Raw genomic sequence first — 56,004 nt, 5'->3', positions numbered from 1 at the left:
CGAGGCCTCCGGGCGAACCGCCGTGCGGCTGCAGCCCAAGCAGTACGTCGAGTTCACGCTGACACAGCCCGCGAACGCCTTCACGCTGCGGTACAGCATCCCGGACGCACCGGCCGGCGGCGGGATCACGGCACCGCTGGACGTGACCGTCAACGGGAAGCGCAAGCAGACCATGACGCTGACCTCGCAGTACGCCTGGCTGTACGGGATGTATCCGTTCTCGAACGACCCGAACGTCGACCCGATCCCCGGCTGGTGGAAGCCCGAACCGGACCCGGTCGCGAAGCCGTTCCGCCCGAACCACTTCTACGACGAGCAGCGCGTGCTGCTGGACCGGACGTACCGGGCCGGTGACCGCGTCCGCTTCGCCGTACCGCGGACCACGCCCGCCGCCTGGACCGTCCTCGACGTCGCGGACTTCGAGCTGGTCGACGCGCCGTTGAAGCAGCCCGGGAAGTCCCTCGACGTCCGGCTGTTCGGTGCCGACCCGACCGGCCGCCGGGACGCCGCGCCCGCGATCGAACGCACCATCGCGGCCGCCCAGCGCATCGGCTGGTCGGTGTTCATCCCCGCCGGCACGTTCCAGGTGAACCGGCATATCGTCGTCGACCGGGTGACGATCCGCGGCGCCGGGAACTGGTGGACGATCATCAAGGGCCGCGTCCTGCCGCTCGCGGAGCCCGCCCCGGACAAGTCCGTGCACAGCGCGCCCGGCTTCTACGGCAAGTACGCCGCGGACGGCGGGAGCACCGCCGTACACCTGTCGGACTTCGCGATCGAGAGCGACGTCCGAGAGCGCATCGACACCGACCAGGTGAACGGGATCGGCGGCGCGATCGGCGGCGGCTCCACGATCGAGAACCTGTACCTGCACCACACCAAGGTCGGCATCTGGCTCGACGGGCCGCTGGACGGCCTGCTGATCCGCAACAACGTCGTCACCGACGCGATCGCCGACGGCATGAACCTGCACCTCGGGGTGTCGAACGTCCGCGCCACCGACAACTTCGTCCGCAACAGCGGCGACGACGGGCTCGCGATGTGGTCGGAGGCCAACCCCGCCGGGCTGGCGAACCACAACAACGTCTACGACCACAACACCGTGCAGACGCCGGTGCTGGCGAACAACATCGCGATCTACGGCGGCCGCGACAACGCCGTCACCGACAACCTGGTCGCCGATCCGATCCGCGAGGGCAGCACGTTGCACGCCGGCTCGCGGTTCGGCGCGACGCCGTTCGAGGGCACGCTGACCTTCGCCCGCAACACCACCGTCCGCGGCGGCCCGCGCGATCTCAACTGGGACATCGGCCTCGGCGCGATCTGGTTGTACGCGTTGCAGTCCACGATGTCCGCGTCGATCGAGATCACCGACAGCTCGTTCCTGGACTCGACGTACAACGCGATGATGTTCGTCGTCGACTGGCCGGTGAAGGACGACTACGCGATCACCGGGGTGACCGTGCGCGACATCAAGGTCGACGGCACCGGGACCAACGTGGTGAACGCCCGGGTCGGCGGCTGGGCGACGTTCGAGAACGTCGACGCCCGCAACGTCGGGGCGCCGTTCGTGAACAACTGCGGCACGTTCCACTTCGACGGCCCGCCGGAGTTCGACGTCCGGCTGCTCGGCGGCAACGACGGCGGCTGGACCGGCGCGACCTGGTGCGAGGACCGGCCTGCCGTCGTACCCCCGCCTCCGCCGTCCCCCTGGAACTGAATGCGTAGCGGAGGCGTGCGCTAACCCGCCGTACATGAGACGATCGCGCCCGGGGAGCGGGGGTGGGGATGAGTCATGCGGCGAGTCGTCAGGTGGTGCTGGACGCATCACTGCGGTTGCAGGTCGTACGAGCCCGGAGCTGCGACGAGTGGTTCGCGGGTCACGGCACGGCGGAGGTCGAGGTCTTCGGGGACGACTCCGACGCGTTGCGGGACTGGTTGCAGGACCAGTGCCGGCGGTCCGAGGAGCTGGTCGCGGTCACGTCGACGCGGTGCCAGACGCTGCAGGGGTTCCGGCAGAGCCACGCGTTCAACCAGAAGCTGATCGACGGCGGCCAGCGGATGACCAGCTACTTCGACATCAGCGGCGGCGCGGATCAGGTCACCGACTTCATCATCGGAGCCGAGGACATGCCGTACCACCTCGCCGACGGTGCGCTGCAGGTGAAGCTGCTGGACCGCGAGCGGGTCGTCGTCGAAGGGCCGGTGGTGGACAGCCGGAGGAGCCTGATGGTGCTGCGCTGTCTGGAGGCGGTGAACGCGACCGGCCAGTACCTGCGCGCCGTCCGCGAGACCGCCGTGCGCGCGTCCGAGTTCCGTGAGCGGATCGGCGAGCTGACCGCGCGCCAGCGGGTGATCGCCAAGGAACTCGAGTGCGGCCGCACCGACGAGGAGATCGCCGAGCAACTCGGGGTGAGCGTCCGGACCGTGCGCTACGAGGTGGCCCGGCTGCTGGAGGTCCTGGACGTCACCACCCGGTTCGCGGCCGGGGTCCGGTACGCCCGGATGCAGGCCGTCGAGGACCGCGCGGTTGCAGGAACCTGCAACCGCTTCGCCGCGCTCGACGCGTCCCGGCGACGCTGAGCCCGCACCGGGCCCCCGCCTGGGTCCGGGCAGTCTCAGCAAAGGGGATGACGAGATGCGAACGATCACACGGGTGGGAGCCGCACTGGCCACGACCGCCGCACTGGTGACGCTGACCGCGACGCAGGCCAGCGCGGCGGTGACGTGGCTGTGGGAGAAGGCCGACGGGAACAACATCGGCACGGCGAGCTACACCGACACCGGCAACGTCATGCACGTCAACGACCAGGAGGCCGACGGCCACTCGCTGCTGCTGTTCGTGCACCGCCCGGGCGTCGCGAGCGGCGTCGCCTGCTGGGACAGCACCGGCGCCGACACGTCCGGCGTGAACTGCACGCTCAACTCGTACGACGAGAACACGCTCCTGGAGGGGTACCTCTGCCGCGGCGAGTGGGCCTCGAACCCCGACGACCGCGTGATCTTCTGGGACCGCTGCAACTACGCGGGCGCCCGCCAGTTCCGGAAGTGAGGCCGGGTACGGCGGCGGCGCCTGACGCTGCCGCCGTACCTCCGGATCCCCAGGCCATCACAATCACCCGATGCCTGCGCGCTCCGGCGTGGCTCCTTCCGGATCCGCGGATTGTGATGGCCTGGGGATCCGGAACGCTGCCGCGAGCACGACCGCGCCGACGAGGACGATGCCTGCCGCGACGAGAGCGGCGACGTGCATCGCGTGCACGAAGGTGTCGTTCGCGGCCTGCACCAGGTCCGGCCGGTGCAGCACGCCGGCCGCGTGCCGGGTCGCCTCGGCCGACGTACCGATGGCTTCCGGGTTCGGCAGACCGGTCAGCTCGGGAGCGATCCGGTGCTGGTACGTCGACGACACGACGGTCCCGAGGACGGCGACGCCGAGCACGCTGCCGACCTGGCGCAGTGCGTTGCTGACCGCGGAGCCGGCGCCGATCCGGTCCATCGGCAGCGTCGCCATCACGGCCGCGGTCGTCGGCGCGACGGTCAGGCCGATCGCGAGACCGGCGATCCCGCCGATGATCCCGATCGCCACGAGCGACGTGCCGACGTCGTACGTGAGGTTGAGCGCGAAGCAGGCCGCGAGCGTGAGGACCGCCGTACCCGAGACCTTGGCGACGCCGAAGCGGGCCGCCAGCCGGGCGCCGAGCGGTGCGCCGACGATCACGCCCATTGCCCCGGGCAACGACATCAGGCCGGCGTCCAACGCGCTCATGCCGCGCGCGCCCTGCAGGTAGAACGCCAGGTAGAAGCTCTGCCCGGTGAGCGTCAGGAAGACCGCGGCGAGCGCGAAGTTGCCGGCCGCGAACCGGCGGTTGCGGAACAGGCGCGGGTCGAAGCTCGGCTCGTGCTCACGTGCCTCGGAGAACAGGAAGCCGGCGAGCAGCAGCAGGCCCGCACCGATACTCGCCCAGACCTGCCAGCGGTCCCAGCCGCCTTGGTGACCGCCTTCGATCAAGCCGTACGACAGGCCGAGCAGCCCGAGCGTGGACAGGCCGAGGCCGAGCGGGTCGAGGCGACGACGCTGCGGGCTGCGCGGGTTCGGCAGGACGACGGCGGCGCCGATCAGGCCGAACACGACGATCGGCAGGTTGATCGTGAAGACCGATCCCCACCAGAAGTGGTCGATCAGCACGCCGCCGAGGACCGGCCCGACGGCGACGCCGACACCGGCCGAGGACGACCAGATCGCGATCGCGCCGGCTCGGCGCTCGGGCGGGAAGGTCCAGCCGATGATCGCCATCGAGGTGGGCATGATCAGCGCGCCACCGAGACCCATCGTCGCGCGGGCGAGGATCAGGCCGACCGGATCGGTGGCCCACGCGGCCCAGGCCGAGGCGATGCCGAAGACCAGCAGGCCGAGCATCAGGATCGTCCGGTGGCCGTAGCGGTCGCCGAGGGCGCCGGCCAGGAACAGGGCGGTGGCGAACAACAGCGAGTAGATGCCGACGGCCCACTGCAGCTGGCCGGGCGTGGCGCCGAGGCCCTGCACGGGGTCGGCGAGGCGTTCGAGAGCGATACCGAGGACGGTCGAGTCGATCCAGATCAGGACGGCCGAGACGACCAGGATCGCGAGGATGCGGCGCTGCCGCGGGGGGTCGATCGCAGACACGAAGTCTCCTATGATTGACAGGACCCTGACGAGGTTTCCCATCGTCATGGATTGACAGGTTCCTGTCAATCTCCTTTTCGGCAGAATGTGGTGCATGGACGTCAATGACGAGACCGGGTGTGTGACTTTCCTGGTGCGGCACGCCTGGCTGAGCATGCGGTCCGCGCTCGCGGTCGCGCTCGACGAGCACGGGCTGTCGGTCCAGCAGTACGGCACGCTGCTCTGCGTCCGGGAGTCGCCGGGACTCACCGTGGCCGAGGTCGGCCGCGTGGTCGGGACGACGCGGCAGTCCGCCAACGAGCTGATCGCCGGGATGGAACGCGCCGGGCTGGTCGAGCGGCGGCCGAACCCGAAGGACCGGCGTACCCAGCAGGTCCACCTCACCCCCGGCGGCGAGCGCCGGCTGGCCGAGGCCGCCCCGGCGATCCGCAAGGTCGAGGAGGATCTCGAAGCCTCCTTCACCGCGACCGACCGCGCCACCGCGCGGACCTGGCTTGCGCACATGGTCACCGCGGTCGAGGGTTAGACGATGCGCGGACATGCTGAGCGGTTGGACGGTCTGGGGACGACGATCTTCGCGGAGATGTCCGCGCTCGCGCTGGCGACCGGGTCGGTCAACCTCGGGCAGGGCTTCCCGGACCGCGACGGTCCGGACTCGCTGCTCGAGGACGCGATCGGCGCGATCCGCGCCGGCGCGAACCAGTACGCACCCGGCCGCGGGGTGCCCGCGCTCCGGCACGCGATCGCCGACCACCAGCAGCGCTTCTACGACCTGACGTACGACCCGGACACGCAGGTCCTGGTCACCACCGGCGCGACGGAAGCGGTCGCCGCCGCACTGCTCGCGTTCGTGGAGCCGGGCGACGAGGTGATCGCCCTGGAGCCGTACTACGACTCGTACGCGGCCGGCATCGCGTTCGCCGGCGGCCGGCGCGTACCGGTGACGCTGCGCGCGCCGTCGTACCGGCTGGACCTCGACGAGCTGCGCGCGGCGGTCACGCCGCGGACGAAGGTGCTGCTGATCAACTCACCGCACAACCCGACCGGCACCGTCCTCACCGACGAGGAGCTGCGCGGCATTCGCGACGTCGCGGTCGAGCACGACCTGGTCGTGATCACCGACGAGGTCTACGAACATCTGGTGTACGACGGGACGCACCGGCCGCTGGCGTCGTACGACGGGATGGCCGACCGGACCGTGTCGATCAGCAGCGCCGGGAAGACGTTCGCGGTCACCGGCTGGAAGATCGGATGGGTGACCGGTTCGCCCTCGGTGGTGACCGCGGTGACCACCGCCAAACAGTTCCTCACCTTCACCTCCGGCTCCCCCTTCCAGCCCGCCGTCGCCAACGCACTTGCCCTGGGCAACGACTACTACGACGCGCTGCGCGCCGACCTGCGCTCCCGCCGCGACCTGCTCGCCGACGGTCTCGCCGACCTCGGCTTCGAGGTCCACCGCCCGGCCGGCACCTACTTCGTCACCACCGACATCCGCCCCCTCGGCCACACCGACGGCATCGAGTTCTGCCGCATGCTCCCCGAACGAGCCGGCGTCGTCGCCATCCCCCACCAGGTCTTCTACGACAACACCGAATTCGGCCGCCCCCTGGTCCGCTGGGCCTTCTGCAAACAACCCGAGGTTCTCGAGGAAGCCCTCGACCGCTTGCAGAAGCTCAGGGAATGAACCTGGCGACGGTTTCGGGGTCGCGGGCGATGGCGGTGGTTCGGTCGTCGGCGGTGATGATCGGGCGCTGGATGAGGATGGGGTCGGCGACCATGGCCTTGATCCAGTCGGGGCGGTGGGCCGGCTCGCGGGGCAGGGTCTTGAGCGGCTTCGCGGCGGGCTCGTTGTGGCGGACGACGTCCCAGGGCTCGAGGTTGAGGCGGGTGAGGACGGCGGTCAGTTCCTCGGCCGTCGGCGGGTCGTCGAGGTAGCGCCGGACGGTGTAGTCGATGCCGGCCTCGTCGAAGGCCTTGGTGGCCGCGCGGCATTTCGAGCAGGCGGGGTTGATCCAGATCTCCACGGGGTCTCCCGGCGTCAGCGGTGGGTGAACCACAGTCTGGTGGGTCGCTGGAGCATCAGGATCAGCAGGGTCGCATGGACGGCAAGACCGAGCAGGCTGGCCGGGAGGGCCATGATCCCGCCCGCGATGCCCATGGCAGCGACGGCGATCAGCACGTACCGAGCCCAGGCGCGGCGCTTGCGGAGGTAGAGCGCGGGGACCAGGTAGACGACCGCGCAGATGAGGGTGGCCGCGACCGCGACCGGTGTGTTGCCCTGGGAGCCGGTGAGTACTTCGGAGATCTGGTCGCCGGCCGACGTGAGCGTGAGAGCCGCCAGCAGCAGGCACAGCGCGCCGAGCCCGATCGCGATGACCGACGCGACGGTGACCTGCTTCGGCGTCGCCGTCTGGTAGCCGTACGTATCCGGAGCGGAACCGAACAACCCGCTGTACGGACCCGGCCCGTCCCGCACCGGCTCGTCACCACGCTGCCCAGTCATCCAACGTCCTTCCACGACCCCTGCTCCGATCCTCCCAGATCGGCCAAACAACGCCGCCGAGCCGGGCCGGTCTGCACGACCGGCCCGGCTCGGGCGGCGAGCCTCAGGAGGTGGTGCGCCGGCGGAGGAGGCTGGTGGCGCCGATGGCGACACCGAACACGGCCAGGCCGGCGAGCAGGCGGATCCAGCTGCGGTCGCCTTCACCGGTGGCCCCGGCCAGCTTGAGCGAGTACGCCGTTGCGCCGGTCGCACCCTCGGGAGCACCGAACGGCATCGACTCGGTCTTGGCGCGGTCTGCGGCAGCGGAGAGCAGGCTGTAGCGGCGGCCGAAGTCGACTGCGGTGTCGGCGCCGTTCTTGGTCAGCACCTTCGCACCTTCCTTCGAGAGCCGGCCGGCGCCGTCGGGGACAGCGGGCGCTTGTTCGGTGGCAGTGTTGAGACCCTCCGACAGCTTGCCCGACCCCTCGGCCGCGGAGCCGATGCCGGTCGCCAGATCCTTGGAACCCTGCGCCAGTTGGTCCGAACCGGTCTTGGCCTGGCCGACGCCGTCGGCCAGCTTGCCGGTACCGCCGGCCAGCAATCCGAGCCCTCTGTCGAGCTGCCCGGTGCCGTTCACCAGCACGCCGACACCCGCCTTGAGCTTGCCGGTCCCGGTGGACAGCGCACCCGCGCCCGTGTCGAGCTGGTCAGCGCCGTCCGACAGCTGGTTGAGGCCGGCCAGCAGCGTCTTGCCACCCGCCTGGATCTGTCCGACACCGGTCTGCAGCCCGTTGACCCCACCGCGCAGGGTCTTGCTGGCCGGCGTGTCCTTCGAGGTGCCGACGCCGCCCTGGACGCTGGCCACCACACCGGACACCAGCTTGGTCACGCCGGCATCCAGCGCCACGAGGCCCTGCATCAGACCGGGCTCCGAGTCCGGACAGCCCGAGACCCGGTTGTCGAGCCCGCACTGCAGCTGCGCGATCCCTGGTACGGCGCGCTGGGTCAGCCGGCCCTTCAGGTACGCGAGCGCAGCCTGCAGCTTGGCGGAATCCGGCAGCGGCTTGTCCAGATCGGGTACCGGGTCACCCATCGAGCCCATCTGGGCGATCACCGAGTCGAGGATCATCTTCTTGACCGGGTTGGTCTCCGGCCCGACGTTCAGCGCCCCGGCCGGCCCGTTCAGCTGCGCGGCAGCGGCGCCGTAGCAGGCCTCGCTGTACGTTCCGGCCGGCTTGCCGTTGCTGACCGCGTCGAGCGCATCCGCCGCGCAGTGCACGCCGCCGCGCATCTTGTCGATCCCCGGACCGGAGGCGGCGAGCTGCTTCTTCAGCGTCTCCAGTCCGCCGAGCAGCGTTCCCTCGCTTCCGACCGAGCCGATCCCCGCGCGGAGCTGGGCCACGCCGTCGTGCAGCGGTTTCGCCTTGGCGGGCAGCTGGCCGATGCCGCCGTACATCTGACCGAGCCCGTCCTCGACGCTCTTCAAGCCGCCGCTGACCTGGTTCAGTCCGTCGATCAATGCAGGAGCCTTGCCGGTGGCCTCGTCCAGGCCGGACGCGAGTTTGCCGGTACCGGTCTTCAGCTTGCCGGCACCTGCGGCGAGGTCCTTCGCGCCTTTCTGCAGTTCGCCGGCGCCCTTGTCCAGCTTGCCCGCCCCCTTGGCGGCCTCGCCGGTCTTCGTGCGCAGCACAGATGCACCTGACTCGAGCTCGGCCATGCCGCCGGCCAGCTGCGACGCACCACTGGAGAGCTTCGTGGCACCAGGCGCGGCCTGGTTGGCGAGGCCGTCGTTCAAGGCCTTCGCACCGGCGTTCAGCTGGAGCAGGCCGGTGAGCAGCTTCTGCGCGCCGTCCCGCAGCCGGATCAGGTTCGAGTCGAGCGTCGTGCCGCCCTCGACCAGGTCGGCGCCCTTCGCCGCGCCGCTCTCGTATCCGGTGACCGCGGTCTTGAACGCCGGGCTCTCCAGCGGGCTGACCGGCAACGCGGTCAGCTCGGCCTCGGGGACGATCGCGTCCTTGACCTCGGCCGACCAGCCGAACTCCGCGGTCGCGGCGCCGACGGGCGGGAACAGCGTCGCGGTGAAGCTCAGCTTCGTACCGCCCTTGCCGTCGCCGGCCTTGTTCGCCTCGGCCGAGGTGACATCGCCGAACTCGGGCGGCAGCACCGTCGTGAGCTGACCGACCATCGGAATGACGACGTCGGCCTGTTCGACGACCTGCTTGCCGTACCCGTCGGTGATCGTCACCGACTCGGTCTTGGCCGAGGTGTTCTCCACGACGTAATGCGCCTCCAGCCGGCCCTTCTTGCCGACGACGTCACTGGGCTTGGACAGCTTCTTGCCGTTGAGGGTGTAGGTGACGGCGACCTTGATCGGCAGCTTCTTCTTGTCGAAGTCGCTGACGGTGCGAATCCGCTGCTCGCCGTCCACCGACAGGTCGACGGCCATCTTGCCGTCCTTGACCGCGAAGCCGCCGAAGCTGTCCAGGTTGCGCAGGCTGTCGGTCGACACCGGGTTGTCGACCTTCACCTTTCCGGTGCCGACGAAGGCGAGCTGCTCGTAGATCCGGGCGCCTTCGACCTTGCCGCTGGGGTCGAGCCTGGCCTGCACCGTCTCGGTGTTGGTGACCGTGACGGGGCCGGCGGACAGGGCGCTCGAGGTAGCCAGCGCCTGGGACGTCGACAGGACGAAAGCGGACGGGACGGCGACGGCGACAGCGAGTCCCCGGGTGATGCGTCGGGCGGTCACGCACGGTCTCCTTCGGTCGAGGCAAGCTCACGGGTGTCGTCGGCGGGAACCCAGACGTCTTCTTCAGTCGGCTCGTCGGGCGGAACCTCGGACCGCTCGGCCGGAGGCTCCGGCTGCGGCCGCCGGAGCGAGGTCGCCAGGAACCCGATCCCGGCCGCCAGCAGTACGCCGGTGGCCGCCGACGGCGACTGGGCCAGGAAAGCCGGACTGTCCGCGGTGTAGGTCTCCTCGTACACGGCGACCATCGCGGCCGCGCCGAGCAGCAGTGTCCACAACGGGATCTTTTCGCCCGAGCCGGCCGTGAACGCCACGCAGACGGCCACCACGGCGACGGCCGCGACGGCCCGCCCGGACGCCGAGTCCGGCAGATAGAGCGCCCGGACGGCGAATCCGAGCCAGGCGATGAACAACCCGATCAAGAAGCCGGTCGCGCGCATCGCCGGAGTGCGATCCTGCACCAGCCCCACCACACCCCCCAGGGCCCCGCCGACCAGCGCCACGTGCTGCGTGTTCAGACCGAGAGCTTCTCCGACCAGACACAACAGACCCGCGACGGCGGCCAGCAGCGCACCGGATAGCAAGGTACTGCGCTGCATTGAGTCCTCCACTCACTGCCGGACTCCGGGGACCCCCCGCCGGAAAATCCAAGTTTCAGGTACCTGAACTACTGTTCAGTACTTAGCTGACGGACGTTCCTACCAAGCAGTAACCCTTGGTTTCAAGAGCGGAGAGATACCGACTCGCTACGACCGGAAGTTCAAGTGTTTGAAGGCATTCCCGGCCAATACAAAAGCCGGGGCCGGATCCCGCAAGGAGTTCTCAGCTGAAGAGTGGTGCCAGGTGTGGCAACGGGAGGAAGTGGACCGTGGTGCCGGTGGTGCCGTCCGTGGGGATCGGCTCGAGGTCGGTCACGGGGACGCCGAGCTCGTAGCGCTGGGTCCACGAACCGTTGGTACGCCGGTTGGTGTGCACCAGCCACTCGCTCGAAGCAGCCACCACGGACATGCCTCGGCGCGGGTGACCGTCCGGAAGCAGCGGCGCCTCCGGATCCTCGAAGAACCGCAGGTCCTTGGTCGCCATGACCGGCTTCTTCACGACAGTGCCGTGCTCGTCGACGCGGGTGTCCGTGCCGCGCCCGTAGTCGGTGACCGCGATCGACCCGTCGGCGTGCAGCTCCACCGAGCACTCCGGGCGGCGCCCCGTCGACTCGGCTTCGTCGCCGGGGTACGCGAGCACCTCCAGCAGCAGGTGGAGCACTCCGCTCGGCGCGTACAGCTCGGGCTTCGCGCGAACCAGCTCCAGGTGCTCGTGATCGACCGAAGCAGCCCAGTCGTGGGTGGTGTTGGTCCAGTCGGCGCGCGAAGTCACCCGGCCATCCTCCCCGAGCCCACGTAAGCCGAAGGGGCCCGGTCAGGAATGACCGGGCCCCACCAACCGCTCAGACAGTGACGTCCAGCGCGTCCTTCGACTCGTTGAGGGTGACCTTGACGGTCTCGCCGTCGCGGATCGAGCCGTTCAGCAGGCCGCGGGCGAGCTCGTCGCCGATCGCGGACTGCACCAGGCGGCGCAGCGGGCGGGCGCCGTACACCGGGTCGTACCCGGTCATCGCCAGCCACTCCATCGCGCCCTCGTCGACCGCGAGCGTGATCCGCCGGTCGGTCAGGCGGCGCTGCAGCGCGTTGATCTGGAGCCCGACGATCTGTGTCAGCTCCTCGCTGCCGAGCGCGTCGAACAGCACGATCTCGTCCAGCCGGTTGATGAACTCCGGCTTGAACGACTGCCGCACGGTGGCCATCACCTGATCGCGCTTGATCTTGTCGTCGAGCGTGACGTCGGCCAGGTATGCCGACCCCAGGTTGCTGGTCAGGATCAGGATCACGTTGCGGAAGTCGACCGTGCGACCCTGGCCGTCGGTCAGGCGACCGTCGTCCAGCACCTGCAGCAGGACGTCGAAGACCTCGGGGTGCGCCTTCTCCACCTCGTCGAGCAGGATCACCGAGTACGGACGGCGGCGGACCGACTCGGTCAGCTGGCCGCCCTCCTCGTACCCGACGTAGCCGGGCGGGGCGCCGACCAGTCGCGCGACGCTGTGCTTCTCGCCGTACTCCGACATGTCGATGCGGACCATCGCCCGCTCGTCGTCGAACAGGAAGTCCGCGAGCGCCTTCGCCAGCTCGGTCTTGCCCACACCGGTCGGGCCGAGGAACAGGAACGAACCCGTCGGCCGGTCCGGGTCGGAGACGCCCGCGCGCGCCCGCCGTACGGCGTCGCTCACGGCCTTGACCGCCTCGCGCTGACCGATCAGCCGGCGGCCGAGCTCGTCCTCCATCCGGAGCAGCTTGCCGGTCTCGCCCTCGAGCAGCCGGCCGGTCGGGATCCCGGTCCACATCGCGATCACCTCGGCGATCTCGGTCGGGCCGACCTCCTCGTTGACCATCGCTTCGGGGCCCTCGGCAACCTCTTCCTCGGCGTCGGCCTCCTCGAGCTCCTTGGCGAGCTGCGGGATCTCGCCGTACAGCAGCCGGGACGCGGTCTCCAGGTCGCCGTCGCGCTGGGCGCGCTCGGCCTGGCCGCGCAGCTCGTCGATGCGCTCCTTGATCTCACCGACCCGGTTCAGGCCGGTCTTCTCCCGCTCCCAGCGGGCCTCCAGCGCGCGCAGCTCCTCCTCGCGGTCGGCGAGGTCGGCGCGCAGCCGCTCCAGCCGCTCCTGCGACGAGGCGTCGTCCTCGCGGGACAGCGCGAGCTCCTCCATCTTCAGCCGGTCCACGGTCCGGCGCAGCGAGTCGATCTCGACCGGGGACGAGTCGATCTCCATCCGCAGCCGGGACGCGGCCTCGTCGACCAGGTCGATCGCCTTGTCGGGCAGCTGGCGACCGGTGATGTACCGGTTGGACAGCGTCGCCGCGGCGACCAGCGCGGAGTCGGAGATCGCGACCTTGTGGTGCGCCTCGTAGCGCTCCTTCAGGCCGCGCAGGATCGCGATCGAGTCCTCGACCGACGGCTCGCCGACGAACACCTGCTGGAAACGGCGCTCCAGCGCCGGGTCCTTCTCGATCCGCGTGCGGTACTCGTCCAGGGTCGTCGCACCGATCATCCGCAGCTCGCCGCGGGCCAGCATCGGCTTCAGCATGTTGCCGGCGTCCATCGCGCCCTCGCCGCTCGCACCGGCGCCGACGACGGTGTGCAGCTCGTCGATGAACGTGATGATCTGACCGTCGGACTCCTTGATCTCGGTCAGCACGGCCTTCAGCCGCTCCTCGAACTCACCGCGGTACTTCGCGCCCGCGACCATCGCTCCGAGGTCCAAGCTGATCAGCCGGCGGCCACGCAGCGATTCGGGCACGTCACCGGCCACGATCCGCTGGGCCAGCCCCTCGACGACGGCGGTCTTGCCGACGCCGGGCTCACCGATCAGGACAGGGTTGTTCTTGGTACGACGCGACAGCACCTGCACGACGCGGCGGATCTCGGTGTCCCGGCCGATCACCGGGTCGAGCTTGCCGTCGCGCGCCCGCTCGGTGAGGTCCACACCGTACTTCTCCAGCGACTTCGTGGTGCCCTCGGCCTCTGGCGAGGTGATCCGCCGGTTGCCGCGCATCTTGTCGAACGCGTCGAGCAGCGCGTCCGGGGTCACCCCGAGTGCGGTCTTCGCGGCGCCCTCCACGGTCGCCAGCGCGATCAGCAGGTGCTCGGTGGAGACATACTCGTCCCCGAGCCCGAGGGCCCGCTGCTCCGCCTGGTTCAGCACGTCACCGGTCTTCCCCGACAGGCTCGGCGCCTGCACACTGCCACCGCTCGCCTTCGGGAGCCGGCTCAGCTGCTCGGCGGTCTTCCGGCGGACGGCGTCCAGGTCGCCGCCGGCCGCCTCGAGCAGACCGATCGTCGTGCCCTCGGGCTGCGCGAGCAACGCGGACAGCAGGTGAATCGGTTCCACGGTCGGGTTGCCCGCCGCGGAGGTCTGACGGATCGCGACCGACAGGGTTTCCCGGGCCAGCGTCGTCAACCGCTGAACATCCATCTGGTTCCAGCCTTTCAAGTTCCAGCAACAACAGTCACTGGATACAACCTATCCAAAGTTGAGTCCATTCCACTCAACTCTGAAGAATCTCCGGGAGAACTCAGGGTTCCGGACAGACGTGAGGGGTGGCGCCGCGTGGGCACCACCCCTCCACCGGATGCTCTTCGTCAGCTGAACTCGGAGGCGCGGATGCGATACACCTGCAGGTTCAGGTCGTAGTACTTGTCGGTCTCGCCGACCCATTCCATCCCGAGGCGGCGCGCGGTGGCGATCGCGCGCTGGTTGGCCGGTCGCGCGACCGCGAACAGCTCGTCGACCTCGCCGCCGCTGAACGCCCAGCGCATCAGCGCGCGGCTGGCCTCGGTCGCGTACCCGTGACCCCAGGCGCTCGGCCGTAGCTGCCAGCCGACCTCGAGATCCACCTCGTACGGCGGCAGCAGGCGGATCAGCAACGCGCCGACGATCTCGTGGTCGGTCCGGCGCTCGACCGCCCAGCGGCCCGCCGGGACGACGAAGTTCGGCTGGGCCTCGATCCAGGACTGCAGGATCATTCGCATGGTCGCGGTGTCCGGCACCTTGTCGATGGCCGGTGACAACCAGGGCGCCACGTCCGCGGATCCGAAGATCTCCAGCGCGGCGTCGGCGTCGTCTTCCTCCCAGTCCCGGATCAGCAGCCGGTCCGACTCCAGCTTCAGGGTCACCCCGCCAGGGTATGCGGTGTCCGACCGGGCGCAAGAGCACGAAGAGAGCCGCAGGGCGGTCCTGGAACGGACCACCCTGCGGGGGCCGAGGGGCGCTGGGGGGATAGCGCACCCTCGACTCGTGGAGGCGTCGTGGGGGAACGTCGACCTCCACCTGGCCGGAGGATCCGAGGAGTGGGTTTCGGAGAACCTCCGGCGGCTTTGGTGGGCGGGGGATCAGCGCGAGCCGAGTTCCAGAGGCTGGGTGCGGATCCACCGGGTCGTGGTCTGCTGTCGGCCCATGGCGATCACGTCGCCGGCGGGACCGGCAGAGAAGACCCGGCTGGCGGCGGGACGCCGGGAGGCGCCGACACCGCGCTGGACCTCTGCCAGTAGCTGGTTGACCCGCTTGCGCAGGTCCTCCACTTCGGACTGTAGCGCGAGAATGTGCCGAATGCCCGCCAGGTTGACACCTTCTTCCTGGCTGAGGTGCTGCACGTAGCGCAGCTTCGCCACGTCGTACGCCGAGTAGCGCCGGCCGCGGCCGGACGCCCGGCTCGGCACCACCAGGCCGAGCCGGTCGTACTGGCGCAACGTCTGCGGGTGCATACCGGCCAGCTGGGCCGCCACCGAGATCACGTAGATCGGGGTGCGGTCGTCCCAGGTCGGTACCTGGCTGAACGGGATGCCCATCACGAACTCCCGAACAACCCGGCCCGCAGATCAGGCTGGTCCGACGCGGAGCTGAACTCCTGCAGCTTCTCCTTCTGCTCGTCGGTCAGCTCGTGCGGCACCTGCACGTCGAGCGTGAGCATCAGGTCGCCCTTGGTCCCGTCCCGCCGGACCGAACCCTTACCGCGGACGCGCAGTTTGCTCCCGTTCGCCGTACCCGCAGGGATCCGGACCGTGACGGGCAGTCCGTCCAGGGTCGGAACCTTGATCTCCGCACCCAGCGCCGCCTCGGTGAAACTCACCGGGACGTTCAGGGTCAGGTGCTCGCCCTGGCGGCCGAAGATCCGGTGCTTGTGCACATGGACGGTGACGTAGAGGTCGCCCGCAGGGCCACCCCGTTCGCCGGCCGCGCCCTTGCCCTTGAGCCGGATCCGCTGGTTGTCCTGGACACCCGCCGGGATGCGGACCTGCATGGTCTTGCTCGACGTGCCGCGGCCGGAGCCGTGGCAGGTCTCGCACGGCTGGTCGACGACCAGGCCGCGACCCTTGCACTCGGTGCACGGCTCGGTCATCGCGAAGACGCCGCCCTGCACCGAGGTCTGCATACCGGTGCCCTCGCACTTGAGGCAGACCTTCGGGACGGTGCCGTACTTCGCGCCGGTCCCCCGACAGGTCGGGCACGGCTCGTCGCTGGTCATCCGGAGCCCGACCGTGACACCGTTCACGGCCTCGGCGAACTCGATCGTCGCCTCGGTCTCGATGTCCTGACCGCGCCGCGGACGGGCGGTCGTACTGGTCGTGGTCCGGCCGCCACCGCCGAACATGCCGCCGAGGATGTCGCCGAGCCCGCCGCCGGCACCCTGGCCGCCGCGGTTGAAGAGGTCGCCGACGTTGAAGTCGAAACCGCCGCCCTGCCCGCTGCCGCTCGGCATCCGGAAGCCGCCGCTGCCGAACAGCCGCCGCGCCTCGTCGTACTCCTTGCGCTTCTTCGGGTCACCGACGACGTCGTACGCCTCGGAGACCTCCTTGAACTTGGCCTCCGCCTTGGTGTCCCCGGCGTTGGAGTCCGGGTGGTACTGCCGGGCCAGCTTGCGGTACGCCTTCTTGATCTCGTCGGCCTCGGCGGTCTTGGAGACGCCGAGAACCTTGTAGAAGTCCTTCTCGATCCAGTCCTTCGTGCTCATCCGACGCCTCCCCTCCCGTCGTGGTCGTTACTCCGCGGACCGTTCCGCGTCTTCATCTGTGGTCTCCACCGGTACGTCGGCCTTCGCGGCGTCGGCCGGCAGTTGTTCGGTCGGCTCCGACACGGCCACCCGGGCCGCCCGGAGGATCCGCTCACCGTGCCGGTAGCCCGGTTGCATGATCATCGTCGCGGTCGGGCCGTCGACCTCGTCGGAGTAGTTGTGCAGCAGGGCCTCGTGGATCCGCGGGTCGAAGGTGTCGCCCACCTCGCCGTACTTCACCAGGCCGAGCTTCTCAGTGACCCGTTCCAGCGATTCGGCGACCGCCTTGAACGCGCCCTCCAGTTCACCCGCCTCGCGGGCCCGGCCGACGTCGTCCAGGATCCCGAGCAGCTCGGTCAGCACGGTGCCGATGACGAGCTCCCGGGACGCTTCCCGCTCCCGGTCGACGCGGCGCTTGTAGTTCACGTACTCGGCCTGCAGTCGCTGCAGGTCCGCCGTACGCTCCGCGAGCGCCTCGGTCAGCAGGGCCTCCTGGGCGGACGGGCCGATCAGGTCCGACGGGTCGCGCGGTGGCTGTCCGGCCGGGCCGGCCGCTGCGGGCGCCGCGGACTGCTCCGCAGGCTCCCGCAGCTTGCCGGTTTCCGGGTCGATCCGGCGCTTGTCGCGGATGACGGGCTCCCCGTCACCGAACTCGCTGCCAGTCGGTCGATCCGTCACTTGTCCTCCGTCTTGTCCTGCGGCCGGTCCTCGTCCACGATCTCGGCGTCGACGACGTCGTCGTCGTTGCTGCTGCTCGAGCTCGCGTCCTCGGAGGTGGCGCCGTCGGTCGAGCCACCGGCGGCCTGGGCGTTCGCGTACATCGCGGCGCCCATCTTCTGGCTGGACTGGGCGAGCTTCTCCGAGGCGGCCTTGATCGCCTCGGCATCGTCACCCTCGAGCGCCTTCTTCAGCTCGGCGACGCCGTCCTTGACCTCGGTCTTGACGTCGTCGGGGACCTTGTCCTCGTTCTCCTGCAGGAACTTCTCGGTCTGGTAGACGAGGCTCTCCGCCTGGTTGCGGCTCTCCACCGCCTCGCGGCGCTTGCGGTCCTCCTCGGCGTACTGCTCGGCGTCGCGGACCATCTGGTCGATGTCGGTCTTCGGCAGCGCGGAGCCGCCGGTCACCGTCATCCGCTGCTCCTTGCCGGTGGCCAGGTCCTTGGCGTTCACGTGCACGATGCCGTTCGCGTCGATGTCGAAGGTGACCTCGATCTGCGGCACGTTCCGCGGCGCCGGCGGCAGGCCGGTCAGCTCGAAGTTGCCGAGCGACTTGTTGTCGCGGGCCATCTCGCGCTCGCCCTGGTAGACCTGGATCATCACCGACGGCTGGTTGTCCTCGGCCGTGGTGAAGATCTCCGAACCCTTGGTCGGGATCGTGGTGTTGCGCTCGATGATCTTGGTGAACACGCCGCCCTTGGTCTCGATACCGAGGCTCAGCGGGGTCACGTCGAGCAGCAGGACGTCCTTGACCTCACCCTTCAGCACACCGGCCTGCAGGGAGGCGCCGACCGCGACGACCTCGTCCGGGTTCACACCCTTGTACGCGTCCTTGCCTGCGGTGAGCTCCTTGACCAGGTCGGCCACCGCGGGCATCCGGGTCGAACCGCCGACCAGGATCACGTGGTCGATCTTCGACACGTCGATCCCGGCGTCCTTGATGACGGCCTTGAACGGGGCGCGGGCGCGCTCGAGCAGGTCGCTGGTCATCTTCTGGAACTCGGCCCGGGAGAGCTTCTCCTCCAGGTGCAGCGGGCCGGACTCGGTCAGGCTCAGGTACGGCAGGTGGATCGTCGTCTCGGCGGTGCTGGACAGCTCGATCTTGGCCTTCTCGGCGGCCTCGGTGAGGCGCTGCATGGCCATCTTGTCGCCGGACAGGTCGGTGCCGTTCTTGTTCTTGAACTGGGTCACCAGCCACTTGACGATCCGGTTGTCCCAGTCGTCACCACCGAGGTGGTTGTCACCGCTGGTCGCCTTCACCTCGAAGACGCCGTCACCGATCTCCAGCAGGGAGACGTCGAACGTGCCGCCGCCGAGGTCGAAGACCAGGATGGTCTGCTCGGCTCCCTTGTCCAGGCCGTAGGCGAGCGCGGCCGCGGTCGGCTCGTTGACGATCCGGTGCACCTTCAGGCCCGCGATCTCGCCGGCCTCCTTGGTCGCCTGGCGCTGCGCGTCGGAGAAGTACGCCGGCACGGTGATGACCGCGTCGGTGACCTGCTCCCCGAGGTACGCCTCGGCGTCCCGCTTCAGCTTCTGCAGCACGAACGCGCTGATCTGCTGCGGGGTGAACTTCTTGCCGTCGATGTCCACGCTCCAGGCCTCGCCCATGTGGCGCTTGACCGAGCGGATGGTGCGATCGACGTTCGTGGTGGCCTGGCGCTTCGCCACCTCGCCGACCAGGACCTCGCCGTTCTTGGCGAAAGCCACCACCGAGGGCGTCGTGCGCGCTCCCTCGGCGTTGGGGATGACGGTGGGCTCGCCACCTTCCAGTACGGCGATGACGGAGTTCGTCGTACCGAGATCGATACCGACCGCGCGGGCCATGCTTTACCTCCACAGAGTTGAGTGATGCAGACTCAATGTTGCCGTTCGTCCGCCTCGGTTTCAAATCCGTGACTGAACAAACTTGAGTTCACTGGACTCAACATTGCACACCCGTCAGGTCATTCCCAAGGGCGCCCCCCGATTTCGGGGTCTGGGCCAGGGTGGGGCCAGGGAACCCCCTCCCGAAGCAAACGTTTACCGTGCGATCCTGATCACTGTGAAGCTCCGCCCGATGACCGCCGCCGACGTCGCCACGGTTCTCGCGCTGAACGCCACCGCCGAAGGTCTCGTCGAACCCCTCGGCGCCGACCGCCTGGACTGGCTCCGGCTGATCGCCGCGCACGCCGTCGTGGTCGACCTGGACGGCGCCCCGGCCGGCTTCGTGCTCACGTTCACCCCCGGTTCGGCGTACGACGGGCTCGCCTTCGAGGCGTTCACGCAGACCTACGCCGACCGCTTCCTGTACATCGAGCGGATCGTGATTGCGGCCGAGCACCGCCGCCAGGGCATCGCCTCGACGGTGTACCGCGCCATCGAACGCTCCGCCCGACCCTTCGACCGCACCGTCGCCGCGGCCCCGACCGACACCCCGGCGTACGCGTTCCACACCGCGCGCGGCTACGAGGAGGTCGGCAAGCAGCGCCTACCCGACGGCACCACAACGGCGCTGCTGTCGAAGGACCTCGCCGCCTGAGCCACTGGGCCCTGCCTGGCGGTCCTGGCCGGCGGCGGCGTCCGGATCACGTTCCTGGTCCTCGCCGTGATCCTGCTCGCCGTCGCCGGCCTCCCCGCGCTGAAGCTACGGACATTGCTCCGGCCCAGGCGCCACCCCGAGCTCGCGGGCCGTCGGGACGCGGACGGTCAGTTCGCGATCCCGCTCGGCCCGAACCCCGAGCTCGTCCCGGCGCTGGACGAGGCGGCCCGCCAGTTCGCCCCGCCCGGTCTTTACCAGGGCGTGCGCTGATCAGAGCTGGCGTACGTCGAGGAGTGAGCGGACCGGGAGGTCGTGGCGGAGCCGCGGATCGGTGAGTGCGTCGACGATGCAGGCCGCACCGACCCAGTGCGCGCCGCAGTCCTCCACCAGCGCCCGCGCTGCCCGTGCCGTCGCCCCGGTGTCGACCCAGTCGTCGACCATCACCACGCGATCCCCGGCCCCGATCAGCTTCCGCCGGAACCCGAACACCACGTGCCGGTCCTGGTAGTCGGGCGCCGTCGTACGCCGTACCCACCGATCACTGTCGACGGACGAGCCGGCGCGCTTCCGCATCTCCACGAACCCGACCCCGAGCGCGGCCGCCGTCAACGCCCCGACCAGCGACCCCCGCGACACCGGCCCGAGCACTACCGTCGGCCGCACGTCGTACAGCCCCGCGAGCGCCGGCCCGATCTCCCGCAACAACTCCGCGTCCCGCCACCACCCGGTGACGTCCGCACAACTACTTCAGACGCCCCGATCCGTCTGCCACCGAAACGCACCCCGAAGCCGTGCTCTCGTGTCCATACGGCAATGGTGCCCTGATTGCGAAGTGGAGGCATGTGGTTTTGCGGACCGCCATCACTCACCAAGGCGCCCGAACGCGCACCTCGCACGCCCGATCGAGCGTGGGCGCCGCACTGGTGGCGCGCTTACTGGGTGGTGGCGGTCCGCCTGTGGACAACGCGCGCGCCGCGCCGCGCGAATTCACCATGCTGGATTCATGGCAGATGTGGCCGAGGTGATCGGCAGGCGCGGCGGATCCGCGACGTTCGCGGATCTTCGCGCGGTGGTGTCCGCACGCGCCATCCGCAGCGCGCTCAGGTCGGGAGTGATCAACCGGGTGGCGAAAGGTGTCTACGCGTTGCCTGTCGCACCACCGGCACTGACCGCGGCTCGAAGCCACGGCGGTGTCGTCTCGCATCTCAGCGCTGCGCAGCACTGGGGTTTCGGGGTGATCAACCCGCCCGGCCTGCCGCACGTCACGCTGCCGCCCGGCCGGGCCCGACGCCGCAGCGGGCTGCCCTGCGTCGCGCACTGGGCGGAGGTTCCCGCGCTGGACGACGTCACCACCCCGCTTCGGACCGTCCTGGACTGCCTGCGTACTTTGCCGCCTGCGGAAGGGCTCGCCGTAGCGGACTCGGCCTTGCGCACGGGAAGTGTCGAGCACGACACGCTCCTCGCCGCAGCGTCCCGACTACGAGGACCACACCGTCGGCGGGTTCAGCGGATGGTCGCGTTCGCCGACGGTCGCGCGGAATCAGTGCTGGAGTCCGTCCTGCGCTACTTGCTGATCGAGCGCGGAATCGAAGGTTTCGTTCCTCAACTGCCGGTGCGCGACGCGGAGTTCTCGGCTCGCCTCGACCTCGGCCACCCCCGGCTGCTTCTAGGCCTCGAGGCGGACGGATTCGCCTTCCACGGGACGCGGCGAGCGCTGGTCAAGGACTGCCGCAGGCAGGCGAATCTGACGGCCCGAGGTTGGCGAGTGCTCCGCTTCAGCTGGGAGGACATCATGTACGACCCCGACTGGGTGATCGCCACGATCGAGCGGGCAGCCGGACTCCCGTCACTCACCAAGCACCTGCTGCGCGCCGCCTGACCCCGCAGCTGAGCGTGCGGTGGGCAGGTGACGCGAGGTTGGTGAGTGATGGCGGTCCGCCTAAACCGGTCGGCCGGCGATGAAGGTCTGGGTCACCAGGGGGACGGCGGGGCGGTAGGCGAGGTGGAGGTAGGACGGGGCGTCGAGGACGGCCAGGTCGGCTCGGGCGCCGGGGGTCAGGTGGCCGACGTCGGTGCGGCGGAGGGAGGCGGCGCCGCCGGCGGTGGCGGACCAGAGGGCCTCGGCGGGGGTCATGCGCATTTCGCGGACGGCCAGGGCGATGCAGAACGGCATCGAGGACGAGTAGCCGGAGCCGGGGTTGCAGTCGGTGGCGAGGGCCACGGTGACGCCGGCGTCGAGGAGACGGCGGGCGTCGGGGTACGGCGACCTGGTGGAGAACTCGATCGCCGGGAGCAGACCGGCGACGACGCCGCTCGAGGCGAGTGCGTCGACATCCGCATTGGTGAGATAGGTGCAGTGATCGGCCGAGGCGGCACCGACCTCGGCCGCGAGCTGGACGCCAGGACCCTCGCCGAGCTGGTTGGCGTGCACGCGAGCCTGCAGGCCCCGCGCCAGCCCGGCCCGGAGGATCGCCCGCCCTTGGTCCGCGTCGAACGCTCCCCGCTCCACGAAGACGTCGACCCACGTCGAGTGCTCGGCCGCCGCGTCGAGCATCGGGCCAGTCACCAGCGCCACGTACCCCGCCGGGTCGTCGGCGTAGTCGGCCGGTACGACATGGGCGCCGAGGTACGTCGTGTCGTCGGTGAACTGCCGCGCGATCCGCAGCGCCCGCGCCTCGTCGGCGACCGTCAGCCCGTAGCCGGACTTGATCTCGACGGTGGTCGTGCCCTGGCGGCGCATCTCGGTCACCAGACGGGCCACGTTCGCGGTCAGCTGCTCGTCGGTGGCCTCGCGGGTCGCCGCCACCGTGGTCCGGATCCCACCGGCCGAGTACGGCGTACCGGTCATCCGGGCCGCGAACTCCTCGGCGCGATCGCCTGCGAACACCAGGTGCGAGTGCGAGTCGACGAAGCCCGGGATCACCGCCCGGCCGCCGAGGTCGACCGCTGCGTCGGCTGCCGGGGCCGCGGTTCGTCGGCCGGTCCAGGCGACCGTGCTGCCGTCGATCACCAGCGCCGCGTCGTGGAGCTCACCGAGCGGGCCGCCGTGCGTGGGGTCGTTCGTGACCAGGGAGCTGATGCCGGTCAGGAGCAGCGAGGTCATCGGGTCACCGCCGCGATCGAGGCGGCCAGCTGCGCCGGGACGTCCAGACGACTGTGCTTGCCGTCGGCAACCACATGGTTGCCCGAGACGATCACGTCCGACACATCCGCGGCAGCTGCGGCGAAGACCACGGTTTCCAGTGAGCCGCCGGTGCCTGCGGTGCGGACGGTGTCCGTGCGGACGGCGACGAGGTCGGCGCGGGCGCCGGGAGCGATCACGCCCGCGTCCTCGAAGCCGATCGAGCGGTGGCCGTCCGTCGTCGCTGCTCTGAGGAGCTCGGCCGCCGACCAGTGACCGCGCTCCTGCGAGGCGAGGCGTTCGTCCAGCTCGACGGCGCGCATCTCCTCGAACAGGTCGATCACCGCGTGACTGTCGGACCCGAGCGTCAACGCCGAGCCCGCGTCCCGCAACTGCACCGAGGGGCCGATCCCGTCCGCGAGGTCGCGCTCGGTGGTCGGGCAGAAGCAGGAGTACGCCGCGGAGCTGCCGAGCAGGCCGATGTCGACCGGCGTCAGATGGGTCGCGTGCACCGCGCTCGTCCGCCCGCTGAGGAAGCCGGTCTCGTCGAGGATCTGCGCGGGCGTCCGGCCGTACGCCTCGAGGCAGGCCGCGTTCTCGGCGACCTGCTCGGACAGGTGGATGTGCAGCGGTACGTCGGGGAACGCCGCCGCGACCGCACCGAGCTGGTCGTGCGGTACGCCGCGTACCGAATGCGCCGCCGCGCCGATCACGACGTCCTCCGCGCCCCTGAGCTGCGCGACCCGGGCGGCCCAGGCGGTCGCGTCGCCGTCGCTGAAGCGTTGCTGGACCTCGTTGAGCGGCTGGTCGATCCCGCCGGCGACGTAACAGGTGTCGAGCAGCGCGATCCGGAGGCCGACGTCCCGGGCGGCCTCGATCAGCGCCATACCCATGGCGTTGGGGTCGTCGTAGCGGCCGCCGCCGGGAGCATGGTGCAGGTAGTGGAACTCTCCGACCGCGGTGACGCCGGCGAGCAGCATCTCGGCGTACACAGCGCGGGCGAGCTCGTAGTACGTGTCGGGGGTGAGCGCTGCGGCGACGGAGTACATCTGGTCACGCCAGGTCCAGAACGTGCCGCGCTCGGTCTGCGTACGGCCGCGGAGCGCGCGGTGGAACGCATGGCTGTGACAGTTCGCGAGACCGGGGATCAGCAGGCCGTGCAGCACGTGCGCGTCGCCCGGGTCCACATCGGTCTCCACCGTCGCGAACCTGCCGTCCGCGACGGTCACCAGGACGCGCGACGCGAGGCCGGTGGGGAGCAGAGCGGTCGAGCACCAGTACGACGTCACTTGGCGAGGTCCTTCAGTACGGCGGCCAGCGCGTCGACGCCGGCCAGGCAGTCGTCCATCTCGGCGTACTCGGCCGGCGAATGCGAGACGCCGGTCGGGTTGCGCACGAACAGCATCGCGGTCGGGATCCCCGCGTCCGAGAACACGCCCGCGTCGTGCCCGGCGCCGGTCGGCAGCACCGGGGCGCCGTCGAGCACGTTCACCAGGCGGTCGCGCAGGCCGGCCGGGAAGTCCACGATCGGCGAGACCGACTCGGGCGTCACCTCGAGGGTGGTGCCGTCCCGCTCGGCGCGCTCGGTCGCCTGCTTGGTGATTGCTGCGAGCAATGATTCGAGCGTGGCGGTGTCGGCGGCCCGGGCGTCCAGCCAGGCGGTGACCCGCGACGGTACGGCGTTGGTTCCGTTCGGTTCCACCGACAGGCGGCCGAAGGTCGCGCGGGCACCGGCGAGCCGGGCCTGTTTGTTGGCAGCGAGGGCGGTCATCGCGTACGTGAGCATGGGGTCGTGCCGGTCCTCCATCAGCGTGGTGCCGGCGTGGTTGGCCTCACCACCGAAGGTGAACCGGTACCGCCCGTGCGGCCAGATCGAGCTGGCCACACCCACCGGCGCGGTCAGCCCTCTGCCTTGCTCCACATGCAGCTCGACGAAGGTCCCCATCCGCCGCAGAAGCGGCGAAGGCCCGACTCCCGCCGGGTCAATCCCGGCCTCTTCCAATGCTTGACCGAGACGCACCCCGGCCCTGTCTGTCAGCTGAAGCGCCTTCTCGGCCGACAGAACCCCGGCCGCGACCCGAGACCCCAGACAAGGCATCCCGAACCGCGACCCTTCCTCCTCCACAAATGCGCCCACCCCGATGGGCACCCCAGGCTCGAATCCCTCCGCCCGCAACCGATCCACAGCCGCCAGCGCCGACACCACCCCCAGAGGCCCGTCGAACGCCCCACCATCAATCACCGAATCCAGATGACTACCCGTCACCACTCCCGGCGCATCACCGGCCCCCCACCAGGCGATGAGGTTGCCTAGGCCGTCGGATTCGACGGTGAGGTTGCGGGCGGCGCACTGGTCGAGGAACCAGTGCGTCGCCTCGCGTTCGGTGGGGGTCCAGCCGCCGCGGGTGTAGCCGCCGGTGTCGGGGTCGCGGCCGATGGCGGACTGGTCGGCCCAGAGGGATTCGAAGCTCAAGACAGTGGGTTCTTCGCCAGCCAGTCCTTGGCGACCGCGTCCGCGCTCTCCTTGTTGACATCGATCCGCTTGACCAGGTCGGTCAGCGCCTCCGTGGTCAGCTTGGCGTCGACGGCGTTCAGGGTCGCCACGATGTCGTCGGACTTGTGGTCGGTCCGGATCAACGGAACGATGTTGTTCGGCGGCAGAATGTTCTCCGGGTCGTCCAGCTGGACCAGACCCTCGTCCTTGATCACGGACTGCGTGGTGAACAGGTTCGTCACCTGGATCTGGTTGTCCAGCAGCGCCTTGATGCTCAGCGGACCGCCCGCGTCCAGCGTCTTGTACTCCTTGAACTCGACGCCGTACTTCTCCTTCAGCCCCTTCAGGCCCGCCGACCGGACCTTGAACTCGGAGCTGCCGCCCGCGACCAGGTTCTTGTCCTTCAGGTCACCCAGCGACTTCAGGCTGTACTTGTCCGCAGTCGCCTTGGTGACCACGATCGTGTCCTCGTCGGCGGCCGGCGACTTGTCCAGCACCTCGAGCCCGGACGGCAGCGCCTTCTTCAGCGCGTCGTACGCCTTGTCGGCGTCGGTCTCGGTGGAGTTCTTGTCGAAGTACGCCAGCGCGGCGCCGGTGTACTCCGGCACCAGGTCGACGGACCCGTCCTTGATCGCGGCCATGTAGGTCTCGCGGTTGCCGATGTTCGGCTTCTTCTTCACCTCGATGCCCTTGGCGGCCAGGGCCTGGCCGTAGATCTCCGCCAGCAGCTGGCTCTCGGAGAAGTCGGCGGACCCGACGGTGATGCTGCTCACCTTCGACGGCGCGGGCGAGGACCCCGCGTTGTCGTTGCCGAGCTGGTCGCCCCCACCCCCGCAACCGGCCAGGCCGAGCACCGCCATCCCGGCGATCGCAGTACGGATGAGTGTGGATCTCAACACGAGAGCCTCCAGTGTTCTCGTTCAGCCACCGGCCGGTGCCGATGGATGTGTCTCAAGTTCATCAGGTACCCCGGACAGTTCAGCCGATCTTGAGTCCCGGCGAGACAGTGATCCGCCCGATCAGGGCGAACAGTGCGTCGAGCAGCAGCGCCAGCAGCGCGACCAGCAGCGCGCCGGTGAACATCTGCGGGAAGTCGCGCAGCTTCAGCCCGTCGATGACGTACCGTCCGAGACCGCCGAGCGACACCAGCGCCGCGATGGTCGCGGTCGACACGATCTGCAGGGTCGCGCTGCGGATCCCGGAGATGATCAGCGGCATCGCGATCGGGATCTCCACCTTGGTCAGGATCTCCTGCCCGGTCATCCCCATCCCCCGTGCGGCGTCGATCGTGGCCGGATCGACACCCGAGATCCCGGCGTACGTCGACGCGAGGATCGGCGGGATACCGAGCGCGACCAGCGCGATCAGCACCGGCAGGAACCCGATCTGGTCGGTCAGCAGCACCGCCAGCATCAGCAGCCCGAGGCTCGGCAGCGCCCGCGCCGCGTTGCCGGTGTTGATGGCCAGGAACGCGCCGCGCCGGGTGTGCCCGATCCGCAGCCCGATCGGCAGCCCGATCGCCGTCGACAGTCCGAGCGCGGCAAACGTGTACCAGAGGTGTTCGAGGATGCGCGCCCAGATACCTTCGGGGCCGGACCAGTTGTACGAGTCGGTCAGGTACTCCCACATGTCAGGCCACCTCCGCCACAGGGGTTGCGACGCGGGCCCAGGGGGTCAGCACCCGCTGCAGCGTCACGAGGACGAGGTCGGCGAGCAACGCCAGGGCCAGCGACAGCACGACACCGACCACGACCGGGGTCAGGAAGTCCTTCTGGAAGCCGAGCGTGAACAGCTCCCCCAGGCCGCCGATCCCGATCACCGCGCCGACGCTCACCATCGAGATGTTCGCGACCGTGACGACGCGCAGCCCGGTGAAGATGACCGGTACGGCGATCGGCAGGTCCACCGCGACCAGCCGGTGCAGAGAGCCGTACCCGACCGCGATCGCGGACTGCCGGACGTCGGGCGGGACGGAGCGGAGTCCGTCGATCACGTTCCGGATCAACAGCGACACTGTGTAGATGGTCAGCGCCACGATGATGTTCACCGTGGACAGCACCTTGGTGCCGAGGATCGCGGGCAGCACGATGAACAGCGCGATCGACGGCAGCGAGTAGAGGATGCCACCGAACGCGACCAGCGGGTTCGCCAGCCACCCGTAGCGCGTCGCGACGTACCCGAGCGGCACCGAGATGATCAGCCCGAGGATCACCGGAATGATCGCCAGGTACACGTGCTCGACCAGCTGGTCCCAGATCAGCCCGAGGTTGTCGCCGATCCAGGTCATGACCGGAGCGCCTCTGCGACCGTGCCTTGGTCGATGACGCCGATGGCCTTGCCGTCGTCGTCAACGCAGACACCGCGACCGGTCGGTGAGGTGAGTACGGCGTCCAGTGCCGCGCGCAACGAGTCGCCGCGCTTGAACACCGCGCCGAGCGGAAGCAGCTCGTGCGAGCCGTTCCGCCATCCGACCGGTACGCCGTCCCGCAACGCGAGCTCGTCCGGCAGCGGCCCGACCGGCAGCTCCTCCGGATGCACGAACGTCAGGGCACGGTAACCCCGATCCCGCCCGACGAAGTCACGGACGAAGTCGTCGGCGGGCTCGGCGAGCAGCTCGGCCGGCGGCGCGAACTGGGCCAGCTTGCCGCCGACCCGCATCACCGCGATGGTGTCGCCGAGCTTGATCGCCTCGTCGATGTCGTGGGTGACGAACACGATCGTCTTGCCGATGTCGCGCTGCAGCCGGAGCAACTCCTCCTGCAGCTGGTTGCGTACGATCGGGTCGACGGCGCTGAACGGCTCGTCCATCAGCATGATCGCCGGGTCGGCCGCCAGCGCCCGGGCGACGCCGACTCGTTGCTGCTGGCCACCGGACAGCTGCGCCGGATACCGCTCGGCGAGCTTCACGTCCAGGCCGACGCGGTCGAGCAGCTCCATCGCCGTACTGTGCGCCTTGCGCTTGTCCCAGCCGAGCAGCTTCGGCACGGTCGCGACGTTCTCCACGACGGTCTTGTGCGGGAACAGGCCGGCGTTCTGGATCACGTACCCGATGCCGCGCCGCAGCGCGACCGGGTCCTTCCCGTTGATGTCCTCGCCGTCGATCGAGATGGTGCCGCCGGTCCGCTCGATCGTGCGGTTGATCATCCGCAGCGACGTGGTCTTCCCGCAGCCGGACGGGCCGACGAACACGGTGATCTGGTTGCTCGGGATCCGCAGGGACAACGCGTCGACGGCGACGGTGCCGTCCGGATACCGCTTGGTGACGTCCTCGAACTCGATCATGGCGCCCCTTCGCGCTCGTTGGTCGCCCAGTTGACCCTAGCGGAACGAAAGACCGAATCCACGCGGTATCGCGGTCTCTCACCCTGCGGGAAAGTGCACCGTAGCACTACAGATTGCCACGGTCGCAGACAGTTAGCTCTCGCGCATCGGAACCCGGACGCCGCGCTCGTCCGCGACCTCGACGGCCTTGTCGTAGCCCGCGTCGACGTGCCGGATGACGCCCATCGCCGGGTCGTTGGTGAGCACCCGCTCCAGCTTCTGCCGGGCCAGGTCGGTGCCGTCGGCAACCGATACCTGGCCGGCGTGGATGGACCGGCCGATGCCGACGCCGCCGCCGTGGTGGATCGACACCCAGGACGCGCCGCTGGCCACGTTCACCATCGCGTTCAGCAACGGCCAGTCCGCGATCGCGTCCGAGCCGTCGAGCATGCCTTCGGTCTCCCGGTACGGCGACGCCACGCTGCCGGTGTCCAGGTGGTCGCGACCGATCACGATCGGCGCCTCGAGTTCACCGGAGGCCACCATGTCGTTGAACCGGACGCCGGCCTTGTCGCGCTCGCCCTGGCCGAGCCAGCAGATCCGGGCCGGCAGGCCCTGGAACGCAACCCGCTCGCCGGCCAGCTTGATCCACCGGCTGAGGTGCTCGTTGTCCGGGAACAGGTCCAGGATCGCCTGGTCGGTCTTCGCGATGTCGGCCGGGTTGCCGGACAGCGCCGCCCACCGGAACGGGCCTTTTCCTTCACAGAACAACGGCCGGATGTACGCCGGCACGAAGCCGGGGAACTCGAAGGCGCGGCTGTAGCCCGCCTTCCGGGCCTCGTCGCGGATCGAGTTGCCGTAGTCGAAGACCTCGGCGCCCGCGTCCTGGAAGCCGACCATCGCCGCGACGTGCCGCGCCATCGAGGCCTGCGCGCGCTCGGTGAAGCCCTTCGGGTCCTTCTCGCGGGCGGTCGCCCAGTCCTCGAAGTCGATGCCGACGGGCAGGTACATCAACGGGTCGTGCGCCGAGGTCTGGTCGGTGACGATGTCGATCGGCGCACCCAGCTCGAGCAGCTCGGGAACGATCACCGCGGCGTTGCCGAGGACACCGATCGACAGCGGCCGGCGCGCCTTCTTGGCCTCTTCGGCCAGCCGCAACGCCTCGTCCAGGGAGGACGCCCGGACGTCGAGGTAGCGGTGCTCGATGCGGCGCTGGATCCGCGACTCGTCGACGTCGATGCAGATCGCCACACCGTCGTTCATCGTGACCGCCAGGGGCTGCGCACCGCCCATGCCGCCGAGCCCGGCGGTCAGCGTGATCGTCCCGGCGAGCGAGCCGCCGAACTTCTTCTCCGCGACCGCGCCGAACGTCTCGTACGTGCCCTGCAGGATGCCCTGCGTGCCGATGTAGATCCACGACCCGGCCGTCATCTGGCCGTACATCGTGAGGCCCATCGCCTCGAGCTTGCGGAACTCCTCCCAGGTGGCCCAGTCGCCGACCAGGTTCGAGTTCGCGATCAGCACCCGCGGCGCCCACTCGTGCGTCTGCATCACGCCGACCGGGCGGCCGGACTGGACGAGCATCGTCTCGTCGTCCTTCAGCGTGGTCAGCGTGCGCACCATCGCGTCGAACGAGTTCCAGTCCCGGGCAGCCTTGCCGGAGCCGCCGTACACGACGAGTTCGTCGGGGTGCTCGGCGACCTCCGGGTCGAGGTTGTTCTGCAGCATCCGCAGCGCGGCCTCCTGCTGCCAGCCGCGGGCGGTGAGCGTGGTGCCGCGGGGTGCGCGGACGGGACGTGGTCCGGACATGGGTGATCCAGCCTTTCTAGGAAAGTGGGCCGGTGACGGCCTCGGCAGCGGTAACATAGGTGCCGTCGGCAACAAGCCGGACGGAGTGCTCGAGCTCGGGCGCGAGGAAGCGGTCGGTGGCCGGCCCCTCGACGTGCTCCCGGAGGGCTGCTCTGGCCGCAGCCGTGGCCGGGGCGGGCGTCAGCGGCGCGCGCAGGTCGAGCGCCCGTGCGGCGGTCAAGATCTCGATCGCCAGCACCCGCTCCAGGCCGTCGACGGCACGGCGCAGCTTGCGCGCGGCGGACCAGCCCATCGAGACGTGGTCCTCCTGCATCGCACTGCTCGGGATCGAGTCGACGCTGGCCGGGACCGCCAGGCGCTTCAGCTCGGAGACGATCGCAGCCTGCGTGTACTGCGCGATCATGTGGCCGCTGTCCACGCCCGGGTCGTCGGCCAGGAACGCGTTCAGCCCATGGCTGCGGGCGACGTCCAGGAACCGGTCGGTACGACGTTCGCTGATGCTTGCCAGGTCCGCGACGGCGATCGCCAGGAAGTCGAGCACGTATCCGACCGGGGCGCCGTGGAAGTTGCCGTTGGACTCGACCCGGCCGTCCGGGAGTACGACCGGGTTGTCGATCGCGGCGGCGAGCTCACGGCCGGCGACGGTCGCCGCGTGCGCCGCGGTGTCGCGGGCGGCGCCGTGAACCTGGGGCGAACACCGCAGGGAGTAAGCGTCCTGCACCCGGTTGCAGTCCGGGCCGCGGTGGCTGGCGACGATCGCGCTGTCCTTGAGGATCGCGCGCAGGTTGGCGGCGGCCTTCGCCTGACCGGGATGCGGCCTCAGAGCCTGCAGGTCCTCGGCGAAGACCCGGTCGGTGCCCAGCTGGGCCTCGACGCTCATCGCAGCGGCCAGGTCGGCGGTCTTGAACAGCCGGTCGAGGTCGGCGAGCGCGAGCAGCAGCATGCCGAGCATGCCGTCGGTGCCGTTGATCAGCGCGAGGCCTTCCTTCTCGGCCAGCACGACCGGCCGCAGACCGTGCTGGGCCAGCGCCTCGCCCGCGTCGAGGAGGTTGCCGTCGGCATCGCGGACCTTGCCCTCGCCCATGATCGCGAGGGCGACATGCGACAGCGGCGCGAGGTCACCCGAGCAGCCGAGGCTGCCGTACTCGTGCACCACCGGTGTCAGCTGCGCGTTCAGCAGACCGGCGTACGCCTGGGCGGTCTCGACCTTCACGCCGGTGCGGCCGGTGGCGAGCGTCGACAGCCGCAGCAGGGCCAGTGCCCGGACGACCTCGGTCTCCACCTCCGGGCCCGAGCCGGCCGCATGCGAGCGGATCAGGCTGCGTTGCAGCTGCGCCCGGAGCTCCGGCGCGATGTGCCGCGTCGCGAGTGCGCCGAATCCGGTCGAGACGCCGTAGTGCGGGGTGTCCGCGTGGGCCAGCGCCTCGATCGCGGCGCGTGACTTCGCGATCTCCTCGAGTGCCTGGTCGTCGATCCGTACCTGCGCGCCGTACCGCGCGACCGCGACCACTTCGGCCGGGGTCAGCGGTCCGGTGCCGACATTCACTGTGTGTTCCACCCGAACATTGCACCGCGCGGGAACGATCCCGGACAGCAGCACCGCAGTACTTTCCGTCTCGGATCTGAGACAGCATTCGCGACCCTCGGTAGCCGTAGAGTCCTGCCATGGTGTTCGAGATCCGGACGGCGCGCCCGGAGGATGCGGTGGGGGTCGCCCGGGTCTGGGCAGCGGTGATGCCGCAACTGGTGAAGACCGCGCGCGCGATCGAGTTGCAGCTGCGGCACGCCCACAGCCAAGAGGTGCTGATCGCCGTCGACGGCCCGGACGTGGTCGGGTACGCGAACATCTATCTGCCGCCGCCGGACGCTTCCGCGCCTCGGGTGCGGGTGACGATCCAGGTGCCGCCGGAGTACCGCAAGCGTGGGATCGGGAGTGCGTTGACCGACACGATCACCGAGCGGGCTGTGGAACTCGGCGCGGGGCGGTTGCTGGTGGTCGTGGCCGACGATCCCGAGTCCAAGGCGTTCGCGGAGCAGCGCGGGTTCGCGATCGGCCGGCGGATGTCGCACTCCGCCGCCGACCTGACCGCCGCGCGCGAACCACTCGCTCCGCCGGAGGGATTGCGCGTGGCGACGTACGACGCGTTGGACCCGCGGCAGCTGTACGACGCCGAGGTCCAGGTCCGCGACGACGACCCGAGCGGGCTGTCCGGCGGACCGGCGTACGAGGAATGGGTGCGGACGTCGTGGGACAACCCGGACATCCGGTACGACCTGAGCATCGCTGTCCTCGACGGGGACCAGGTGTTGTCGTTCGTGACCACGACCGCGGACCCGGACCGGCAAGTGATCTGGTCGAACCTGACCGGCACGATCCCCTCGGCGCGCGGCCGCGGGCTGGCGAAGGTGGTGAAGTCCGTGGCACTGGCCCGGGCGCGGGACGCCGGGTTCACGGTCGCGTCGACCGGGAACGACGCGGCGAACGAGCCGATGCTCGCGGTGAACCGGTGGCTGGGCTACCGGGAGACCTCGGGCGCCTGGACCGCGGAGAAAGCGCTGTGAAGCGGCTCGCGACGTCGCTGACGTTCTTCCTGGTGCTGTCGCTGGTCATCGGCTACCTGGTGTCCGGGCCCGCATTCATGGACTGGGGTGTGGCCGGCGGGCTGTTCGCGGTCGCGATCGCCGGTGAGGGCTTCCGGTTCTGGTTACGCCGGAACCGGGCCAAGAAGCGGGACTCGTCGAGCGTGTGAGGTTACGCTGCCGTTGTGAGCGGCAACGTTCCCGCGTCGACCCGCACGTTGCGCGTGCTGACGTTCCTGGCCACCCAGCCGGGTCCGGTACCGATGGAGCGCATCGCGTCCGCGGTCGGGCTGCCGCGCTCGTCGACGTACCACTTGCTGCGGGCAATGATCGACGAGGGGTTCGTCGTCCACCTGCCCGAGGAGAAGCGGTACGGGCTCGGCGTGGCGGCCTTCGAGATCGGGTCCGCGTACCTGCGGCATGACCCGCTGGAGCGGTTGGCGCGGCCGTTGCTCGCGCAGCTGGTGCACGAGGTCGGACAGACGGCGCATCTCGGCGTACTGCACGGGCGGGAGCTGGTTTACCTGCTGAAGGAGCAGCCGCCGCGGCCGGTCACGCTGGTGACAGACGTCGGCGTACGGCTGCCTGCCACGCTCACCGCATCCGGCCGGGCGCTGCTGGCGGAGCTGCCGCCGGCCCAGGTCCGGGCTCTCTTCCCCACCCCTGAGTCGTTCGTCCGCCGCACCGATCTCGGCCCGCAAACCCTCACCCAACTCCGCCGCCTCCTCGCCGACGAGAAACGCCAGGGCTATGCGGTCGAGGACTCCTTCATCACCCCCGGCGTCGCCTCTGTAGCCAGCGCCGCCGTAGACCACGCCGGCCATCCGGTCGCCGCCATCAGCGTCACGTTCCGCACCGACACCGTCCCCACCACAGAACGCCCCGGCCTGGCCCACAAAATCCGCCAGGCCGCCAAGGCACTCACCCGACGACTGCACGGGTAACCAAAGCCCACGTGTGGGTACTCGCGCGCGCTGGCGGCCGTCAGGTGTCCGCAGGACCGCCGGTCGTACGAAACAGAGAACCCTCCGATCCGCCTGGATCGGAGGGTTACATCTGGGGGCTACCAGGACGACTTGGTGATGCCGGGGAGTTCGCCTCGGTGGGCCATGGTGCGGAAGCGGATTCGGGAGATGCCTGCCTTGCCGATGTAGCCGCGGGGGCGGCCGTCTACGGCGTCGCGGTTGCGGATTCGGACGGGGCTGGCGTCTCGGGGGAGCTTCTGGAGCTTGAGTTGAGCTTCGGCGCGCTCGGGTGCGGAGGAGTGCGGGTCGGCGAGGATCGCTTTCAGCGTGGACCGGCGCTCGGAGTAGTGGGCGGCGGTGCGGCGGCGGTGGTTGTTGCGGGCGACCTTCGCCGTGGTCGCCATCAGCGCTCTTCGCGGAAGTCGACGTGCTCACGCAGCGCCGGGTCGTACTTGCGGATCACCAGCCGGTCGGGATTGTTCCGGCGGTTCTTCCGCGTTACATAGGTGAAGCCGGTGCCCGCCGTGCTGCGGAGCTTGATGATCGGGCGGAGGTCGTTGCGCTTGGCCATGCTGTCCTTTCTCTTACTCAGCTGAACGCCGACCGGGTGGCGGCTATTCCGCCTCGCAGGGTACTTTGTACTGGTTATCGTTTTCAACAAGACGGGAGAGTCGATGCTGCCGGTGACCTTGGTGACGGGCCTCGACGACGGGTTCCGCAGTGCCGTGGCGTGGAACCTGCTGGCCGCCGCCGGCCCGGCCGGCGTCCTCGTGGAGTACGACGTGAGCAGCCTGAGCAGCGGCGACGTCGTGCGGACGGCCCGGACCGCCGCCGGGGTGATCGACCGCGAGGTGATCACGATGGAGCACCCGTGCGTCTCCTGTGCGATGCGCGGCTCGTTGGTGCAACTGCTGGCGAGCATCGCCGCCGTCGAGCGGTACGGCGTCGCGATCGTCAACGTGCCCGCGGCCGGCGACACGCACGCGATCGCGGCCGAGATCGACCGCGACACCGACCTGCGCGTCGACGCCGTCGTCACCACCGTCGACACGGCCACCGTGACAGCCGACCTCACCGGCGACCAGCTGATCCGGGAGCGCGGCGTCCCGACCGCGGCCGAGGACGGTCGCGCGATCGCCGAGGTCGTCGTACGGCAACTGGAGTCCGCGAACGCCGCAGTCCTGAGCACTGACGACGACACGGTCCGTGACCTGCTGCAGGCGATCAACCCGCAACTGCTGGTCAGGACCACGACAACCGGCCTGATCGGCCTCCACCTCGCGATCCCCGCCGTCGAACCGGGCTCGATCGCGGTCCCGACGGAGCGGACCTTCATCTGGCAGTCGGCCCGGCCCTTCCACCCCGAGCGGCTGTACGACGCCCTCGAAGACCTGGTCGCCGGCACGTGCCGCGGCCGCGGGACGCTCTGGATCGCGACGCAGCACCGCAACCGGCTGAGCTGGGACAGCTTCGGCACGAACATCTCGATCGGCGTCCTCGGCCCCTGGCTCGCCGACCTCCCGGCCGATCGCTGGGCGAGCGTCGGGCAGCAGCACCAGACCCGCTCGGCCCTCGAGTGGCACCCCGAGTACGGCGACCGCGCGTCGTACCTGTCCTTCACCGGCGCCGATCTGGACGCCCGGGAATTACGGGAGCGCCTCGACGGTTGTGTCCTGCGTGCGGACGAAGCGGTCCACCCCCTGACCGATCCGTTCGCCCCCTACTTGGAAGGAAGTACCGCAGCATGAAGAAGGACATCCACCCCGACTACCGCCGGGTCGTCTTCCGGGACAAGTCCGGCAACTTCAGCTTCCTCACCGGTTCGACCCGCGAGAGCAACGAGACCGTCGTCTGGGAGGACGGGAACACCTATCCCGTCGTCGACGTCGAGATCTCGTCCGCGAGCCACCCGTTCTACACGGGCCAGCAGCGCGTGATGGACACCCAGGGCCGCGTGGAGAAGTTCAAGAAGCGCTACGGCCAGTCGTAAACCTGCAACACCACCAGCCCGTCACCCCCACCGAGGGTGACGGGCTGTTTGCTTGCCACTCAAAGCACCAACTGTCGCTCGCCGCCGACAGTGGTCATGGAGTGATGCTGCAACCGGCCTGACGCGATCCAGCCGATGATGTCGGCCTTGGAGGTGACTCCGGTGGCGTCCACGGCCACCCAGTCGTCGGTCCAGCAGCTCGCGATCAGCTCGGCGTCGTTGCCGATCAGCACCGCGTCCGACTCGGCCGCCTGGGCGCGCACTTCGTCCTCGACTGTCATGCGTCCGATTCTGCGCTCCCTACCGACGGTTGCGTCTCGAATCCGAGACGTTCGAGCGGGCGAGGCGCTTACTCCACAGACCGGGGCGGTTCCACACTGAGGGGATGGAACCGGTGGAGCTCACGGGTGCCGGGCTGTCGCCGTTGGAGGCGGTCGCGCTCGGGCAGCGGCGTACGGCGGTGCGGCTGAGCGACGACGCCCGCAAGCGGATGCACGAGTCCGCGCAGGTGGTGGCCGACGTGGCCGGGCGGCGGCCGGTGTACGGGCGGACCACCGGCGTCGGGGCGAACCGGGACGTGCTGACGTCCGACCCGGAGCACGGCGCGCGGCTGCTCGGATCGCACTCCACAACCGGTACCACGTCGTACCCGAAGGACGTCGTCCGGCTGGGGCTGCTGATCCGGGTCAACCAGCTCGCGGCGGGCGGATCCGGACTCGAACCGGCGGTCGCCGACGCGATCGTCGACCTGCTCAACGACGACAACCTGCCGGACCTGCACCGCGGCGGCGCGATCGGCACCGGCGACCTCGGCCCGCTCGCCGAACTCGGCCTCGCGCTCGGCGACGTCATCGACGGGACCAGCGCGCTCCCGCTGCTGTCGAGCAACGCGCTCACGCTGGCCGAGTGCTGCCTGGCGTACGTCGAGGCGTCCACGCTGATCAACGTCGTACCGCTGGTTGGCGCCCTGTCCCATGTTGCGCTGCGCGGCAACGCCGAGGTGTACGACGTCCGGGTGCACGAGGCCCGTCCGCAGCCCGGCCAGGTCCGGGTCGCGCGCCGGATGCGCGAACTGCTCGACGACCTGCCGATCACTCCCGCGCGAGTCCAGGACCCCTTCGGGCTCAGAGCGTTCGCGCAGGTGCTCGGCCCGGCCGTCGACCATTCCGATGCCCTCGGCAACAGTGTGCGGATCGACATCAACGCGGCGGCGGAGAACCCGTTGGTGGCCGGCGACACCGTGCTGCACAACGGCAACTGGCACGCGATGCCGATCGCGCTCGCGCTGGACTCGCTCCGGCTCAGCCTGCACAGTGTCGCGACGCTGTCGACGACCCGGGTGGCGAACCTGGTCGACCCGGACTACACCGGCCTCAGCCGGTTCCTCGCCAGCGGCGCGGAGGCGAGCTCGGGCGTGATGATGATCGAGTACGTCGCGCACGACGCACTCGCCGCGGTCCGCTCGGCCGCGCAGCCCGCGACCCTCGGTACGGCGACCCTGTCCCGCGGCGCCGAGCTGCACGCCAGCTTCGCCCCGCAAGCCGCCGTACTCACCAAGCAGCTCCTGGACGCCCTCCGCGAGGTCCTCGCCAGCGAGCTCGTCACCGCCGTCCGCGCGATCCGCCTGGCCGGCCTGACCCCGGACGACCTCGCCCCCGCGGCCGTCGGCCCCTGGCTGGCGGACGCGTTGGCGGCTCTCCCGGGCGACTTGGCCGACCGCTCGCTCCGAGAAGACCTGGAAATCGCCCGCGGGCTGCTCACCCAATGGGGCGACCGCCAGGTCGAACACCCGGCCGAGTCCGGCTAGCTGTCCGTAGAGACCCTCAGAGCCGGTTGTAGGCCTTCAGGGTGCGCAGGGCACCGACGGTCACGATGCCGCGGTACTCGAGGGTCGCGGCCGGGCCGGGCGGTTCCCAGGTGATCGCCCAGCCGCCGTCGTCCTGCTGGTCCTCGATCAGGCGGTCGATGTGGGCCTCGAGCTGGGCGTCGGTGAAGAGCGGGCGCCAGAAGCTGTCCGGTGTCGGGGCGAACTGCAGCGGCGTCACGCCGTACGTCGGGTCTGCCGCGTCGGCACGGTAGTGCGCGAGCTTGGGGAGCCACTCGCGGACACGGTCGAAGTCGGCGTCCCCGGTGTGTTCCAGGAACTCCAGCGCCTCGTGCATGCCGTGCGCGTCCTCCGGGAACCCCTTCGCCAGCTCGGCGGCGCACCACGCGCCGGCCTTGTCACGCCACGGGTGCTCGACGCCGAGCTTGTGCAGCCGGCCGACCAGGCCCGCGGTCGGGTTGATGCCGGGCTGGTAGGTCCACTCGGTGATGTGCTCGGCGCGCGGGTAGCCCTCGACCGCCGGACCGCACAGCGGCACCGCACCGTCAGGGGTCGCGACCGAATCGAGCCAGTCCACCGCCCGCCGGATCATGTCCTCGTCACGCGCACCGGCAGCGAGCATCGTGTCGAACGCGACCTCCACGTCCAGCGGCAGGCTGTCCGGGCACCGCTTGTCCGGCTCCAGGCCCTGTCCGAAGCCGCCGTCGGCGTTCTGGAACCCGCGGAGCGCGTCGACCACGCCCTGCGGGTCAGCTCCTTCGAACACCGAGGCGAAGAGCCGCCGCTCGAGCACCCGAGCGTCGCGCCGTACGAAATCCCGTCCTGCCGTGAAGATGTCCATGCCCCCACCTTTCCCCATCCGCACCGGCAGGTCTTGAACGAATCGGACGTCAGGGTTCGAAGCGGTAGCCCATGCCGGGCTCGGTGAGCAGGTGTTTGGGGCGGGCCGGGTCGGGTTCGAGCTTGCGGCGGAGCTGGCCCATGTAGAAGCGGAGGTTGCCGCCGGCGGTCTCGTAGCCGGGGCCCCAGACTTCGGTGAGGAGCTGGCGCTGGGACATCAGCTTGCCGGGGTTGCGGACCAGGACTTCGAGGAGGTGCCACTCGGTCGGGGTGAGGCGGATGTCCTCGCCGTTCTCGAGCGTGACCCGCTTCGCGGCCAGATCGACGACGGCGCCGCCGACCGTGACGACCGGCTGGTCCTGGGCGACGTTGCTGCGGCGGAGTACGGCGCGCATCCGGGCCAGCAGTTCGTCGATCCCGAACGGCTTCGTCACGTAGTCGTCCGCGCCGGCGTCCAGCGCCTCGACCTTGTCGGTCTGGTCGGTCCGCCCGGACAGCACCAGGATCGGCGCATCGGTCCAGCCGCGCAGCCCGCGGATCACGTCGACGCCGTCGAAGTCCGGCAGCCCGAGGTCGAGGATCACCAGCTCCGGCGGATGCTGCGCGGCGACCTTCAGGGCCGACGTACCGGTGCCAGCCAGGTGCACTTCGTACCCGCGTGCCTTCAGGTTGATCTGCAACGCCCGCACGATCTGCGGCTCGTCGTCAACCACCAATACCCGAGTCACCTTGCTCCGATCGTTCACGGCTGCCGGGGACCGGCACGTCAGCTGGGGCAGTCGGGATGGCGACCACCATGGTCAGTCCACCACCTGGGGTGTCCTCGGGCTGCAAGGTGCCGTGCATCGCCTCGGCGAGTCCCCGGGCGAGCGCCAGACCGAGTCCGACGCCGACCGTGTTGTCGGTGTCGCCGAGTCGCTGGAACGGCGCGAACACCCGGTCCCGGTCCGCCCGCGGGATGCCGGGTCCGCGGTCGACCACCCGGACCTCGACGGTGTCGCCGAGCGCGCTCCCGGTGATCAGCGGCGTCCGGCCGGGCGGCGAGTAGCGGATCGCGTTCGCCAGCAGGTTCGCCACCACCCGTTCGAGCAGCGCCGGGTCCGCCTCGACCAGCGGCAGCGTGTCGGGGACGTCGACGGTCACCTGGTCAGCGTCGTCGCCCAGCTCGGACAGTACGCCGGGGAGGATCTCGTCGAGCGCCATCGGCCGGGTGAAGACCGGGAGTACGCCGGCCTGCAGCCGGCTCAGGTCGAGCAGGTTGTCGACGAGCCGCGACAACCGGTCGAGCGACTCGTCCGCGGTCTCCAGCAGCTCCGCGCGCTCGGACTCGCTCCACTCGACGTCGTCGCTGCGCAGCGAAGTCACCGACGCCTTCGCCGACGCCAACGGGGATCGCAGGTCGTGGCCGACGGCCCGCAGGAGCGCCGTACGCAGCTTGTCGGCCTCGGCCAGCGGCTTCGCCTCGGCGGCCGCCTCACTCAACCGGGCCCGATCGACGAGGGCCGCCGCGTGCGCCGCGAACGCCCCGACCAGCCGCCGCTCGTCCGCCTCCAACTGGTGGCCCTGCAGCACCAGCACCAGGTCGTCGCGGGCCGGGATCTCCGCGTCGGCCTCCTCCGGCCGGGTGCACGTGAGGGTCCCGGCCGAGGCCAAAGGACGCCACACTTCGGTCAGCTCGTCATCGTCCACGCGCTCCATCAGGCACGCCCCGGTCATCCCGAACGCCTCCCGGACCCGCTCCAGCAGGGCCGGCAGCGCGGTCTCGCCCCGCAGTACCGAGCCGGCCAGGGTCGCCAGCGTCTCCGACTCCGCGGCCGCCCGGGCCGCCTGCCTGGTACGGCGGGCAGCGCGGTCGACGACCGAGCTGACCATCGCGGCGACCATCACGAAGATCGCCAGCGCGAGGGCGTTGTTCACCTCGGCGATCGTGAACGTCCGGGTCGGCGGCGTGAAGAAGTAGTTGAGCACCAGCGAACCGCCGATCGCGGTGACCATCGCCGGCCACATGCCACCGACCAGCGCGACCACGACCACCGCGAACAGGAACGCCAGCACGTTGCTCGTCAGGTTCAGCGTGTCGCCGCCGAGTCCGAGCAACAGCGCCAGCAGCGGCGGCAGAACGATCGACAGCACGAAACCCTGGATCTTCCGGCGCCGGGAGAGCGCGCCGCGCTGCCGCGGCAGCCGGCCGCGGCCCATCTGCGAATGGGTGACGATGTGGACGTCGATGTCGCCGGAATCGCGGATCGTGGTGGCGCCGATCCCCGGGCCGGTGAACAGCGAACCCAGCCGGGACCGGCGACTGCCGCCGAGCACCAGCTGGGTGGCGTTCTCCGCCCGCGCGAAGGTGAGCAGCGCCGCCGGGATGTCGTCGCCGACCACCTGGTGGTAGGTCCCGCCGATCTTCTCGACGAGATTGCGCTGCTCGGCGAGCTTGGTCGGGTTCGCGCCGGTCAGGCCGTCGGAGCGCGCGACGTGCACCGCGAGCACGTCGCCGCCGGCGGACCGGGCGGCGATCCGGGCGGCGCGCCGGATCAGCGTCTCGCCCTCGGGTCCACCCGTCAGCGCGACCACGACCCGCTCCCGGGTGTCCCAGGTCGAGTCGATGTCGTGCTGGGCTCGGTACTGCTGCAAACCGGCGTCCACCCGGTCGGCGAGCCACAGCAGCGCCAGCTCCCGCAGAGCGGACAGGTTGCCGACCCGGAAGTAGTTGCCCAGGGCAGCGTCCACCTTGTCGGCGGCATAGATGTTGCCGTGCGCCATCCGCCGGCGCAGCGCCTCCGGGGTCATGTCGACGAGCTCGATCTGGTCCGCGGCCCGCACCACCCGGTCCGGAACGGTCTCCTGCTGCGGTACGCCGGTGATCTTCTCGACCACGTCGTTGATCGACTCGAGGTGCTGGATGTTCAGCGTCGAGATCACGTCGATCCCGGCGTTCAGCAGCTCCTCGATGTCCTGCCAGCGCTTCTCGTTGCGGCTGCCCGGCACGTTGGTGTGCGCCATCTCGTCGATCAGCGCGACCTCCGGCCGCCGGGCCAGCACCGCGTCGAGGTCCATCTCGGTGAAGCTGGCGCCGCGGTGGTCCAGGATCCGCCGCGGCACCGTCTCCATGCTGCCGAGCATCTCTTCGGTGTACCTGCGGCCGTGGGTCTCGACCAGGCCGACCACGACGTCGGTGCCCCGGGCATGCCGGCGACGGCCCTCGCCCAGCATCTTGTAGGTCTTCCCAACGCCGGGCGCGGCCCCCAAATAGATCCGCAGATGCCCGCGGCCGCTCCTGCTCATAAGTCCATGCTCTCAGAGTGCGGCTAGCGCGCTGTTGAGCTTGACCACGTTCACGCGCGGCTCACCCAGGAAACCGAGGGTGCGACCCTCCGTGCTTGCCTTCACCAGCTTCTGGACCTCCTCGACGCTCAGCCCGCGTTCCCGGGCGACCCGGTTGACCTGCAGGGCGGCGTACGCCGGGCTGATGTCCGGGTCGAGCCCGCTGCCGCTGGCCGTGACCGCGTCCGGCGGGACCTGGGACGGGGCGACGCCCTCCAGCGCCGCGACCGCCTTGCGCCGCTCGTCGACCGCGGCGACCAGGTCCGCGTTGTTCGGGCCGAGGTTCGACCCGCCGCTGGCGGCCGCGTCGTAGTCGCTCGCGGACGGGCGGGTCTGGAACCACTTCGGGTCGTCGACCATGATCGGCTGCCCGTCGGCGTCCTTCTTCCCGCTGTCCATCGTGTACGCCTGGCCGATCAGGTCCGAGCCGGCGGCCTTGCCGTCGACCTTGACGATCGAGCCGTTCGCGTTCCCGTGGAACAGCACCTGGGAGACGCCGGTCATCACCAGCGGGTACAGGATGCCGAGCACCACGGTGAAGAACAGGAGCACCCGGGCCGCCACCCCGAACTGGCGGAAACTGCTTGTCATCGACAACTACCTTTCAGCGGAGACCGGGGATCAGCGAGATCACCAGGTCGAGGAGCTTGATCCCGACGAACGGGCTGATCAGGCCGCCGACGCCGTACACCAGCAGGTTGCGGCGCAGCATCGCCGACGCCGACGACGGCCGGTACCGGACGCCGCGCAGCGCCAGCGGCACCAGCAGCACGATGATGAGGGCGTTGAACACGATCGCCGACACGATCGCCGACTGCGGCGAGTGCAGGCCCATGATGTTCAGCTTGTCCAGCCCGGGGTACGCCGCCGCGAAGAGCGCCGGCAGGATCGCGAAGTACTTCGCCACGTCGTTCGCGATCGAGAACGTGGTCAGCGAGCCCCGGGTGATCAGCAACTGCTTGCCGATCTCGACGATCTCGATCAGCTTGGTCGGGTTCGAGTCGAGGTCGACCATGTTGCCGGCCTCCTTGGCGGCCGACGTCCCGGAGTTCATCGCCACGCCGACATCGGCCTGCGCCAGCGCCGGGGCGTCGTTCGTGCCGTCGCCGGTCATCGCGACCAGGCGACCGCCCTCCTGCTCCTTCTTGATCAGCGCCATCTTGTCCTCGGGCGTCGCCTCGGCCAGGAAGTCGTCGACCCCGGCCTCGTCGGCGATCGCCTTCGCGGTCAGCGCGTTGTCGCCGGTGATCATCACGGTCCGGATGCCCATCCGGCGCATCTCGTCGAACCGCTCCCGCATCCCTTCCTTGACGACGTCCTTCAGGTGGATGACGCCCAGCGCGCGTGCCGTCCCGTCGATGCTCTCGGCAACGACCAGCGGTGTGCCGCCGGAGGCCGAGATGCCGTCGACGATCTCGCCGAGCAGCGGATCCGTCGTACCGCCGTGCCGGCCGATCCAGTTGTTCACCGCGCCCGCGGCGCCCTTGCGGACCTGCCGGCCGTCGACGTCCACACCGCTCATCCGCGTCTGCGCGGTGAACTCCACGAAGGTTGCGTGCGGCAACTCTCCGGTGTGCCGTTCGCGCAACCCGTAGCCCGTTTTCGCGAGTACGACGATCGACCGGCCCTCCGGCGTCTCGTCGGCGAGGCTGGACAGTTGCGCCGCGTCGGCCAGCTCGGTGTCGGACACGCCGTCCACCGGGATGAACTCGGCCGCCTGCCGGTTGCCCAGCGTGATGGTGCCGGTCTTGTCCAGCAGGAGGGTGTTCACGTCCCCCGCCGCCTCGACCGCACGGCCGGACATCGCCAGCACGTTGCGCTGCACCAACCGGTCCATACCCGCGATACCGATCGCGGACAGCAGCGCGCCGATCGTGGTCGGGATCAGGCAGACCAGCAAGGCCACCAGGATCACCAGGCTCAGGTTCGTGTGCGCGTAGTTCGCGAAGGTCGGCAGCGTCACGGTCGCGATCAGGAAGACGATCGTCAGGCTGGCCAGCAGGATGTTCAGCGCGATCTCGTTCGGCGTCTTCTGCCGCGATGCGCCCTCGACGAGCGCGATCATCCGGTCGATGAAGCTCTCACCGGGCCGGGTCGTGATCTTCACGACGATCCGGTCCGAGAGCACCTTCGTACCGCCGGTGACCGCACTCCGGTCGCCGCCGGACTCACGGATGACGGGCGCCGACTCGCCGGTGATCGCCGATTCGTCGACCGACGCGACACCCTCGACGACGTCACCGTCGCCGGGGATGATCTGGCCGGCCTCGACCACGACCAGGTCGCCGAGCCCCAGCTGGGTGGCCGGTACCTGTTCCTCACCGCCGTCCGCGGTCAGGCGGCGCGCGGTGGTCTCGGTCTTGGCCCGGCGCAGCGTCTCGGCCTGGGCCTTGCCCCGGCCTTCCGCGACCGCCTCCGCGAGGTTCGCGAAGATCACGGTCAGCCAGAGCCAGACCACGATCCACCAGACGAACACACTGGAGTCGGTGACGGCGAAGATCGTCGACGCGACCGCGCCGACCTCGACCACGAACATCACCGGGTTGCGCACCATCACCCGCGGGTCGAGCTTGCGCAGCGCGTCCGGCAGCGAGGTGAGCAGCATCTTCGGGTCGAACAGGCCTGAAGCTGCCTTTTTCGGGGTCGCCGCCGGTTTCGAGACGGGCGGCGTCGTCAGCGTGGTCACAGTCCCTCCGCGAGGGGTCCAAGAGTCAATGCGGGGAAGTAGGTCAGGCCGGTCACGATCACGACGACGCCAACGAGCATCGTCACGAACAGGGCCTTGTGGGTGGGCAGCGTGCCCTGGGTCACCGGCACCGGCTGTTGCTGGGCGAGCGACCCGGCCAGGGCCAGCGCCAGCACGATCGGTACGAACCGGCCGAGGAGCATCACCAGGCCGAGCGCGGTGTTGTAGAACGGGATGTTCCCGCTCAGGCCGGCGAACGCGCTGCCGTTGTTGTTACCGGCCGACGTGAACGCGTACAGCACCTCGGAGAACCCGTGCGGGCTGCCGGTGTTGAGGATCGAGGCCCGCGCCACCGCGAGTCCCATCGCGAGCGAGGCGCCGACGAGGACGACGGTCGGCGTCGCCAGGATGTACATCGAGACCAGCTTCATCTCGCGGGCGGTGATCTTCTTCTTCAGGTACTCCGGTGTGCGCCCGACCATCAGGCCCGCGACGAACACGGTGAGGATCGCCAGGATCAGCATCCCGTACAACCCGGTGCCGGTGCCGCCGGGCGACACCTCGCCGAGCATCATGTGGAACAGCGCCGTGCCGCCGCCGAGGGGCGTGAACGAGTCGTGCATCGAGTTCACCGCGCCGGTCGACGTACCGGTCGTCGAGGTCGCGAACAGCGCCGACGCCCACTCGCCGAACCGGGTCTCCTTGCCCTCCATCGCGGCGCCGGCGGCCTGGGTCGCCGTACCGGCTCCCTGGGTCTCGAAGAACGTCGCGGAGAAGGTGAAGGCGGCCCAGAGCGTGCCCATCACGCCGAGGATCGCGTACCCCTGCCGCTTGTCCTTGACCATCAGGCCGAAGGTCCGGGTGATGCACACCGGGATGACCAGCAGCAGGAAGATCTCGAACAGGTTCGACAGCGGGTTCGGGTTCTCGAACGGGTGCGCGGAGTTGGCGTTGTAGAAGCCGCCGCCGTTCGTGCCGAGCTCCTTGATGACCTCCTGGCTCGCGACCGGTCCGCCCGGGAGGTGCTGGGTCTGGCCGACCACCGAGGTGACTTCATGCCCGCCGGAGAAGTTCTGGACAACGCCCGTCGCGACCAGCACGACAGTGCCGACCACCGCGATCGGCAGCAGGATCCGCAGCGTGGTCCGGGTCAGGTCGACCCAGAAGTTGCCGAGCCGATCGGTCTTCGCGCGGGCGAACCCGCGGATCAGCGCGACCGCGACGACCATGCCGACGGCTGCCGACAGGAAGTTCTGGACGGCGAGACCGGCGAACTGGACCAGGTGGCCCATGACCGCCTCGGGCACGTAGTTCTGCCAGTTGGTGTTCGAGACGAAGGACGCGGCGGTGTTGAACGCCAGGCCGGACTCGACGTTCGGCAGCCCGAGCGACAGCGGCAGCCAGTGCTGCAGACGCTGGAGAAGGTACAGCAGGACGACGCTGACCGCGGAGAACGCGAGCAGCGACCGGGCGTAGACCGCCCACGTCTGGTCTGCCTTCGAGTCGACGCCGAACAGCTTGTACGTCGCCCGCTCCACCCGCAGGTCCTTGTCGGAGGTGTAGACGCGAGCCATGTACCCGCCCAGCGGCCGGTAGACGGCCGCCAGGCACAGGATCAGGAGGCCGACCTGCAACAGGCCGGCCGCGGTGTCGGACATCAGAACCTCTCGGGGAAGATCAGGGCGGCGATCAGATAGAGGACCAGAGCAGCGGCCACGACCAGGCCGGCAATGTTCTCGGCGCTCACAATTTCTCCACTCCGCGCAGCGCGGACCAGACGGCCGCGAACACGACGACGATGAGTGCGAGGTAGACGACGTCACCCATGACGGCGACACCTCACGACGAATGTGCTCATGGGTTCAACTGGACACCGCTAGCTGCCCGGTCAGGAGGGTTCTCGCAGGGCTCTCACACCCGCTGACACAGCTCTCACAGGCTTCTCACATACTTACGCCTGGCATTCCCACCGACAGACAAGGGAAGAACACACACGTGACTGAACTGGACACGCCCGCCACCGCCGAGCAGTTCTTCTCCGCGGAGACCCGGACCGCGCTCGCCGAGGCGAGCCGCAAGCTCGCCGAGCGGCTCCAGGCACACACCGACGCCCTGCTCGCGATGACGGGCGACGAGGACCACACCACGCTGTTCGAGCACAACGCCGCGCTCGAAGGCGTGGTCGAGGACTGGAACGACGCGGTCTTCGAGCACACCGGTACGGCGCCGCTGCTGCTGGACGACACGGTCGACGACGAGGACGAGGAGGTCGAGCAGGACCAGGTGATCAGCGTCGTCTCGCGGTTCGACCTGCGCGTGGTCGACCTGGACGCGCTGCTGGAGGCCGGTCGCGCCGCGCAGGAGCGGCACCCGGCCGAGCTGGACGAGTCCGGCGACCGGGATCCGGTCGACTCCGCCGAGCAGGCGATCTACGAGATCAGCCGTGAGGTCGGCGAGGCCTGGTTCGAGCTGCCCGGTATCGAGATGGTCGCCGGCGCCCGGGCGTACGTCGTACCCGAGCAGCCGTTCGAGCCGCTCGACGCGGACGCCGAGGACGTCGTCACCGAGCTGATCGCCCCGAACGGCGTGGCCACCCACGCCGAGACCTGGGCCTAGACCAGTAACTCCCCGTCGAGCACCGTGATCGCCCGGCCCTTCAGGTAGACGCGGTCCCCGGCCGGTACGACGTGGACGACACCGCCTCGGGCGGACGCCTGGTAGCCCACCAGTTCGTCCCGCCCGAGGCGCTCGGCCCAGTACGGCGCCAGGCTCGTGTGTGCACTCCCCGTCACCGGGTCCTCCGGGATCCCGCTCGCGGGCGCGAAGAAGCGCGACACGAAGTCGTACTCCGTCCCCTGCGCGGTCACGATCAGTCCCCGCAGGTTCCCGCGCTGGGTGATCCCGGCGATCGCGTCGTAGTCGGGCACGACCGCGAGCACCGTCGCCTCGTCCTGAACGACGACCAGCAGGTCACGGAGCTCGCCGGTGACGTAGACCTGCTGCGGCTCGACCGCGAGCGCGGCGGCCAGCCCCTCCGGCACCGGATCCTCGATCGGCCGGTTCACCGGGAAGTCCAGCGTGATCCCGTCGTCGGCGACGTCCGCCACCAGAACCCCGCTCAGCGTCGCGAACGAGGTCTTCCCGGCCACCTTCCCGTCCGCGGCCAGCACGTGGGCGGTCGCCAACGTCGCGTGCCCGCAGAGCACCACTTCCTTGGTCGGCGTGAACCAGCGTAGGTCCCACTCCGCCTCGGCGCCCGCCGACGGCCGGACGAACGCGGTCTCCGCGTGCTTCATCTCGGCGGCCACGGACCGCATCCAGCCCTCGTCGGGCCAGTCCCCGGCCTCGAGCACACAGACCCCGGCCGGGTTCCCGGTGAAGGGCCGGTCGGCGAACGCATCAACCACGCGGATCCTCATACCCCCGACGCTATCGATTCCGGCGGTATCCGTTCCATAACCACTTTTTGGTCGAGTGGCCTTGAACCGCATCGCCGATCCAGGCGTATCGAAGGGTGTCCCGCACATACCTATCGAGGGGGAAGTGTCATGTCACTGCGCTCGAAAGGCCGGCCACTCGCGGTCGCGACGGCGCTGGTCAGCGGTCTTGCGCTGATCGCCCCGGCCACGGCCGACGCACACCGGTCCCATTCACCGCTCGTCGTACAGCAGGTGAACCTGGTCTCCGACCAGGCCGGCAAAGCCGCACTTCAGGACGCCGACCTCGTCAACCCGTGGGGGCTGTCGCTCGGCGCGACCACCCCGCTGTGGTCGTCGAACAACGGTACGTCGTCATCCACGCTCTACTCGTCCGCACCGGGTTCCAACACCGCGACCAAGGTGCCTACCGTCCGGGTGACCATGCCGGCGCCGACCGGGCAGGTGTCGAACCCGGGCACCGGCTTCGTGCTCAGCAACGGCACCACCAGCGCGCCGGCCCGGTTCATCTTCGCCACCGAAACCGGTCAGATCGCCGCCTGGAGCCCCCAGGTCGACGCGTTGATCGGCCCGGCCGAGATCAAAGCCACGACGCCAGGGGCGGTCTACAAGGGGCTGGCGCTCGCGACAACCAGATCAGGGGACCGGTTGTACGCCGCCAACTTCGCGCAGAAGCGGATCGACGTGTTCGACAGCTCGTTCCACCCGGTGAGGCTGCCGCGCTGGGCGTTCCGCGACGTCCGGCTGCCCAGGGGCTATGCACCCTTCAACGTGCAGACGCTGAACGGGCGGATCTTCGTCGCCTACGCGCTGCTCGACCCCAAGACGAACGACGAGATCGCCGGGCCGGGCCGCGGGTTCGTCGACGTCTACTCGGTCGGCGGCAGGCTGATCACCCGCGTCGCGTCCCGCGGCACACTGAACGCCCCGTGGGGTCTCGCGCTGGCCCCCGCCGCCTGGGGTCTGCCGGCCGGCACGCTGTTCGTCGGCAACTTCGGCGACGGGCACATCAGCGTGTTCCGCCCGTCGTACGGCCGTTATCACTTCGCCGGCCAACTGCGCGGCAGCAACGGCAAGACGCTGGCGATCGACGGCCTCTGGGCTCTCCTTCAGGGCACCGCCACGACCGGGGGCACCGACGTCCTGTGGTTCTCCGCGGGCCCCGACGACGAGTCCCACGGCCTCCTCGGTCAACTCAGGCGTTGAGAGATTTCTCGAACCAGTGGTGGGCGTAAGGCTCGGCGTTGAAGGCCGGAACCTCCTGGTAACCAGCTGACCGGTAGAGCGCGATGGCTTCGGTCAGGTTGTGGTTGGTCTCCAGACGTACGGCGGGTGCGCGGTGCGCAGCCGCCGTACGTTCGAGCTCGGCCAGCAGGCGGCGGCCGAGTCCGAGGCCTCGTGCGTCCGGCGAGACCCACATGCGCTTGATCTCGGCCGGTTCGTCGCTGTGCAGCTTGAGCGCACCGCAGCCGACCGGCTCCCCGTGAAGTGTGGCCAGCAGCAACAAACCGGCGGGCGGTGTGAGCTCGGCGTTGTCCGCCGAGATGCTGCGCGCCGGGTCGAAGCCGGCGTCGAAGCGTCGCCCGAGCTCGGCGAAGTACTCCGCCAAGCAGTACTGCGCCGCCGGCAGCCGCGGGTCCACCAGTTCGACCCGCACCATCGACGCCGTGAGCAGCCGCGTGACGTCGTCCATCGCCGCGATCAACCGCTCCCGCTGGCCCTTGCTCAGGGGCTCCAGAATCGCGGCGGCGAACTCGTCGGAGCGTGCGTCCAGCACCCGCCGCTCGGCGAGGCCGTCGGAGGTCAACCGCGCCATCCGGACCCGCCCATCCGCGGCGCCGGGCTCGACCCGGACCAGTCCGGCGCGTTCGAGCGACCGCAGCAACCGGCTCACGTACCCGGAGTCGAGATCGAGCCGGGCGCGCAACGAACGCACGTCACACCCGTCCGGCCCGATCTCCCACAGCAACCGGTCCTCCCCGAGCGGCCGGCCGCGCGCGAGGTAGTCCTCCTGCAAGGCCCCGACCCGCTGCGTCACCAACCGGTTGAACCGCCGTACCTCCGTCACGCCCATTCTCTGACTTTAGTCAGGTATTTCTTCGGGCGACAGCTTGGATCGCCCGGACGCGGCCGTCGGTCAGTGCGGCGGTCAGGTTCTCGAGCCGCTTTCGGAAGTCGGGAACGAACGCCTGCAGACCGAGCGGGGCCGGCGGGAGCGACTGGATCGTTTGCATCAGGGGCGCGATCGTCTCGGTCAGGTCCGCCCAGTGCTCGACGGTGAGTCCCGCGGTTTCGAGGACCTTGCGCAGCTCGTCCGGTGCGGCGAGGTGGGAGTGCTCGACTCCGTCGGCCCACGGCATCGGGTAGTCGATCTCGCGCCCGTCGCCGGCCGTGATGTCCCACAGCGCCAGTCGACCGCCGACCCGCAGGACGCGCCGCGCTTCGTCGTAGAGACGACGCTTGTCGGCCACGTTCATCTGGACATGCTGACTGAACACGACGTCGAACTTCGAGTCGTCATACGGCAGCGCGGTCACGTCTGCCTGTCGTACGTCGATCCTGTCGTCGAGGCCGACGAGGCGGTTGAGCCATGCGGCGATCTCGCAGTACTCGTCCGACAGGTCGACGGCCGTCACGGTACAGTCGAAGCTCGACGCGACGTACCGCGCCGTGCCGCCGATGCCGGCACCCGCATCCAGCACCGCGCTGGTCTCGGTGATGCCGATCAGCTCGGCCAACTGGACGGTCGCGAGCCGTCCGCCGGTGTGGTAGTCCTCCAGCAGCGCGAGATCCTCGGCGCGTAAGCCGTCCAGATCTTTGCCTGCGGCAACCAGCGCCTGCTCGATGCCTCGCCGGGCCGTGCCCGTCCGGTACGGAATCATGGTCTCTCCCTTTGTGGACACTGTCCACATTAGCTCGACTTAGTGGACAGTGTCCACATTGTTATCCTGAGCCGGTGAACGACCCCGAAGCAGCGCTCCCGCGCCGACGGCGCCCGCGCGGCGACGTCCGCGCCGGCCTGGTCGCCGCCGGTCTCGAGCTCGCGCGGACCGGGGGTCCGGACGCCGTGGTACTGCGGGAGGCGACGCGGATCGTCGGCGTCGTACCGAACGCGGCGTACCGGCATTTCGCCGATCGGGACGAGCTGCTCGCCGAGGTGTGCAGCGCGGCGATGAACGCGCTGGCCGAGCGGATGACCGCGGGAATCGGCCGGGTCCGCGGCGGGGCCGGCGCGGCGCAACGCCGGCTGGCCGCGATCGGGACGGCGTACCTCGAGTTCGCTCGCGAGGAACCCGGCCTGTTCGCGACGGCGTTCGCGGTCCCCCAGCAGCATGGCTACGACGAGCGGAACGGGACTCCTCTGGGCCTGCTCCGCGACGCGCTCGACGAGCTGGTAGCGGCGGGCGTCCTCGATCCGCAGCGACGCGAGGGCATCGAGTACCCGATCTGGTCGATCGTTCACGGCACGGCTGTCCTCACCGGCCAGGGACCGCTCCGCGACGCGCCCGCGGCCGAGCTCCGCCGGATCGAGGCTCGGACGCTGGCGTTCATCAACAACAGCCTCACGTGAACGAGGCCGGACCCAGTTGGGCCCGGCCTCGGTGATCTGTTCTTGTCAGTCGATGGGGCGGAGCTCGTCGGCGTACGAAACGGAGACCCGGCGCAGTACGCCGTCCTTCACCGAGTACTGCCCCATCCGCCACAGCGGCGGGCTGTAGGCATGCACCGTGACGCTGCCCTTGTCGAGGCCGGTCAGGCGGTGGATGTGGTCGGGGCCGAAGCCGTACACGTCACCGGCCTCCACCTCGGTCTCGATCGAGTCGGTGCCGATCGCGAGGTTGTGCTCGACGAGCTTGCCGTGGGCGACGGCGACCGCACCGGAGGAGACGTCGTGGTCATGCCAGCCGGTGTCGTTCACGGGGGTCCAGCAGATCAGCCACACGTCGACGTTCGCGTCCCGGTGCAGCGAGGCGAAGACCCGCTCCTCATCGCTGTACGCGACCTGGTCCTCCCACAGATGCGGCTGCGCGGCGATCGACGCGGCCAGCTCGGCCAACTCCGCGGGCGTCAGGTCGCGGCCCGGAAGGTCGTCCAGCGACAAACAGTTGTTGAGCTCCACGAGCCGGCTGGCCTGGCGCGCCGGGACGTCGGGTACGTCGATTGGCTGGGCAGTCACTGCACTCCCCTCTCAGGAGATGTCCGGCTGCCGAAGAGCAGCCGGTGCGGATTGTCGTGGCGGATCACCGCGGTCGCGGCGTCGCCCTGGCGGAGGTCGGCGGCGTCGGCGTACGGCCGGTCGGTGCCGTGCACCACCTGGTCGATGCCGAGCACCCGCGCGACCGCGTCGATCCCCTGCGGGCCGTAGCTCGAGGTGTCGACGAACAGATTCGGATCGATAGTGCCGAGCCGGCCACCCCGCGCGGTCAGCCGCTCATGATGCACCGGCGCGAGACCAGCCGCCGCGACGAAGCACAGCCGCAGCTCGGGGAACTCCCGCCGCCCACCGAAGGCATGCCACGCCCACCACGCGGCCTGCAGCTGTGCGGTGTAGTCGACGACCGGCGCCCACCAACCCGGCGCATCAGTCGATCGCGCCTTACCGGGGTGCACCAGGATCGGTTTGTTCTTGCGCTCGGCGGCGCGCAGCAACTCTCCTTGCAACTCCCAGCCACTCGGGGTGGTGAGCACATGGGCAGGCAACTGCAGACCCAGGAATCCCTTGTCCAGCAAGGTTTCCAGCCCTTTCGCATCAGCGTCTCGCAGATCCGCGGACGCCCATGCGCGGAACGGCCCGGGGAACTCCGCGGCGCCGTCGTGCCAGGCTTGGAGCAGTTCCGTGTCGCCCAGCTCCTCGACACCGAGCGGGCTCGACAGCGACACGGCAGCCAGCGTCGTACCGGCGTCCTGCTCGATCGCGACCCGCTTGCCGAGCTCGTGCGCGGCCGGATCCACCTCGTACGGCGCTTCGGTCGCACAGTGCAGCGTCCACCCGTCGAGGTACGGCGGCTCGCGACGGGCCCGCAGCCGATCCACGAACGCCTCCGGCCAGAGGTGCTGATGAACGTCGATCATCAGGCCCTCCTCACGCCGGTTTGATCAGATTGAAGCGCTTCGGTACGACTAGAGTGAAGCGCTTCAAAGCATCGCCTGTCAAGTCCCGCCCCCGCCCGCCGGACACCAACCACCCCATCCCGGTCACCACCCCACCATCTGCTCGGCCCCGCCTGCCCGGCACGCGGCACCACCGCTCGCTCGCCCGCCGACCCCACCATCCGCGCAACCGCCCGCCCGCATCCCCGGCGCCGCCCGACCCTTCGGGTGGTCAACCCTCGAGGTTGCCCGTTCCCCCACCGGCATCACACCTGCCAACCGGCGAGCTGGGGGGTGAACGTCGGGGCCGGTCGGCGGCGTCGTCTGGATTTGTCCGTGGCGGCGGCTAGGGTCGTGGACATGTCCGGAACCGGCCGGAGGCCAACCCTCAAGGACATCGCCGCCGAGACCGGGCTCTCGATGGCCGCAGTGTCGTACGCACTGCGCGGTCTGCACGGCACACCCGAGACCCGCCAGCGAGTCCAGGACGCCGCCGAGCGCCTCGGCTACCAGGCCGACCCCGTCGCCCGCGCGCTCGCCTCGGGCCGCAGCGGCTCGATCGGCGTACTGTGCGCTTCGCTCGAAGACCTCTGGCAACAACGCGTTGCCGCCGCCCTCGGCCGCGAGCTCCTGGCGCCGGACCGGAACGCCTGGATCATCGACTCCGCCGGCGACGCCGGCCGCCAACTCGAGCTCGCCCAGCACCTGGTCGACCATCGCGCCGACGCGATCGTGGTGATCCCGATCGATCCGGCCGCGAAGGCCTGGGCCGAGATCGCCCGCGAGGTCCCGGTGATCGCGATCGGTGACGAACTGCCCGGCGCGAAAGCGAAGTCCGAGGTGATCCTCGACAACGAGACCGGCGTGACCACGGCCCTGCGCCGCCTCGCCGACGCCGGCCACCGCGACATCGCCGTCCTGAGCCCGACCCGCCGCCTCGAGGTCGAGCGCCCCGCCGAGGTGATCGCACAGCGAGTGGCCATCGACTTCGGCCTGAAGCTCCGCCTGCTGCAGTGCCCGCACGACCTGATCGGCGCGACTGACGTCGCCCGTGCCTTGCTCGCCGACGACAGCCGCCCGACCGGCATCCTCGCCCTCGCCGATTCGATGGCCTTCGGTGTGTACGCCGCCAGCCGCGAACTCGGCCTGCGCATCCCGAAGGACCTGTCCCTGCTCGGCTACGACGACCAGCCGATGTCCCAACTCCTCACGCCACCCCTGTCGACCTTCCACTGGCCCCTCGACGACCTGGTCACCCACGTCGTCTCCCGCGTAACCTCCGCCGTCGACACCAACCGCCGAGTCCGCCGCACCACCCTCACCCCAACCCTGATCGAACGCGGCTCGGTAGCCGCCCCACCCACCTGAGCAGGACGACCCCCGATATACGACAGGTTCCACACGATCGAAACTAGACTAAATCACTGGACTTACTTCCCGATGTCCAAGATCCGGGCAAAGTGCGTGAACTGTCCTCACCCTCGCCCGCGCCATTGGCATGCTGGCGCGGCAGCTGCTCATCCAAGGTAGGCCGCTACTCGGCACGTGAGCGTGCATGCACGAGCCGCCGGCTCGAGTGTGGAACGAGGTAGGAACGTCGTGCCGCGGGACGACGGGCGCGGCCGCCGCGTCATACGTGGTCGCCGCGCGAGCGCACCTGTACGAGGCACCGACTCGACCGTCGCCCGAGGCCGGAAAGTCATGCTGCCGTGCTTGGCACGACAGCCACGGCCGCTGCGCCGTACCTGGTCGCGCGTGCGTGTAAAAGCCCCGGCCCGACCGTCGCGCGGCCGGCATGTGATGCTGCCAGGTTGTGCACGACGGGCACGCCCGCCGCGGCGTACGTGGTCGGCGCGTGCGCGTGCATGTACGAGCCGCTGGCTCGCGTGTGGGGCGAGGTGGGAAGGTCGTGCTGTGGGACGACGGGCGCGGCCGCTGTACGTCGTCGACGCGTGAGCGCAGGCGTACGAGGCAGGTGCGTGGTGCTGCCGGGTTGTGGCGCGACGGGCACGGCGGCAGCGTCGTACGTGGTCGACGCATGCGCGTGCGTGTACGAGCCGCTGACTCGAGTGTGGAAGACAAGGTAGGAACGTCGTGCTGTGTGACGACGAGCGACGACGGCCGCGGCCGCTGCGTCATAAGTGGTCGGCACGTGAGCATGCGTGCACGAGGCACCGGCTCGACCGTCGTGCGAGGCCGGAACGTGGTGCTGGCAGGTTGTGGCGCGACGGGCACGGCGGCTGCGTCGTACATGGTCGACGCGTGCGCGTGTGTACGAGCCGCCGCTCGAGTGTGGAGCAAGGTAGGAACGTCGTGCTGGGGACGACGGGCGCGGCCGCCGCGTCGTACCTGGTCGGCGCGTGCGCGTGTGTACGAGCCGCCGACCGAGTGTGGAAAACGAGGCAGGAACGTCGTGCTGGGGACGACAGGCGCGGGCGCTGCGTCGTACATGGTCGACGCGTGAGCATGCATGTACGAGGCGCGGGCTCGACCGTCGCGCGAGGCAGGAACGTGGTGCCGGCAGGCGGGTTGTGGCGCGGCGGGCACGGCCGCTGTGTCGTGTCTGGTCAGTGCGCGAGCAGAATGCGCGTGAGCGGATGTGTGCGAGCTGCCGGTTCGCCGGCGTGCGGAGCTGTGAGGTCGTGCGGTGCAGCCTGATGGCGCGTGGTCATGCCCCTCGGGGGACGTGCCGGGCGCGGCCACGTGTCTGCACAGCCATCTGTCTGCACGACTATCTGTTTGCACGGCTATCTGCCTGCACAGCTATTGTCTGTGCAAAATGTTAAGGGCCACCCCGGTGTGGGGTGGCCCTTAACAGTGTGAATGTCCGGCGGCGTCCTACTCTCCCACGACCTCCCGGTCG

55 protein-coding genes (1 of these 55 only partly in view) are annotated in these 56,004 nt (G+C 69.8%); 18 read left to right on the top strand and 37 right to left on the bottom strand.

Annotated features, from left to right (window positions below):
• The 3 genes from AB0I12_RS19040 to AB0I12_RS19030 all read left to right on the top strand — a co-directional run.
• On the top strand, positions 1–1,720 hold the 3' portion of the coding sequence (locus tag AB0I12_RS19040; RefSeq protein WP_359931069.1) for a glycosyl hydrolase family 28-related protein. The gene continues 233 nt to the left of window position 1, outside the view; 1,720 of the gene's 1,953 nt are visible here — the last part of the coding sequence; its start codon lies beyond the left edge, outside the window; it ends in the stop codon at positions 1,718–1,720.
• Between the two features lie 68 nt (positions 1,721–1,788).
• On the top strand, positions 1,789–2,583 hold the full coding sequence (locus tag AB0I12_RS19035; protein WP_359931066.1) for a LuxR C-terminal-related transcriptional regulator: 795 nt from the start codon (positions 1,789–1,791) through the stop codon (positions 2,581–2,583).
• Positions 2,584–2,638: 55 nt separating this feature from the next.
• Complete coding sequence (locus AB0I12_RS19030) at positions 2,639–3,052, top strand: hypothetical protein (protein ID WP_359931063.1); 414 nt, start codon at positions 2,639–2,641, stop codon at positions 3,050–3,052.
• Positions 3,053–3,115: 63 nt separating this feature from the next.
• Here the strand turns inward: AB0I12_RS19030 and AB0I12_RS19025 are convergent, their stop codons facing one another.
• On the bottom strand, positions 3,116–4,663 hold the full coding sequence (locus AB0I12_RS19025) for an MFS transporter (protein WP_359931060.1): 1,548 nt from the start codon (positions 4,661–4,663) through the stop codon (positions 3,116–3,118).
• A 94-nt stretch (positions 4,664–4,757) separates the two neighbouring features.
• Here AB0I12_RS19025 and AB0I12_RS19020 point away from each other — a divergent pair, with 94 nt between their 5' ends.
• Positions 4,758–5,189, top strand: coding sequence for a MarR family transcriptional regulator (locus AB0I12_RS19020; RefSeq protein ID WP_359931057.1), 432 nt, complete (start codon positions 4,758–4,760; stop codon positions 5,187–5,189).
• Between the two features lie 3 nt (positions 5,190–5,192).
• A complete protein-coding gene (locus tag AB0I12_RS19015; protein WP_359931054.1) occupies positions 5,193–6,347 on the top strand; it encodes a pyridoxal phosphate-dependent aminotransferase in 1,155 nt (384 codons plus the stop codon).
• Here the strand turns inward: AB0I12_RS19015 and AB0I12_RS19010 are convergent.
• The 11 genes from AB0I12_RS19010 to dnaK form a co-directional block, all read right to left on the bottom strand.
• Positions 6,337–6,687: an ArsC/Spx/MgsR family protein gene (locus tag AB0I12_RS19010; RefSeq protein WP_359931051.1), complete on the bottom strand. Its 351-nt coding sequence runs from the start codon at positions 6,685–6,687 to the stop codon at positions 6,337–6,339. The genes AB0I12_RS19015 and AB0I12_RS19010 overlap by 11 nt on opposite strands.
• 14 nt (positions 6,688–6,701) lie before the next feature.
• Positions 6,702–7,166, bottom strand: a complete 465-nt coding sequence (locus AB0I12_RS19005) for a hypothetical protein (protein WP_359931048.1) — start codon at positions 7,164–7,166, stop codon at positions 6,702–6,704.
• 103 nt (positions 7,167–7,269) lie between these two features.
• Positions 7,270–9,891: a hypothetical protein gene (locus AB0I12_RS19000; RefSeq protein ID WP_359931039.1), complete on the bottom strand. Its 2,622-nt coding sequence runs from the start codon at positions 9,889–9,891 to the stop codon at positions 7,270–7,272.
• Entirely contained in the window at positions 9,888–10,487 is a 600-nt protein-coding gene (locus AB0I12_RS18995) for a hypothetical protein (RefSeq protein ID WP_359931036.1), read from the bottom strand. Before AB0I12_RS18995 ends, AB0I12_RS19000 begins: the two co-directional genes overlap by 4 nt.
• Positions 10,488–10,710: 223 nt before the next feature.
• Positions 10,711–11,259: a hypothetical protein gene (locus AB0I12_RS18990; RefSeq protein ID WP_359931034.1), complete on the bottom strand. Its 549-nt coding sequence runs from the start codon at positions 11,257–11,259 to the stop codon at positions 10,711–10,713.
• A gap of 70 nt (positions 11,260–11,329) precedes the next feature.
• Entirely contained in the window at positions 11,330–13,909 is a 2,580-nt protein-coding gene (gene clpB, locus AB0I12_RS18985) for an ATP-dependent chaperone ClpB (RefSeq protein WP_359931031.1), read from the bottom strand.
• Positions 13,910–14,076: 167 nt separating this feature from the next.
• Complete coding sequence (locus AB0I12_RS18980) at positions 14,077–14,610, bottom strand: GNAT family N-acetyltransferase (protein WP_359931028.1); 534 nt, start codon at positions 14,608–14,610, stop codon at positions 14,077–14,079.
• Positions 14,611–14,826: 216 nt separating this feature from the next.
• A complete protein-coding gene (locus AB0I12_RS18975; RefSeq protein ID WP_359931025.1) occupies positions 14,827–15,282 on the bottom strand; it encodes a helix-turn-helix transcriptional regulator in 456 nt (151 codons plus the stop codon).
• Positions 15,282–16,445, bottom strand: coding sequence for a molecular chaperone DnaJ (gene dnaJ, locus AB0I12_RS18970; protein WP_359931022.1), 1,164 nt, complete (start codon positions 16,443–16,445; stop codon positions 15,282–15,284). The genes AB0I12_RS18975 and dnaJ overlap by 1 nt, the downstream gene beginning before the upstream one ends.
• Before the next feature lie 27 nt (positions 16,446–16,472).
• Positions 16,473–17,162, bottom strand: a complete 690-nt coding sequence (gene grpE / locus AB0I12_RS18965; protein ID WP_359931019.1) for a nucleotide exchange factor GrpE — start codon at positions 17,160–17,162, stop codon at positions 16,473–16,475.
• Positions 17,159–19,024 carry a molecular chaperone DnaK gene (gene dnaK, locus AB0I12_RS18960; protein ID WP_359931017.1) on the bottom strand — a complete coding sequence of 622 codons (1,866 nt, stop codon included), beginning with the start codon at positions 19,022–19,024 and terminating at the stop codon, positions 17,159–17,161. The genes grpE and dnaK overlap by 4 nt, the downstream gene beginning before the upstream one ends.
• 217 nt (positions 19,025–19,241) lie before the next feature.
• Between dnaK and AB0I12_RS18955 the strand changes: the two genes are divergently transcribed.
• Positions 19,242–19,718, top strand: coding sequence for a GNAT family N-acetyltransferase (locus AB0I12_RS18955; protein ID WP_359931014.1), 477 nt, complete (start codon positions 19,242–19,244; stop codon positions 19,716–19,718).
• Between the two features lie 114 nt (positions 19,719–19,832).
• Complete coding sequence (locus AB0I12_RS18950) at positions 19,833–19,988, top strand: hypothetical protein (protein WP_359931011.1); 156 nt, start codon at positions 19,833–19,835, stop codon at positions 19,986–19,988.
• Here the strand turns inward: AB0I12_RS18950 and AB0I12_RS18945 are convergent, their stop codons facing one another.
• The gene (locus AB0I12_RS18945; RefSeq protein ID WP_359931009.1) at positions 19,989–20,423 is read right to left on the bottom strand and encodes a phosphoribosyltransferase family protein; all 435 of its coding nucleotides are present in this window, start codon (positions 20,421–20,423) and stop codon (positions 19,989–19,991) included.
• Between the two features lie 298 nt (positions 20,424–20,721).
• Between AB0I12_RS18945 and AB0I12_RS18940 the strand changes: the two genes are divergently transcribed.
• On the top strand, positions 20,722–21,597 hold the full coding sequence (locus tag AB0I12_RS18940) for a type IV toxin-antitoxin system AbiEi family antitoxin domain-containing protein (protein ID WP_359931006.1): 876 nt from the start codon (positions 20,722–20,724) through the stop codon (positions 21,595–21,597).
• A gap of 60 nt (positions 21,598–21,657) precedes the next feature.
• Here the strand turns inward: AB0I12_RS18940 and hutI are convergent, their stop codons facing one another.
• From hutI to hutH, 9 genes are all read right to left on the bottom strand, one after another.
• The gene (gene hutI / locus AB0I12_RS18935) at positions 21,658–22,821 is read right to left on the bottom strand and encodes an imidazolonepropionase (protein WP_359931003.1); all 1,164 of its coding nucleotides are present in this window, start codon (positions 22,819–22,821) and stop codon (positions 21,658–21,660) included.
• Positions 22,818–24,128, bottom strand: coding sequence for a formimidoylglutamate deiminase (locus tag AB0I12_RS18930; protein ID WP_359931000.1), 1,311 nt, complete (start codon positions 24,126–24,128; stop codon positions 22,818–22,820). Before AB0I12_RS18930 ends, hutI begins: the two co-directional genes overlap by 4 nt.
• Positions 24,125–25,312, bottom strand: coding sequence for an allantoate amidohydrolase (locus tag AB0I12_RS18925; RefSeq protein WP_359930997.1), 1,188 nt, complete (start codon positions 25,310–25,312; stop codon positions 24,125–24,127). The genes AB0I12_RS18930 and AB0I12_RS18925 overlap by 4 nt, the downstream gene beginning before the upstream one ends.
• Complete coding sequence (locus tag AB0I12_RS18920) at positions 25,309–26,232, bottom strand: ABC transporter substrate-binding protein (RefSeq protein ID WP_359930994.1); 924 nt, start codon at positions 26,230–26,232, stop codon at positions 25,309–25,311. Before AB0I12_RS18920 ends, AB0I12_RS18925 begins: the two co-directional genes overlap by 4 nt.
• 79 nt (positions 26,233–26,311) lie before the next feature.
• On the bottom strand, positions 26,312–26,962 hold the full coding sequence (locus tag AB0I12_RS18915; RefSeq protein WP_359930992.1) for an ABC transporter permease: 651 nt from the start codon (positions 26,960–26,962) through the stop codon (positions 26,312–26,314).
• A gap of 1 nt (position 26,963) precedes the next feature.
• Positions 26,964–27,620, bottom strand: a complete 657-nt coding sequence (locus AB0I12_RS18910; protein ID WP_359930989.1) for an ABC transporter permease — start codon at positions 27,618–27,620, stop codon at positions 26,964–26,966.
• A complete protein-coding gene (locus tag AB0I12_RS18905) occupies positions 27,617–28,615 on the bottom strand; it encodes an ABC transporter ATP-binding protein (protein WP_359930986.1) in 999 nt (332 codons plus the stop codon). Before AB0I12_RS18905 ends, AB0I12_RS18910 begins: the two co-directional genes overlap by 4 nt.
• 132 nt (positions 28,616–28,747) lie before the next feature.
• Positions 28,748–30,403, bottom strand: coding sequence for a urocanate hydratase (gene hutU / locus AB0I12_RS18900; RefSeq protein ID WP_359930983.1), 1,656 nt, complete (start codon positions 30,401–30,403; stop codon positions 28,748–28,750).
• Positions 30,404–30,419: 16 nt separating this feature from the next.
• Positions 30,420–31,961 (bottom strand): histidine ammonia-lyase, encoded by a 1,542-nt coding sequence (hutH, locus tag AB0I12_RS18895; protein WP_359930980.1) that lies wholly within the window; start codon positions 31,959–31,961, stop codon positions 30,420–30,422.
• A 107-nt stretch (positions 31,962–32,068) separates the two neighbouring features.
• Between hutH and AB0I12_RS18890 the strand changes: the two genes are divergently transcribed.
• Genes AB0I12_RS18890 through AB0I12_RS18880 form a run of 3 tightly spaced genes read left to right on the top strand, consistent with a single transcriptional unit; the run spans position 32,069 to position 33,927 of the window.
• The gene (locus AB0I12_RS18890) at positions 32,069–32,965 is read left to right on the top strand and encodes a GNAT family N-acetyltransferase (protein ID WP_359930977.1); all 897 of its coding nucleotides are present in this window, start codon (positions 32,069–32,071) and stop codon (positions 32,963–32,965) included.
• Positions 32,962–33,153, top strand: coding sequence for a hypothetical protein (locus tag AB0I12_RS18885; RefSeq protein WP_359930975.1), 192 nt, complete (start codon positions 32,962–32,964; stop codon positions 33,151–33,153). Before AB0I12_RS18890 ends, AB0I12_RS18885 begins: the two co-directional genes overlap by 4 nt.
• Positions 33,154–33,168: 15 nt before the next feature.
• Positions 33,169–33,927 (top strand): IclR family transcriptional regulator, encoded by a 759-nt coding sequence (locus AB0I12_RS18880; RefSeq protein WP_359930972.1) that lies wholly within the window; start codon positions 33,169–33,171, stop codon positions 33,925–33,927.
• Between the two features lie 119 nt (positions 33,928–34,046).
• Here the strand turns inward: AB0I12_RS18880 and rpsN are convergent, their stop codons facing one another.
• Together rpsN and rpmG are read right to left on the bottom strand one after the other, a co-directional pair.
• The gene (gene rpsN / locus AB0I12_RS18875; RefSeq protein WP_359930969.1) at positions 34,047–34,352 is read right to left on the bottom strand and encodes a 30S ribosomal protein S14; all 306 of its coding nucleotides are present in this window, start codon (positions 34,350–34,352) and stop codon (positions 34,047–34,049) included.
• A complete protein-coding gene (gene rpmG / locus AB0I12_RS18870; protein WP_359930967.1) occupies positions 34,352–34,519 on the bottom strand; it encodes a 50S ribosomal protein L33 in 168 nt (55 codons plus the stop codon). Before rpmG ends, rpsN begins: the two co-directional genes overlap by 1 nt.
• A 103-nt stretch (positions 34,520–34,622) precedes the next feature.
• On the opposite strand from rpmG, the gene AB0I12_RS18865 reads away from it, so the two are divergent.
• Positions 34,623–35,696: a GTP-binding protein gene (locus AB0I12_RS18865; RefSeq protein ID WP_359930964.1), complete on the top strand. Its 1,074-nt coding sequence runs from the start codon at positions 34,623–34,625 to the stop codon at positions 35,694–35,696.
• Positions 35,693–35,938, top strand: a complete 246-nt coding sequence (locus AB0I12_RS18860) for a type B 50S ribosomal protein L31 (protein WP_359930961.1) — start codon at positions 35,693–35,695, stop codon at positions 35,936–35,938. The genes AB0I12_RS18865 and AB0I12_RS18860 overlap by 4 nt, the downstream gene beginning before the upstream one ends.
• A 59-nt stretch (positions 35,939–35,997) precedes the next feature.
• On the opposite strand, the gene AB0I12_RS18855 is transcribed toward AB0I12_RS18860, so the two are convergent.
• Positions 35,998–36,219, bottom strand: coding sequence for a hypothetical protein (locus AB0I12_RS18855; protein ID WP_359930958.1), 222 nt, complete (start codon positions 36,217–36,219; stop codon positions 35,998–36,000).
• A 104-nt stretch (positions 36,220–36,323) separates the two neighbouring features.
• Between AB0I12_RS18855 and AB0I12_RS18850 the strand changes: the two genes are divergently transcribed.
• On the top strand, positions 36,324–37,745 hold the full coding sequence (locus tag AB0I12_RS18850; RefSeq protein ID WP_359930955.1) for an aromatic amino acid ammonia-lyase: 1,422 nt from the start codon (positions 36,324–36,326) through the stop codon (positions 37,743–37,745).
• A 16-nt stretch (positions 37,746–37,761) separates the two neighbouring features.
• Here the strand turns inward: AB0I12_RS18850 and AB0I12_RS18845 are convergent, their stop codons facing one another.
• The 7 genes from AB0I12_RS18845 to kdpF all read right to left on the bottom strand — a co-directional run bounded on the left by AB0I12_RS18845 (position 37,762) and on the right by kdpF (position 46,360).
• The gene (locus tag AB0I12_RS18845; protein WP_359930952.1) at positions 37,762–38,604 is read right to left on the bottom strand and encodes a hypothetical protein; all 843 of its coding nucleotides are present in this window, start codon (positions 38,602–38,604) and stop codon (positions 37,762–37,764) included.
• A 49-nt stretch (positions 38,605–38,653) separates the two neighbouring features.
• Complete coding sequence (locus AB0I12_RS18840) at positions 38,654–39,331, bottom strand: response regulator (protein WP_134012015.1); 678 nt, start codon at positions 39,329–39,331, stop codon at positions 38,654–38,656.
• The gene (locus AB0I12_RS18835; protein WP_359930949.1) at positions 39,309–41,888 is read right to left on the bottom strand and encodes a DUF4118 domain-containing protein; all 2,580 of its coding nucleotides are present in this window, start codon (positions 41,886–41,888) and stop codon (positions 39,309–39,311) included. The genes AB0I12_RS18840 and AB0I12_RS18835 overlap by 23 nt, the downstream gene beginning before the upstream one ends.
• A 12-nt stretch (positions 41,889–41,900) precedes the next feature.
• The gene (gene kdpC, locus AB0I12_RS18830) at positions 41,901–42,518 is read right to left on the bottom strand and encodes a K(+)-transporting ATPase subunit C (RefSeq protein WP_359930946.1); all 618 of its coding nucleotides are present in this window, start codon (positions 42,516–42,518) and stop codon (positions 41,901–41,903) included.
• Positions 42,519–42,531: 13 nt separating this feature from the next.
• Entirely contained in the window at positions 42,532–44,547 is a 2,016-nt protein-coding gene (kdpB, locus tag AB0I12_RS18825; protein WP_359932120.1) for a potassium-transporting ATPase subunit KdpB, read from the bottom strand.
• Between the two features lie 62 nt (positions 44,548–44,609).
• Entirely contained in the window at positions 44,610–46,271 is a 1,662-nt protein-coding gene (gene kdpA, locus AB0I12_RS18820) for a potassium-transporting ATPase subunit KdpA (RefSeq protein ID WP_359930943.1), read from the bottom strand.
• Positions 46,271–46,360, bottom strand: a complete 90-nt coding sequence (gene kdpF, locus AB0I12_RS18815; RefSeq protein ID WP_137256202.1) for a K(+)-transporting ATPase subunit F — start codon at positions 46,358–46,360, stop codon at positions 46,271–46,273. Before kdpF ends, kdpA begins: the two co-directional genes overlap by 1 nt.
• Positions 46,361–46,608: 248 nt before the next feature.
• Here kdpF and AB0I12_RS18810 point away from each other — a divergent pair, with 248 nt between their 5' ends.
• On the top strand, positions 46,609–47,229 hold the full coding sequence (locus tag AB0I12_RS18810) for a hypothetical protein (protein ID WP_359930940.1): 621 nt from the start codon (positions 46,609–46,611) through the stop codon (positions 47,227–47,229).
• Here AB0I12_RS18810 and AB0I12_RS18805 read toward each other — a convergent pair.
• Positions 47,226–48,032 carry a PhzF family phenazine biosynthesis protein gene (locus AB0I12_RS18805; protein WP_359930937.1) on the bottom strand — a complete coding sequence of 269 codons (807 nt, stop codon included), beginning with the start codon at positions 48,030–48,032 and terminating at the stop codon, positions 47,226–47,228. The two genes, AB0I12_RS18810 and AB0I12_RS18805, sit on opposite strands and share 4 nt — an antisense overlap.
• A gap of 129 nt (positions 48,033–48,161) precedes the next feature.
• Between AB0I12_RS18805 and AB0I12_RS18800 the strand changes: the two genes are divergently transcribed.
• Positions 48,162–49,256, top strand: a complete 1,095-nt coding sequence (locus AB0I12_RS18800) for a TIGR03118 family protein (RefSeq protein ID WP_359930934.1) — start codon at positions 48,162–48,164, stop codon at positions 49,254–49,256.
• On the opposite strand, the gene AB0I12_RS18795 is transcribed toward AB0I12_RS18800, so the two are convergent.
• Positions 49,246–50,124 carry a bifunctional helix-turn-helix transcriptional regulator/GNAT family N-acetyltransferase gene (locus AB0I12_RS18795; RefSeq protein ID WP_359930932.1) on the bottom strand — a complete coding sequence of 293 codons (879 nt, stop codon included), beginning with the start codon at positions 50,122–50,124 and terminating at the stop codon, positions 49,246–49,248. The genes AB0I12_RS18800 and AB0I12_RS18795 overlap by 11 nt on opposite strands.
• 13 nt (positions 50,125–50,137) lie before the next feature.
• Positions 50,138–50,932, bottom strand: coding sequence for a class I SAM-dependent methyltransferase (locus AB0I12_RS18790; RefSeq protein ID WP_359930929.1), 795 nt, complete (start codon positions 50,930–50,932; stop codon positions 50,138–50,140).
• 74 nt (positions 50,933–51,006) lie between these two features.
• On the opposite strand from AB0I12_RS18790, the gene AB0I12_RS18785 reads away from it, so the two are divergent.
• Complete coding sequence (locus AB0I12_RS18785; protein ID WP_359930927.1) at positions 51,007–51,621, top strand: WHG domain-containing protein; 615 nt, start codon at positions 51,007–51,009, stop codon at positions 51,619–51,621.
• Positions 51,622–51,666: 45 nt separating this feature from the next.
• Here AB0I12_RS18785 and AB0I12_RS18780 read toward each other — a convergent pair whose 3' ends face one another.
• Both AB0I12_RS18780 and AB0I12_RS18775 read right to left on the bottom strand, forming a co-directional pair.
• Complete coding sequence (locus AB0I12_RS18780; RefSeq protein WP_359930924.1) at positions 51,667–52,227, bottom strand: cysteine dioxygenase family protein; 561 nt, start codon at positions 52,225–52,227, stop codon at positions 51,667–51,669.
• A complete protein-coding gene (locus AB0I12_RS18775) occupies positions 52,224–53,123 on the bottom strand; it encodes an amidohydrolase family protein (protein ID WP_359930921.1) in 900 nt (299 codons plus the stop codon). Before AB0I12_RS18775 ends, AB0I12_RS18780 begins: the two co-directional genes overlap by 4 nt.
• Positions 53,124–53,501: 378 nt before the next feature.
• On the opposite strand from AB0I12_RS18775, the gene AB0I12_RS18770 reads away from it, so the two are divergent.
• Entirely contained in the window at positions 53,502–54,509 is a 1,008-nt protein-coding gene (locus AB0I12_RS18770; protein ID WP_359930918.1) for a LacI family DNA-binding transcriptional regulator, read from the top strand.
• Positions 54,510–56,004: the final 1,495 nt, after the last annotated feature.

The organism is Kribbella sp. NPDC050459 (assembly GCF_040655315.1).
In the GTDB taxonomy this organism is placed as follows: domain Bacteria; phylum Actinomycetota; class Actinomycetes; order Propionibacteriales; family Kribbellaceae; genus Kribbella.
This window is presented reverse-complemented; position numbering and strand designations above follow the sequence as displayed.

Excerpts from the sequence above, each read along its gene's own strand:
- AB0I12_RS18850 (WP_359930955.1), top strand. The coding sequence starts at position 36,324 with ATGGAACCGGTGGAGCTCACGGGTGCCGGGCTGTCGCCGTTGGAGGCG.
- AB0I12_RS18835 (WP_359930949.1), bottom strand. The coding sequence starts at position 41,888 with ATGAGCAGGAGCGGCCGCGGGCATCTGCGGATCTATTTGGGGGCCGCG.
- AB0I12_RS18940 (WP_359931006.1), top strand. The coding sequence starts at position 20,722 with ATGGCAGATGTGGCCGAGGTGATCGGCAGGCGCGGCGGATCCGCGACG.
- AB0I12_RS18905 (WP_359930986.1), bottom strand. The coding sequence starts at position 28,615 with ATGATCGAGTTCGAGGACGTCACCAAGCGGTATCCGGACGGCACCGTC.
- AB0I12_RS19035 (WP_359931066.1), top strand. The coding sequence starts at position 1,789 with ATGAGTCATGCGGCGAGTCGTCAGGTGGTGCTGGACGCATCACTGCGG.
- hutI (WP_359931003.1), bottom strand. The coding sequence starts at position 22,821 with ATGACCTCGCTGCTCCTGACCGGCATCAGCTCCCTGGTCACGAACGAC.
- AB0I12_RS18860 (WP_359930961.1), top strand. The coding sequence starts at position 35,693 with ATGAAGAAGGACATCCACCCCGACTACCGCCGGGTCGTCTTCCGGGAC.
- AB0I12_RS18910 (WP_359930989.1), bottom strand. The coding sequence starts at position 27,620 with ATGACCTGGATCGGCGACAACCTCGGGCTGATCTGGGACCAGCTGGTC.
- AB0I12_RS18865 (WP_359930964.1), top strand. The coding sequence starts at position 34,623 with ATGCTGCCGGTGACCTTGGTGACGGGCCTCGACGACGGGTTCCGCAGT.
- hutU (WP_359930983.1), bottom strand. The coding sequence starts at position 30,403 with ATGTCCGGACCACGTCCCGTCCGCGCACCCCGCGGCACCACGCTCACC.
- AB0I12_RS19030 (WP_359931063.1), top strand. The coding sequence starts at position 2,639 with ATGCGAACGATCACACGGGTGGGAGCCGCACTGGCCACGACCGCCGCA.
- kdpC (WP_359930946.1), bottom strand. The coding sequence starts at position 42,518 with ATGACAAGCAGTTTCCGCCAGTTCGGGGTGGCGGCCCGGGTGCTCCTG.
- AB0I12_RS18975 (WP_359931025.1), bottom strand. The coding sequence starts at position 15,282 with ATGGGCATCCCGTTCAGCCAGGTACCGACCTGGGACGACCGCACCCCG.
- AB0I12_RS18995 (WP_359931036.1), bottom strand. The coding sequence starts at position 10,487 with ATGCAGCGCAGTACCTTGCTATCCGGTGCGCTGCTGGCCGCCGTCGCG.
- AB0I12_RS19015 (WP_359931054.1), top strand. The coding sequence starts at position 5,193 with ATGCGCGGACATGCTGAGCGGTTGGACGGTCTGGGGACGACGATCTTC.
- rpsN (WP_359930969.1), bottom strand. The coding sequence starts at position 34,352 with ATGGCGACCACGGCGAAGGTCGCCCGCAACAACCACCGCCGCCGCACC.
- AB0I12_RS18915 (WP_359930992.1), bottom strand. The coding sequence starts at position 26,962 with ATGTGGGAGTACCTGACCGACTCGTACAACTGGTCCGGCCCCGAAGGT.
- dnaJ (WP_359931022.1), bottom strand. The coding sequence starts at position 16,445 with ATGAGCACGAAGGACTGGATCGAGAAGGACTTCTACAAGGTTCTCGGC.
- AB0I12_RS18790 (WP_359930929.1), bottom strand. The coding sequence starts at position 50,932 with ATGATTCCGTACCGGACGGGCACGGCCCGGCGAGGCATCGAGCAGGCG.
- dnaK (WP_359931017.1), bottom strand. The coding sequence starts at position 19,024 with ATGGCCCGCGCGGTCGGTATCGATCTCGGTACGACGAACTCCGTCATC.
- kdpA (WP_359930943.1), bottom strand. The coding sequence starts at position 46,271 with ATGTCCGACACCGCGGCCGGCCTGTTGCAGGTCGGCCTCCTGATCCTG.
- AB0I12_RS18775 (WP_359930921.1), bottom strand. The coding sequence starts at position 53,123 with ATGATCGACGTTCATCAGCACCTCTGGCCGGAGGCGTTCGTGGATCGG.
- AB0I12_RS18805 (WP_359930937.1), bottom strand. The coding sequence starts at position 48,032 with ATGAGGATCCGCGTGGTTGATGCGTTCGCCGACCGGCCCTTCACCGGG.
- AB0I12_RS18845 (WP_359930952.1), bottom strand. The coding sequence starts at position 38,604 with ATGGACATCTTCACGGCAGGACGGGATTTCGTACGGCGCGACGCTCGG.
- AB0I12_RS19005 (WP_359931048.1), bottom strand. The coding sequence starts at position 7,166 with ATGACTGGGCAGCGTGGTGACGAGCCGGTGCGGGACGGGCCGGGTCCG.
- clpB (WP_359931031.1), bottom strand. The coding sequence starts at position 13,909 with ATGGATGTTCAGCGGTTGACGACGCTGGCCCGGGAAACCCTGTCGGTC.
- AB0I12_RS18795 (WP_359930932.1), bottom strand. The coding sequence starts at position 50,124 with ATGGGCGTGACGGAGGTACGGCGGTTCAACCGGTTGGTGACGCAGCGG.
- AB0I12_RS19020 (WP_359931057.1), top strand. The coding sequence starts at position 4,758 with ATGGACGTCAATGACGAGACCGGGTGTGTGACTTTCCTGGTGCGGCAC.
- AB0I12_RS18890 (WP_359930977.1), top strand. The coding sequence starts at position 32,069 with ATGGTGTTCGAGATCCGGACGGCGCGCCCGGAGGATGCGGTGGGGGTC.
- rpmG (WP_359930967.1), bottom strand. The coding sequence starts at position 34,519 with ATGGCCAAGCGCAACGACCTCCGCCCGATCATCAAGCTCCGCAGCACG.
- AB0I12_RS18800 (WP_359930934.1), top strand. The coding sequence starts at position 48,162 with ATGTCACTGCGCTCGAAAGGCCGGCCACTCGCGGTCGCGACGGCGCTG.
- AB0I12_RS18855 (WP_359930958.1), bottom strand. The coding sequence starts at position 36,219 with ATGACAGTCGAGGACGAAGTGCGCGCCCAGGCGGCCGAGTCGGACGCG.
- AB0I12_RS18770 (WP_359930918.1), top strand. The coding sequence starts at position 53,502 with ATGTCCGGAACCGGCCGGAGGCCAACCCTCAAGGACATCGCCGCCGAG.